Here is a 54,898-nt window from a genome sequence, read left to right as displayed (position 1 = left end):
GAGTGTTTCGGAAAAAATCCGAAATTTCTGTCTTGACTATTTTTGTAACGAGCGCTAAATAATATCCACATGGAACACGAACTCCTAGCGTGTCTCGGAGGAGGTACCGGCGTGACACAATTTACAGAACCGCAGATGCGGCCGCCGCAGGAGGCACATTCCCTGCTTTTGCGCGCAACCCAGGGCTGTACCTACAACAAGTGCAGCTTCTGCTACGTGTCGCGCGGCTATCCCTTCATGGCCGTGACGGATACGGAACTCTCCCTTGAGGCAGAGAGGGCGAGGCCCTTTTTCTCCCCTGACACACCCATCTATCTGACAGGATCAAATCCCCTTGCCCTGCCCTTTGCAAGGCTAGCCTCCTGGATTGCCGTTTTGCGCACATCGTTTCCGCGCTTTTCGAGGCTTTCCATGCAGGCGCGCATTGGCGACATAGCACTCAAGAGCGACGGGGAGCTTTCAATGCTTGCCCGCCTTGGACTGAACCACCTCTATATTGGCACGGAAAACGGCAACAACATGGTCCTTTCCCTCATGAACAAGGGCCACACAGCCGAGGACATTGTGCGCGAGCTTACGAGGCTCGATGGGGCAGGCATCACCTACACAAACTTCTATATCCTCGGCATGGGCGGCAAGGGGCGCGGCATCGAAAGCGGTCTTGCCACTGCGCGCATGTTCAACAGGGTGCATCCCAAGCGCATCACGACCACTGGCCTCACCATCTTTCCCGACACGCCCCTGCAGGACATGGTTCTTGAGGGGAGCTTCACCGAAGCCAACGAGCGGGAAAAGATAGAGGAGCTGCGCGCCTTTTTGAGCGAACTCGATGTCGACACCTTCTACGACGGGATCCATTACCTCAATCCCCTGAACTTTCGCCTGCGGGTGCGGGATGGGGAAGCAAGGAAGGAGGTCTTGCGGGAAATAGACGAGATCCTTTCCACCATGTGCGACGAGGAGCTTGAACTCATGGTCGGAAGAAGACACATGCACTCCCTCTAGAAGTTCACAAGAATTCACATTTTTTTCAGCGTTTGTGCCGCGCCTGAAAGCATGTGGCAGGTCGGGGCACATTCCCCAAAGGAGCATATCATGAGCAAGAAGATTCTGGTTCTCAACGGCAGCCCAAGGGCCAGGGGCAATACCTCCATGCTGCTCGACGCATTCACTGAAGGCGCCACACAGGCCGGCCACACCGTGACCCGCTTTGATCTGCAGAAAATGGACCTGCACCCCTGTCTTGGCTGCATGAAGGGCGGCAGGGATGCCGCAAGCCCCTGTGTGCAAAAGGACGATATGCTCAAAATCTATCCTGCCTACAGGGAGGCAGACATTGTGATCCTCGCTTCCCCCATGTACTACTGGGCCTTCTCGGCCCAGCTCAAGATGGCCTTCGACAGGCTTTTTGCCGTGGCAGAATGCGATCCTGGCTACGCCAATCCGAAGAAGGAATGCGCACTCATCATGGCAGCCGAGGGCAATACTCCCGACAACTGGAAGCCTGTGCTTGATTACTACCATGCGCTCATGTCCTTCATGGAGTGGACGGACCTTGGCACAGTGCTCGCAGGCGGCGTTCTTGAGGCAGGTGCCATCGCCGGCTCCCCTGTTTTGGACGAGGCCCGCAGCTTCGGAGCATCCCTCTAGGAGTACCCCATGGCAAGGGAAGAGTCGGGCACGGGAAAGTATATGCGTCCTTCACGCAGAAGCCTTCTTTTGGGGGGCAGTGTCGCAGCCGTAGTTCTTGGTGCAGCAGGTATTGTCGCCAAAACGCTCTTTTCCACAACTTCGGTAAGGGTGGAATCCTTTGTGACCAGGGGGTCCGGAAAAAGCCGCAATATCCTTGTCCTGACAGGCAGCGGCAGGGAAGGGGGCAACAGTGATCTTTTGGCCCAGGCCTTTGTGCAGGGTGCCCGCGAGGCTGGTCACAGGGTAGATGTCTTTGCCTGTGGGCAAAAGCCCATGGTCTCTTGCATGCACTGCGGCGGCTGCTGGAGCACAGGTGCCCCCTGTGTGCTGGAGGATAGTTTCAATGAACTCTGGCCCCTTCTGGAAAGGGCCGATCTCCTTGTCCTGTGCTCGCCTCTCTACTGGTATGCGATGAGCGGCCATATCAAGTGCGCCATCGATCGCTTCTTTCCCTATTCCCACAGGGAGAAACCCAGAGACATGGCCGTGCGCGAGGCCATGCTGCTCATGGTCGGGGAGACGCCCCTTTTGCGTTCCTTTGCCGGAGCTGCCTCATCCTACAGGCAGATGATTGGCTACAAGGGCTGGAAGGACAGGGGCAGGCTCTTTGTAACAGGCGTGAACTCATACGGTGCCATGCGCAACCATCCGGCCCTGGAAAAGGCCAGGGAAATGGGCAGGCTTGCCTGACCTTCGAAATATGCAAACAACATTCTGCCAAAAGGGGGACAGGAAGTTTTCCTGCCCCTCTTTTCGTTTTGGGAGAAACGCAGCTGCAACGGGTGTTATGCGACACAGGGATCCGGCATTGTGTCTTGCCTCTTTTGTGCGTATTCTTTTACGACTTTGTCCCTCCCCTGGAGGCTGACAGCAGGCAATTCAGGCAACAAAATATAGATGAGGCAAGCATGGAGACACGCAGCAACGATATCACAGGCGGACTTTCGGCCCTGGGCCACGGAGGCTCCCCTGTTCCGGCAGGAGACCCAGGCATAGACATCCTCGAAGCCTTTCCCAACCGTTTTCCGGGGCGTGACTATGTCATAAGCATAGCCTTTCCGGAATTTACCTCGCTTTGTCCCGTGACAGGGCAGCCGGATTTCGGCACCATCGTGCTCGAATACATTCCCAGCGAGCTGTGCGTGGAGTCCAAGAGCTTCAAGCTCTACATGTTTGCCTTCAGGAACCATCACTCCTTCATGGAGACCATCACCAACAAGGTCCTGGAGGATATTACCACCTTGCTGCACCCTGCTTGGGCCAGGGTAAAGGGCCTCTTTGTCCCTAGAGGGGGCACGCGCATCCACGTCTTTGCCGAGGAGTACGGCAAGCTTGATGCGGCAAGGCTTGCCAGCGTGCGCGAGGTCGTACGCGAGTGGAAGATGGAATCCAATCCCCACAGGGACTGATTTTTTTGCCATGAAACTTCGCATCGTCATTTTCTGGGTCGCTGCATCCCTGTGTCTTGTTGCCTTGCTCTTTGCGCAAAGGCAGATGATGCTGGACACTGTTCAAGAGGAGCTGGAAGCCGAGGCCCAAGCGCAGGCCAAGATCCTTGCCAGGGAACTTGTCCGCACACTTTTGGACGCGAGAGTCGAGACGGATGCGGATATCGACGAATTTGTTGTGCGTCAGCCTGTTTTCGACTTCATGGAAAACAGGAGCGTCTTGGCTTGTGCCGTGTATGGCAAGGACAGGCTTCTTGAAGCACAGATGCGGGACAGGGACGGCAACCTTGCGCCGCTGGACGGACTTGCGTCCCCTGGCATGTGCGAATGGACCGAGAGGCTTGTGACGGACACTGGCGAGGAGATGGGAAAGGTCTGGATTGCCCTCGATCCCGCTCCCTGGCAGGCGCGCATGCAAAAAATCTCGGACAAGAGCCTGTGGCACATGGTGCCCTTGAGCCAGGCAGGAGCAGTGGCCTTCTTTGTCATGGGCTTGCTTGTCCTTTGGGCTGGACGAAGGAAGCAATACGTCCGGGATCAGGGCTGACACACAGTTTTGCAAACGCGGGAGAACAGGCATGGGCTTTTTTTCCAGAATAAAAAAGATATTTGGCGCTCCTTCGCAGACAGAGGAACAGGCTGAGCAAAAGTCTGCGTCCGAGGCTTTGCAGGAACAGCGATCCGAACAGCAGCCTCAACAACAGGCAGACCAGCAATCGGAGCTGCAGCAGAAGCCTGACATAGCGGCTCCCGAGAGCGAATCTTCGGCACAGCAGCAAGGCGCGCCCGAATCTCAGACGCAGGAAGATGTGCAGGAAAGGCAGGCTTCGGAGGAGAGCGGGCAAGCTGTCCCCGATCAGGCCGAGTTCGTATCTGCAGAAGAAGCGGTGATCGAAGAAGAGAAAGCTGATTCCCTTTCTATCGAGCCCTTGATCCAGCAGGAAGAAAAAGCCTGCCCCGCAGCGGAAAAGTCCGAAGATGCAGATGAAGCTGACAGGGTCAGTGAGGCTTTGGAAGGGCAGAAGGCAGGAGAATCTGCTGCGCCCGCCGAAGAGGAAAAGCCCGAAGCCCCACTCGACGCATGGGCTGCATTCAGACCATTGGAAGAAGCCAAATCGGCTGAGGCTGAGCCGGCAACGGTCGAGCCTGCCGCTGAGTCCGAAGTCAGTGTCGAAAAATCCGAAAGTTCGGAGGAAAGGTCCGAGGCAGTGGAGGCCGTGGAAGCAGCCGAGCCTTCAGCCGAGCCCGAAGTCAGTGTCGAAAAAAGTACGGACGAAAGGCCCGAGGCACCGGAGGCCGTGGAAGCAGCCGAGCCCGAAGCCAGTGCCGAAAAATCCGAAGGTACGGACGAAAGAGCCGAGGACACTCCGGCCCAGGAAGCTGTGCAGAAAGTTGGCGACAAGGCCGCGGAAGCAGCCGAGCCTGTGAAAGCCGCAATAGATCCCTGGGCAGCGTTCAGGCCCGCAGAAGAAGCCAAGGAAGCGTCCGAGCCAGAACAGGTGACGGAAGAGATCGAGCCTGCAGTCAGGTCCGAAGCCGGTGCCCAAAAGTCCGAGGGTACGGACGAAAAAACCGAGAGCATCGGAGCACAGGAAGCAGAGCAAAAAGTTGGCGACAAGGCCGCGGAAGCAGTCGAGCCAGTGAAGGCCGCAATAGATCCCTGGGCAGCATTCAGGCCAGCAGAAGAAGCCAAGGAAGCTTTCAAGCCGGAACAGGTGACGGAAGAGATCGAGCCTGCAGTCAGGTCCGAAGCCGGTGCCCAAAAGTCCGAGGGTACAGAGGAAAAATTCGAGGCCCCCGGGGCTGCTTCTGAGGCCGGCCAAGAGGCCGCTGCGGAAGGGCAAAAAGTCCTGGAAGAGAGTGCGCAAGCCTCATCTGAAAAGCCCTGTGCCGAAGAGGAGGGACCTGCGCCCGCAGCTGTGCAAGAACAGCAGACTGCGCAGGAGCCCGTGCAGGATGCCGGCCAGAAGGCAGAAGAGGGCGGCGAGGACGAGATCATTATTGATCTGGGCGCACCCCTCATGCCCGAGGACTGGGAGGAGAACCGCAAAAAGGCCGAGGAGCCTGTCGCAGCTGCGGCAGACTTCGACTATCCGGAACTCACCCTGCGTCTACGCGAGGCCGAGGCCAGACTGTCCGTCTGGCTGGACATCGTCCTTGACGGTGTGAGCGAGGCGGGCGATGAGCTCAACCGCCGCGTGACCTTCCTCTTGCGCACCCTGGAAGCTCCGGCCGATGAGGCCAAAGCATTTGTGGACGACTTTGCCGGCTGGCTCGAACGCATGGAGTACCGGCAGATCGAGGATTTCAGATCCGAGCTGCAGTACCGCCTGGCGCTCGCCCTGGACCTTGAGGACGAAGAGGACGAGCGAAGCCGCCTTTTCCTCAAACTGTCCAACAGCCTTGCCAAGACCAGAGCCCAGTTTGCCAGACATTTCGAGGGCCTTATCTCAAGCCATGGCGAGCTGGATGACGAGTTCTGGGAAGAGCTGGAGGAAATCTTCATCATGGCCGACCTTGGCGTCGAGGCCGCGATGGAACTCACGGAGCGTTTGCGCACAAGGGCAAGGGAGCAGAAGGTCACAACCTCCGAGGGCGCCCGCGAGCTTTTGCGTGAGGAAATTCGCTCCATCTTTGCCAGACCCAGGCATATCGTGGGCATTACCCCGCCCGAGGTGGTGCTCATGATTGGCGTCAACGGTGCAGGCAAGACCACGACCATTGCAAAACTGGCCTACCGTGACCGCATGCAGGGCAAGAAGGTCATGATTGCCGCTGCAGACACCTTCAGGGCAGCGGCCATTGAACAGCTGCAGGTGTGGGCGAACAGGGTTGGAGCCCTCTTTCACGCCAAACAGGCAGGCTCCGATCCTGCCTCCGTTGCCTACGAGGCCATGGACAGGGCCATGAGCGAGGGAGTGGATGTACTCTATGTGGACACTGCGGGTCGCCTGCAGACCAAGGTCAATCTCATGGACGAGCTTGCCAAGATACGCAATGTCATAGCACGCAAGCATCCTGGTGCCCCCCACAGGACAGTGCTCGTTCTCGACGCAACCACTGGTCAAAACGCCCTCTCCCAGGCCAAGCTTTTCAAGGAGAGTGCTGGTGTCGACGAACTCATCCTCACCAAACTCGACGGCACGGCCAAGGGCGGTGTCGCCATAGCCGTGGCAATGCAGCACAAGCTGCCCATTACCTACGTGGGCCTTGGCGAAAAGGTCGAGGATTTGCGTCCCTTCAACGGCGACGACTATGCGGAGGCCCTGCTCAAGATATAGCGAGCTTCTCCGAAAACAGGAGCTCAAAAAAGCCCCCTGCCGCGCAAGCGTGAACAGGGGGTTTACTTTTGTTCAATATTGGTTATTGTTACTGATAATGCTTCCAAGAAGTCCATTTTTGGCTTTCGAAATTCCGGATGTCCAGACCCTGCGGATATTCCTCGCAACACAAAATCCTTCGGGCATGTCCGAAGCAGCATACAGGAAAACCTATGACAGCATGTGCCATAAACAAACCGCGCGGCTTCATACGCAAGCGCAAGCTTGACCTCATAAGCCGCATCCTGGACGAGGCAGACCATGCCCTGGCAAATCCCTCCCGCACCATGAAGGAGTGTCGCATTACCGAGGATGTTGGCTATGAACTTCTCAGCGGCAAGTGGGAAATGGGAGGCTTCAGCGGCCTTTCCTGATGCAGCAAGGGGCTTTTGGGCCTCGTCCTGGCGTGCCAGGGCATCGACAATCTTTTGCACAAGAAGAAGTACCAGGCTCTCAAGGAAGAGTATTACCAGAAGGTTCGCGAAAATAGGCAGGCAATTGAGGCTTGCATGAGCGCGGAGGGCATAGACAAGACAAGGATGGAGTACCTCACATTCATTCGCGATATGCTGAAGATTGCCCTGCGGGAGCTCTGTCTTGACCTGGGCTATGAAATAGAATTCGACTGAACGGGGAAGGGGATGAGCGAAATGCCTTGCCGCTCATCCCCACTCCTTGCATGCCTTTTCCCGATATCCGCAAATCTGTCCCTGCGAGGGGGCCCAAGCGTCGAGAAAATTTTTTTGTAAAAATTTCTTGACAGCAATGTGAAGGAAGGATATCAAAGCGCTCGCCTCTGATTTCAGGGGACTCCCTGTACGGCAGGGAAGAACGGAAGCCCTTCCGTTCTGCAGTACCGGTCACACACGGCCGGTTTGACAAGTGCAGGCGTTGCCAAATGCCGACTTGATCGAGCCGTACCAGCCCACAAACGGATCCCGTACCATAGTGTACACCCGGGGCTGTAAAGGTTTTTGGGGGCCATTCCCCCGTTTGGTAACCCTGCGGGTCCATCCTTCCGCGGTACGTCCTGTACCGTCGGGCGTGGAGTACGCCGGGAGCGTCACGTAGACCGTGGACAGCAAGGCGCGTTACTCACGCCCACCTCTCTCGCCTATTCCCCTCTACAAAGTGACAAAAAAGACAGTCATTGTCTTTAAAGCTCCCCTTCGTTCCACCCGCGGGTTTGGCCCAAAGGGCCTTAATGTACGGCCCTGTCCGTATCCCGTGTCTCCCCACTGACCGGGCGAATTTTCATGGAGCTACAAACAATGACGACAGTTAGCAGCGAATGCATTCGCATCAAGCTCAAAGCCTACGACTTCCGTATCCTCGACAAGGCTGTGGCGGAAATCGTGGACACTGCACGCAACACTGGCGCAGGTGTGGCCGGGCCCATTCCCCTGCCCACCAGATTCCACAAGTATACGATCCAGCGTTCTGTGCACGTGGACAAGAAGTCCCGCGAGCAGTTCGAAATGCGCGTTCATAAAAGGCTCATGGACATCCTTGAGCCCACGCAGCAAACCGTGGACGCTCTTGGCAAGCTTTCTTTGCCTGCAGGCGTTGACGTAGAAATCAAGCTCTAGTGTGAGGCAATCATGGCTGAGAAAATCGGAATTATAGGCCGCAAGCTGGGCATGACCCGCATCTTCAACGATGACGGTGCCGCCGTCCCGGTCACGGTTCTGCAAGTCGGTCCCTGCCCCGTCACACAGGTGAAGACCACGGAAACTGACGGCTACAATGCCCTTCAGATTGCCTACGTGGAAGCAAAGGAAAAGCACGTGTCCAAGGCCATGCAGGGCCATTTCGCCAAGGCCGGCACCGGACTTTTCCGCACCCTGAAGGAAGTGCGTCTGAACGACACTCCCGAGCAGAAGGCCGGTGACACCCTCACTGTCGACCTCTTCAGCGTTGGCGAAGTGGTCAAGGTGACAGGCAAGAGCATAGGCAAGGGCTACCAGGGCCGCATGCGCCGCTGGAACTTCCGTGGCTGCAAGGACACCCATGGTGACGAAAAGGTGCACCGCAACAACGGTTCCATTGGCAACAACACCTTCCCCGGCCACGTTATCAAGGGCCGCAAGATGGCAGGCCATTGGGGTGACGAGACTGTGACCCAGCCCAGCGCCCTCATTGTGGCCGTGCGCCCCGAAGACAATGTTATTCTGGTCAAGGGCGCAGTGCCCGGACCCAAGAACGGCCTTGTGTTTGTTCGCAAGCAGTAACAGGTGGAAAACATGCCTACCATTACAGTATATAATCAGGAAAAACAGGAAGTCGGCACCTGCGAGCTGTCCGCCGATGTCTTCGGCGTCGAAGTCCGTCCCGAGATCCTGAACCTGGTCGTGCGTGCCCAGCAGGCTGCCAAGCGCGCCGGTACCCATATGGCCAAGACCCGTGCCTATGTGTCCGGCGGCGGCGTGAAGCCCTGGAAGCAGAAGGGTTCCGGCCGTGCACGTGCAGGTTCCCGTCGTTCTCCCGTGTGGCGCGGTGGTGCAGTCATTTTCGGACCCCAGCCCAGGGACTACAGCTTCAAGGTGAACTCCAAGGTGCGCGCCCTTGCCATGCGCATGGCTCTCTCCTCCCGTGCTGCCGATGGCCTCATGGTCGTGCGCGGTATCGAGCTGCCCGAAGCCAAGACCAAGCATTTTGCCAAGGTTGCAAACGATCTGGGTCTCGAAAAGGCACTGGTCGTGACCAGCGCCAGGGACGAGAAGCTGGAACTTTCCGCTCGCAACATCCCCGGTATCACCCTGACCACCCCGGAAAATCTGAGCGTGTACGAGATCCTGAACAACAGGCAGCTCGTTCTGCTCGAGGACGCCATTGCCCCTGTGCAGGCACGCTTCGAGAAGGGGGAAAAGTAAGATGGAACTCACTCAGGTCCTTATCAAACCCCTCATCTCCGAAAAGAGCACCGCTCTGCTCAACAAGGCCAACGCCAAGTGCGTGACCTTCCTTGTGCACCCTGACGCCAACAAGACCGAAATCCGCCGTGCCGTGGAGACCATCTTTGGCGTGACAGTGCTGAAGGTGAACGTGGCCTGCGGCAAGGCCCGCGACTACGTGCGTCAGAGCCGTCGTCAGTGCCACGAGCCCGGCTACAAGAAGGCCTTCGTGACCATGACCCAGGAAAGCAAGATTGATTACTTCGAGGGAGCATAAGTCATGGCAGTTCGCAAACTGAAACCGACTTCTGCAGGACGCCGCTTCCAGACGGTCTCCGACTTCAAGGAAATTACCCGCTCCACTTCTGAAAAGTCCCTTACCGTGGGCCTTTGCAAGAAGGCCGGCCGCAACAACCTTGGTCGCGTGACCAGCCGCCGCCGCGGCGGTGGTGTGAAGCGCCTGTACCGCATCATCGACTTCAAGCGTGAGAAGCGTGACATCGAAGCCACAGTTTCCCACATTGAATACGATCCCAATCGCACTGCCCGCATTGCCCTTCTGACCTACGCTGACGGCGAGAAGCGCTACATCATCGCTCCCGTGGGCCTCAAGCAGGGCGACAAGGTCCTTTCCGGCGAGAAGGCCGACATCAAGCCCGGCAACGCTCTGGCCATGGGCCGCATCCCCGTGGGCACGGTTGTGCACAATATCGAACTCTATCCCGGCAAGGGCGGTCAGCTCTGCCGTGCAGCTGGCACCTACGCCCAGCTCGTGGCAAAGGAAAACAAGTACGCCCTGCTGCGCCTTCCCTCCGGCGAAGTGCGCAAGGTGCTTGCCACCTGCACGGCCACCATCGGCCAGGTTGGCAACATCTCCCATGAAAACGTTTCCCTGGGCAAGGCTGGCCGCAACCGCTGGCTCAACCGTCGCCCCAAGGTGCGTGGCGTTGCCATGAACCCCATCGACCATCCTCTGGGCGGTGGTGAAGGCAGAAGCTCCGGCGGTCGCCATCCTGTGTCCCCCTGGGGCATGCCGGCCAAGGGCTTCAAGACCCGTGACCGCAACAAGCCCTCAAGCCGCCTCATCGTCAAGGCTCGCGGCAAGAAGTAGGAGTAGTGTGACATGCCCAGATCTCTCAAGAAAGGACCGTTTGTTGACGATCATCTGTGGAAGAAGGTCGAGGCTGCACAGGCGAACAACGATCGTCGCGTAGTCAAGACCTGGTCCAGACGTTCCATGATTCTGCCCGAAATGGTCGGCATGACCTTTGCTGTGCACAATGGCAAGAAGTTCGTGCCCGTTTTCGTGACCGAAAACATGGTTGGACACAAACTCGGCGAATTCTCTCCCACCAGGACCTTCCACGGCCATGCAGCCGAGAAGAAGGCCGGATCCCGCTAGGTATAAGGAGCAGAAGTAATGGAAGCGAAAGCAATCGCCAAATTCCAGCGCGTCTCTCCTCGCAAAACACGCCTGGTTGCCCGCAATGTGGTGGGTCTCGGTGTCGAGGACGCTCTGAATTTGCTGCGTTTTACCCCCAACAAGCCGGCAGGCATTCTCTGGAGCGTCGTCAAGAGCGCCCTGGCCAATGCCTCCAACATGGCCGTCAATGTTGACGCAATGTATGTCAAGGAAGTGCTTGTGAACGAAGGTCCCTCCTGGAAGCGCTTTATGCCGCGCGCCCAGGGCCGTGCCACCCGTATCCGCAAGCGTACCAGCCACATCACCGTCATTCTCGCCGAGGAGCAGGAATAGCATGGGTCAGAAAGTTCATCCGTATGGCATCCGTGTGGGCTACAACAAGAACTGGCTCTCTCGCTGGTTCTCCACCAAGGAGTATCCTGCCTTCGTTCTGGAAGACAGCAAGATCCGCAACTTTGTGAAGAAGCACAGCACAGCGGATGCCGGCATTGCCCGTATTGAAATCGAAAGAGCAGGTGGCAAGGTTCGCCTTATCATCTCCACCTCCAGGCCCGGTGTTGTCATCGGCCGCAAGGGTGTGGAAATCGAGAAGCTGCGCGCAGATCTGCGCAAGGAATTCGGCCGCGAGTTCTCCATTGAGGTGAGCGAAATCCGCCGTCCCGAAGTGGAAGCCCAGCTGGTTGCCGAAAGCATTGCCCAGCAGCTCGAACGCCGCGTTGCCTTCCGCCGCGCCATGAAGCAGACCGTGTCCCGTGCCCGCAAGTTCGGCGGCGAGGGCATCAAGGTCTCCTGCGCTGGCCGCCTGGCCGGTGCCGAAATCGCCCGCAGCGAATGGTACCGTGACGGTCGCGTGCCGCTGCAGACCCTGCGTGCCGACATAGACTACGGCTTCGCAGAGGCCAGGACGACCTACGGCATCATTGGTGTCAAGGTCTGGATCTACAAGGGAGAAATCCTCGACAGAGAGGGAGATCAGAATGTTAGCGCCTAAGAAGGTCAAATACCGTAAATGGCAAAAGGGTCGCCTGCGCGGCCTGGCCTACCGTGGTTCCTCCCTTGCTTTCGGCGAAATTGGTCTCAAGGCCACGCAGCATGGTCAGCTCTCCAGCCAGCAGATTGAAGCTGCCCGTATTGCCATGATGCGTCACATCCGCCGCGGCGGCAAGGTTTGGATCCGCATTTTCCCCGACCGTCCTGTTACGGCCAAGCCTCTGGAAACCCGTCAGGGTTCCGGTAAGGGTGCTCCGGTGGGCTGGTGCGCACCGATCAAGCCCGGCCGTATTCTCTACGAAGTGAAGGGCGTTCCCCTGGATCTCGCCCGCAGGGCCTTGACCCTGGCCGCTCACAAGCTGCCCGTCAAGACCACCATTGTGACGAGGGAGGGATTCTAAATGGCTGACAAGAAAAAGGCCATCAGCCGTGAGACCACGGCTGAACTGCGCAACCTGTCCGTCGCAGAACTCAGCGAAAAATTGGCCCAGCAGCGCCTCGATCTTCTGCACGCCCGCTTCCAGCTCGCTACTGCCCAGCTGGAAAAGGTGAGCGAGCTCAAGGCCATGCGCAAGCAGGTGGCGCGTATCAGCACCATCCTCAAGGAAAAGGCAAGAGAGGATATCCATGCAGGCTCTTGATCACGTGAAGGGCAGGACCCTGACCGGCATTGTTATCAGTGACAAGAACGACAAGACCATTGTTGTGCGTGTCGAGACACTGGTCAAACATCCCCTGCTCAAGAAATATATTAGGCGCCGCAAGAAGTTCACAGCGCATGATCCGATGAACGAGTGTGGCATTGGCGATAAGGTAAAGATTGTGGAATACAGAAGGCTGTCGCACAACAAGCGCTGGCATCTGGTTTCCATCATTGAAAAGGCTGTGTAGGTGGGACAATGATCCAGGTAGAATCCACTCTCCAGGTAGCCGACAATTCGGGTGCCAAAAAGGTTGCCTGCATCAAGGTTATCGGCGGCTCCCACCGTCGCTATGCCACCGTGGGCGACATCATCATCGTGTCCGTCAAGGAAGCCATTCCTCATTCCAAGGTGAAGAAGGGTGACGTCATGCGTGCCGTTATCGTTCGCACCGCCAAGGAACTGCGCCGTCCCGACGGAAGCTACATCAAGTTCGACGGCAACGCTGCAGTGCTGCTCTCCAACAACGGCGAGCCAGTGGGCACCCGTATCTTCGGACCCGTGGCCCGTGAGCTTCGTGCAGCCAACTTCATGAAGATCATTTCTCTTGCCCCTGAAGTTCTCTAGATTGTAATTGGAGTCTCAAGATGACAAATACACGTATTCGCAAGGGCGACAAGGTCATGATCATCACGGGCAAGGACGCCGGCAAAATCGGCAAGGTCCTCAAGATCCTGCGCAAGCATGATCGCGTGCTGGTCGAGGGCGCCAATGTGTCCAAGCGCAGCATGCGTCCCAACCCGTACACCAGGACGCCCGGTGGCATTGTTGACAAGGCAATGCCCGTGCACATTTCCAATGTCATGGTTGTCTGCTCCGCCTGCGCCGAACCCACCAAGGTCGGCTATCGCTATGTCGAGAAGGCGGAAGGCAAGCTCAAGAAAGTTCGCTTCTGCAAGAAGTGCAACGAAGTCATGGAATAAGGGGTAGCTATGACCCGCCTTGAAAAGATATACAAGGAAAAGGTGGTTCCGGCCATGCAGAAGGAGTTCAACTACAAGTCTCCCATGCAGATGCCCGGCATCACCAAAATTTCCCTCAACATAGGCCTTGGCGCTGCCACCCAGAACAACAAGCTCATGGAAGAGGCCGTGGCGGAACTGACCGCCATTGCCGGCCAGAAAGCTGTGGTAACCCGTGCACGCAAGTCCATCGCAAACTTCAAGCTGCGTGAAGGCATGCCCATTGGCGTGCGCGTCACCCTGAGAAAGGACCTTATGTGGGACTTCCTCGACAAGCTGATGAACTTTGCCCTTCCCCGTGTGCGTGACTTCCGCGGCATTGTGGACCGTGGCTTTGACGGGCGCGGCAACTTTACCCTGGGTATCAAGGAACACACGATCTTCCCCGAAATGGAAGCTGACCGCGTGGAAAATCCCAAGGGCATGAACATAACCATCGTGACAACGGCCAAAACCGACCGCGAGGGCAAGATGCTCCTCGACCAGCTCGGCATGCCGTTCCGCAAGTAAGAGGTTTTTCATGGCTCGTCTCGCTCTCAAGATTAAGGCTGCCCGCAAGGCCAAGTTCAGCACCCGCGCCTACAACCGCTGCCCCATCTGCGGTCGTCCCCGTGCCTACCTGCGTCAGTTCGGCCTGTGCCGTATCTGCTTCAGGAACATGGCCCTGCGCGGCGAACTTCCCGGCGTGCGCAAATCCAGCTGGTAGTCCCTTTTTTGGGGACTGTCGGGGCCTGGCCCCACTAGCATAATCGATCCGTTTTCAAGCCAATGCCCCCGCCTGAAACCCAGGCGGGGGTATTGCGGCTTGTCGGGTCTTGTGATACACGTCCCTCTCGACCTCGAAGGCGGGGGACTTTCTCCCGCAAATTTTACAGGTTTTCAGGAGTATTTCATGGTCACAGATCCTATTGCGGATATGCTCACGCGTATTCGCAACGCACATTTGGCCCTCCACAAGGAAGTGAATGTGCCGCGCTCGAAGATGAAAGTCGCTCTGGCTAACATCCTCAAGCAGGAAGGGTACGTTGAAGACGTGTCCGAAGACGAAGGCGGCATCAAAATCACCCTCAAGTACAGAAACGGCAAGCCCGCCATCACCGGTCTGCGTCGCGTGTCCACTCCCGGTCGCCGCGTCTACGTGGGCGCTGGGTCTATTCCCCGCGTGCAGAATGGCCTCGGCATTTGCATTCTCACCACCTCCTCCGGCGTCATGGACGGCGACAGCGCCCGTGAGAAGAGAGTTGGCGGCGAACTTCTGTGTGAAATCTGGTAGGTGCTGTCATGTCTCGAATCGGAAAAATGCCCGTTAAGATTCCTGCCGGAGTCGAAGTGACCATCGGCACGGAAGTTATTGATGTCAAGGGCCCCAAGGGCAAGGTTTCGACGCCTGTTTGCGATCTCATCAACTATGAGATGAAGGACGGTGCTGTCTACCTGACCCGCAAGGACGAAACCCGTCAGTCCAATGCACAGCACGGTCTGCGCCGCACCCTTCTGCACAACTGCATCCTGGGTGTCACCGAGGGCTTTACAAAGTCTCTCGAAGTCATCGGCGTTGGCTACCGTGTGAGCGTCAAGGGCCCCATTATCGAATTGCAGGTCGGTTTCTCCCACCCTGTTCTTGTTGACGTGCCCGACGGCATCACTGCCACTGTCGATGGCAACGTCCTCAAGCTCGCCGGCTGCGACAAGGAAAAGGTTGGCGAATTTGCCGCCCAGATCCGCCGCATCCGCAAGCCTGAACCCTACAAGGGCAAGGGCATCAAGTACACGACCGAAGTTATCCGCCGCAAGGTGGGTAAGTCCGGCGGCAAGAAGTAGAGGTGGAAGAAATGGCTATCAGTAAGAATGAAGCTCGACTCAGCCGCAAGGTTCGCATCCGCCGCAAGGTCAACGGCACTGCCGAACGTCCCCGCCTGGTTGTCTTCCGCAGCAACGGGCACATCTACGCCCAGGTTGTCAATGACATCACCGGCATGACCATGGTGAGCGCTTCCACTCTGTCCCTGTCCCGCTCTCAGGCGGGCCTGCACGGCAACATCGACGGCGCCACCACTGTGGGTCGCGAAATTGCCCGTCTGGCCAAGGAAAAGGACATCGCCCGCGTTGTCTTTGACAGAAACGGATATCTCTACCACGGACGCGTGAAGGCCGTGGCCGATGGCGCCCGCGAAGGCGGACTGGAGTTCTAATATGCGTGAGAAAGTTGAAGCTCCCGTCAACGAACTGGGAGAAATTGAAAAGGTCGTGGCGCTGAACCGCGTGGCCAAGGTCGTCAAGGGCGGCCGCCGCTTCAGCTTCTCCGCCCTGGTCGTTGTGGGCGACGGCAAGGGGCATGTGGGCTTTGGCCTCGGCAAGGCACAGGAAGTGCCCGAGGCTCTGCGCAAGGCTACCGAGCGCGCCCGCAAGAACCGCGTCTTCATCCCCCTGGTGGAAGGCACACTGCCCTATGAGGTTACCGGCGAGTTCGGTGCAGGCCGCGTGCTGCTGAAGCCGGCCTCCGAAGGTACCGGTATCATCGCCGGCGGCGCCGTGCGTGCCATCATGGAAGCAGTTGGCGTGCGTGACGTCCTCTCCAAGGCCATCGGCACCAACAACCCGCACAACGTCCTTCGCGCCACCATGCAGGGCCTTCTCTCCCTGCGCAGCGCAGAAGAAGTCTCCGCACTGCGCGGCAAGAAGCTTGAAGCTCCGAGGAAATAGTTATGGCAGAACAGATTACAGTCATGCTCGTCCGTTCCCGTGCCGGATGCACTCCCGCACAGAGGAAGTGTCTGGACGCCCTGGGCTTGAAGCGCCGCGAAGTACCCCATACCCTGAACGACACCCCCGCGGTGCGCGGCATTGTGAACAAGGTGCCGCACCTCGTGAAGATTGTGTCTGCCAAGTAAGATAAGGAGACTGATATGCATCTGCATACACTTTATCCCTTCCCGGAAGAGCGCAAAACCCGCCGCCGCGTGGGCCGCGGTTCTGCCTCCGGCCTTGGCTGCACCGCAGGCAAGGGTCACAAGGGACAGAATGCCCGTGCCGGCGGTGGTGTCCGCCCCGGATTTGAAGGCGGCCAGATGCCTCTGGCCCGCCGTCTGCCAAAGCACGGTTTCAAGAACTATCCTTTCAAGGTAACCTATCAGGTCATCAACATTGGTGACCTTCTTGCCAGCTTCCCCGGCGCTGCCGAAATCACCCTGGAGCAGATCTACGATCGTGGTCTTGCCAAGATTGGCGAGCCCGTGAAGATCCTCTCCGGCGGCGAAGTGAGCGCAGCTGTCAGCGTGGAAGCCCACAAGTTCTCTGCGGCTGCAGCCGAAAAGATTGCCAAGGCAGGCGGCAAGGCCACTGCCCTGGAGCAGGTGGCAGCCGAGTAAAGCCGAACTCAGGGCCGAGCGTATTTGCGCTGGCCACAAGCCCTAGTTTTCAGCTGTGCGCCTTTGTCCGGGGTATTCCCCCGGGCAAAGGCGCTTGTTTAGATCGATACATCGAAGTCCCCTGTTCCTCCAGTCAGATTCAGTTGAAGGGTTTTTCATGCCACAACCTCAGAACATTACCCCGGGACAGAGAAGTCTTGCCAAACGCCTTGGCTGGACGCTTTTCTTGCTTTGCTGTTACCGCGTTGGCGTGCATGTGCCGATTCCCGGCGTGGACGCTCAGGCCATAGCCTCCTACTTCGAGATGATGAGCGGGACCATTTTTGCCCTGTTCGACATCTTCTCTGGCGGCGGCCTTTCCAACGTGTCCATCTTTGCCCTTGGCGTCATGCCCTACATCTCGGCCTCGATTATCATGCAGCTTCTGCAGGTGGTCAGCCCCTCAGTCAAGCGCATGTACAAGGAAGAGGGACAGGCAGGCAGACGCAAGATCACGCAGTACACCCGCTATCTTACAGTTTTCATCACCCTGATTCAGGGCCTCGGGATTGCAGTGGGCCTCGAGCGCATGACAAGCCCCGCTGGTTTGCCGGTTGTGCTGCATCCCGGAACGACCTTCCTGATCATGACAATGCTGACCTTCTGCGCCGGTTCCATTCTCATCATGTGGCTCGGCGAGCAGATCACCGACAAGGGTGTGGGCAATGGTATTTCCCTCATCATCTTCTGCGGTATCGTGGTCGGCATTCCCCGCGGCATCATACAGTCCATTGAGCTCATCAGGACCGGTGACATCTCCATCTTCCTGGCTCTTTGCATACTTGTGCTCATGGCCTGCGTTGTCGTCTTCATTGTCTTCGTGGAACGCGCGCAAAGGCGTATTCCCATTTCCTATGCCAAGCGGCAGATAGGCCGCAAGATTTTCGGCGGCCAGAACAGCCACCTGCCCCTGCGTCTCAACACGGCAGGCGTCATTCCGCCCATCTTCGCCTCCTCCCTGCTGCTCTTCCCGGCCACCATCGGCCAGTTTAGCCAGAACGAGTACGTTAAGCAGATTACGGACTTCTTTGCTCCCATGAGCGTTACCTACAACATCTGCTACGTTATCCTCATCTTCTTCTTCTGCTATTTCTATACAGCCATCATCTTCGATCCCAAGGATATGGCCGAAAATCTGAAGAAGAACGGCGGCTTCATCCCCGGCATTCGTCCTGGTGAGAACACGCAAAACTACATCGACAATGTGCTCTCCCGTCTGACCCTGTCTGGCGGCATCTACATTGCCGGTGTTTCCCTGCTCCCCATGCTGCTCATTGCCCAGTTCAACGTCCCCTTCTACTTCGGTGGCACAAGCCTGCTCATTCTTGTGGGCGTGGCCATGGACTTTATGAACCAGGTTGAGTCGCACATGATCAACAGCCAGTACGCTGGCCTTATGGAAAAGGCTCGCAAGACCGGCCGTCTTCACTAGGGATTAACTATGAAAAAACACCAGGGCGCTTTCATCAAAAATGCACGGGAACTGGAAAATCTGCGTGAGGCCAACCGTCTTACAGCCAATGTTCTTGATGCCATTGGCGACGAAATAAGACCTGGCATTCCGACCATGCAGCTCGAGGATTTGGCAAGGGCCATGTGCGATCAGTACCACGTGCGTCCGGCCTTCCTCGGCTATGCTGGTTTTCCCTATGCCATTTGCTGCTCTGTCAACGAGGTTGTCGTTCACGGTTTCCCCTCAAGCTCGCGTATTCTGCAGGAGGGGGACATTGTGAGTGTCGACTTCGGTGTCGAATACAACGGCATGGTAGGCGACTCCGCCCGTACCTTTGCTGTTGGTCAGATTTCCGAGGTTGCGGACAGACTCCTCTACGTCACTGAGTGCTCCCTTTTCGAGGGTATCTCCCAGGCCATCGCAGGCCATGACGTCCACGAGATTGGCGCCGCAGTGCAGCGCTACGTCGAAGCTCGCGGCTTTGGCGTCGTGCGCCGCTATGTGGGGCACGGCGTTGGTGCCAACATGCACGAAAAACCCGAGGTGCCCAACTTCTATCCCGGCACCAGGGGCATTATCCTGCAAAACGGCATGTCTATAGCCATCGAACCCATGGTGACCGAAGGCTCCTACGATGTGGACATTCTGCCCGACAAATGGACGGCAGTGACAAGAGACCGCAGGCTCGCAGCCCATTTCGAGCACAGCGTAGCCATAACCTCGCACGGGCCGCAGATTCTGAGCATAGGCGACAGGGGACTGTCCCGCTACAAGGTGCAGTACCCACACAACAAGGACTAGGTATCCTTGTGCCGGAAACCGCGCGCATGATCCGAAAAAAATCGGGCAGAGAGCCGGCGTGTGGTGTGCATGACCCTGTTACAGGCAATTGACAGGTTCTGCAAAAATGGTTAAAAAATTTGGCTCACACGTTCAGGGGGCTTGCGGCCTGTCCGCTTCCTCTCAAAGCCTTCTGACAGCCGGGTCGTTGCAGCACTCACTCGGTGCTTGCCCGGCAGGCTTGTAGGATCAAATTTCCCTTTTTTGGAGAATACATATGAAAGTCAGACCTTCCGTCAAGAAAATATGCCCAAAGTGCAAGGTCATCCGGCGCAAGGGTGTTCTTCGGGTAATCTGCGAAAACCCCAGACATAAGCAGCGCCAGGGCTAGGCAGGAGAACAGACAGTGGCAAGAATTGCAGGCGTTGAGCTTCCCCGCGGCAAGCGCGTGGACATCGCTCTGACGTATATTTATGGTATTGGCCGGACAACCGCACTCCAGATCTGTGATACCGTGGGTATCAACTGGGAGCGCAACATTGATGACCTGTCCGCAGACGAAGTGAACGAAATCCGTAAGGAACTCGAAAGCAACCACAAGGTGGAAGGCGATCTGCGCCGTGAAGTGACGAGCAGCATCAAGCGCCTCATGGACATTGGTTGCTACCGCGGTCTGCGTCATCGTCGTGGTCTTCCCGTGCACGGTCAGCGTACCCACACGAACGCTCGTACACGCAAGGGCCCCCGTCGCGGTCTGGTTGGCAAGAAGAAGTAATCAACTTTAAGAGTCTTGAGCCCTGGTTTTTGTTCCACTCTGCGGCTGACGGGAACAAAATGATTAGACCTTGAGCTCAGCTTGCTCGAGAAATTCTATTTGGAGACAAGATGGCCAGATCATCCAAGGTCACTCGCAAGAAGGAGCGCAAGAACATTGCTGTGGGCCTTGTCCACATCAACGCTACCTTCAACAACACCATCGTTACCTTTACGGACACGCACGGCAACACCATAAGCTGGGCTTCTGCCGGCCAGTCCGGATTCAAGGGCTCGCGCAAATCCACTCCCTTCGCCGCCCAGGTTGCTGCAGAGACTGCAGCCCACAAGGCCCAGGAAAACGGCATGCGCACCGTGGGTATCTATGTCAAGGGTCCCGGCTCCGGCCGTGAGCAGGCCATGCGCGCAGTTGCCAACACAGGCATGCGTATCGCCTTCATCCGTGACATTACCCCCATTCCCCACAACGGCTGCCGTCCTCCCAAGCGCCGCCGCGTCTAGGCAATATCAAGAAGGATAGTATCAATGGCAAGATATACAGAAGCCAAATGCCGCATTTGCCGCCGCGAGGGTGCCAAGCTCTTCCTGAAGGGCGACCGCTGCTTCTCCCCCAAGTGCGCCATGGATCGTCCCACCCGTGCGGTTGCTCCCGGTCAGCACGGCCGCGCCCGCAAGAAGGTGAGCGAATACGCGCTGCAGATGCGCGAAAAGCAGAAGACCCGTCGTTCCTACGGCCTTCTGGAGCGTCAGTTCCACAACTACTTTGTGAAGGCCGAAAAGCAGAAGGGTGTTACCGGTACCAACCTGCTCGTCATGCTGGAAAGCCGTCTGGACAACGTTGTCTACCGTCTCGGCTTTGCCAACAGCCGCAGCCAGGCCCGTCAGTTCGTGCGCCACGGACTGTTCACTCTCAATGGCCGCAAGGTCAACATTCCCTCCCTGCTTGTGAAGGTGGGCGACACCATCGAAATTCCCGAGAAGCGCCGCAAGATCAAGGCTTTTGCTGATGCAGCCGAGACCGTGGGCCGTCGTGGAACACCCAACTGGCTGGAAGCCGACTACGCTGCCTTCAAGGGCACTGTGAAGGCATTGCCCCAGCGCGACGATATCCGCATGGATGTCAACGAACAGCTTATCGTCGAACTCTACAGCAAGTAGTCTGGAGGAAGCATGCTTATCAAACAGGGCGATCGTCTCATCAATGCGCGGAACTGGTCGGAGCTCGTTCAGCCCGGCAAGCTTGTCCGCGATGACGAAGAGTCGGATGCTATGCATGGGCGTTTTGTCTGCGAGCCTCTGGAGCGCGGATTCGGAACGACCATTGGTAACGCCCTGCGGCGTGTCTTGCTCTCTTCGCTGCAGGGTGCAGCCTTTGTTTCCGTCAAGATAATCCCGGTTCAGCACGAATTCACCACCATCCACGGTGTGCTTGAGGATGTCACGGACATCATCCTGAACCTCAAGCAGGTGCGCATGGCCATGGACACCGATGCCCCGCAGAAGCTCACGCTTCACGCGAACAAGAAGGGCGAAGTGACCGCAGCCATGATTGAGGCCACACATCATGTGATGATCCTCAATCCCGAGCTGCACATTGCCACCCTTACCGAGGACGTTGAACTCGACATGGAGCTCGAGGTCCGCATGGGCAAGGGCTATGTGCCCCATGACATGCACGAGGGCCTTGACGACGAGATCGGTCTCATCAAACTCGACTCCAGCTTCTCGCCCATCAGGCGTGTGAGTTACACAGTCGAGTCCGCCCGTGTGGGTCAGATGACCAACTACGACCGTCTCATTCTCGAAGTGACCACTGACGGTTCGGTCAGGCCCGAAGATGCCATTGCCTACGCAGCAAAGATCATCAAGGACCAGATTTCCGTCTTCATCAATTTCGACGAGAATTCTGGTGCCGACTTTGGCAACGGTTCCTCTGGTCCCATTGATCTGAACGAGAATCTCTTCAAGTCCATTGACGAGCTTGAGCTTTCGGTCCGTGCAACCAACTGCCTGCGTTCTGCCAACATTTCCACTGTGGGCGAACTTGTGCAACGCTCGGAAAACGATATGCTCAAGACCAAGAACTTCGGTCGCAAGTCTCTTGACGAGATCAAGCAGCATCTTCTGTCCATGGGCCTGGACTTTGGCATGAAGATCGACAATTTCGACAAAAAATATCAGGAATATCTGAAAGAGAAGGAACAGCAAAATGAGGCATAGCAATTCCGGCCGCAAACTTTCGCGGACGCCCTCACACCGCAAGGCGCTTATGCGCAACCTTGCCAAGGCGCTGATCACCCACGGCAGAATTACCACTACGGAAATGAAGGCCAAGGAATTGCGCCGCGTGGTCGAGCCCCTGGTCACCCTGGCCAAGGCCGATACCCTTGCTGCACGCCGCAAGGCCTACCGTGTTCTCAATGATCTCAAGCTGGTCAAGCGTCTGTTTGACGTTATCGGACCCGCCTACGCCGGTGTGTCCGGCGGCTACACCCATGTGCTCAAGCTGGCCATGCCCCGCAAGGGCGACAACGCCCCCATGGCAGTTATCGAGTTCGTGAAGAAGCAGGCTGCTGCCAAGGCCGAGGCTCCGGTTCAGACTGCCGCAGAGGCTCCCAAGGCTGAGGAAGCCAAGGCCGAAGAGAGCAAGTAAAGCCAGCACACTCGATCAGACAGGCCATATGTTCAGGCCCTGATCCGAAATTCGAAAAAGGGAGGGATGAGCAATCCTTCCCTTTTTTTGCAGTTGTCCATTGCCCGACTGCAGCTGCAGCCCCCTCTGTGCGTTTGGCATTCTCTTGCCTCACAGGGGCAAAGGGTATAAAATACTCACTCTTGCGAAAGTGGCGGAATTGGTAGACGCACTGGACTTAGAATCCAGCGCCTTGCGCGTGGGGGTTCAAATCCCCCCTTTCGCACCAGCCTATATGGCGGCTGCGCAGCATGCTTTGGCGTGACTGCAAAGCAAATAGTGACTCAAGGAGATCCTCAAGTGAAGTATACCAAGGAAGAGCTTTCCCCCACCAAGGTCAAGGTGGTCGTCAATGTTGACGCGCAGGAGATCAATGCCGCCATTCAAGCTGGCGTTGCCATGCAGCAGAAGGGAATCAACATGGCCGGCTTTCGCAAGGGCCACGTCCCTGCAGGCATTATCGAAAAGCGCTTCAAGGGCCAGATCTACCATGATGCTGCCAATGATCTGACTCAGGTCCACCTCAACCAGATCCTTTCCGAGACAAAGCTTGTTCCTGTCAGCGGTCTCACGGTCAACCCCACCCCCATCGAGATCGAGCGCGACAAGGATATCGAATATACTGTTGAATTCGAGCACATGCCTGTTTTCGAACTGCCTGTTTACGAAGGCCTTGAGGTCGAGCAGGACAGGATTGCAGAAGCGCCTGCAGAGGATATCGACAAACTGATCGATGGTCTGCGCAAGGATCATGGCAAGTTGACTCCTGTCGAGGGCACAGGCCCTGCCACAGACGGACAGTATGCCAATGTGGACTTCTCCGTGGTTGTGGACGGCAAGGAAGAGCAGTCCGCCAAGGGTATCGAGTACGAAGTGGGACAGCTCGGCGTCTTTGGTCCCCTGGACGAGCTTGTGCGTTCCGTGAAGCTCAACGAATCCGGCGAGAAGGAAGTAACCTTCCCCGAGGATTTCGCCTTTGAGAACGTCCGTGGCAAGACTGGCACCATGCATGTGCATGTCTATTCCATCAAGACCATGAAGTACCCCACCGACGAGGAACTTCTGGCTCTCTTCAAGAAGGAGAGCATGGACGAACTGCGTAAATCCTGCAACCAGCTTCTCGTTGACAGAAAAAATGCTCTGGGCAGATCCGAAGCCCAGAACAAGCTTCTGGAAATGCTCCTCAAGATGGTTGACTTCCCCCTGCCGGAATCCCTGGTCGAGGGCGAGCTTCAGGCCTTTGTACAGCGCGAGCAGGATCGTGCCCTGCGTGTGGGCAAAAAGCTCACCGATGAGCAGGTGAAGGAAGTTCGCGAGAAGAACATGGAGCAGGCCCAGCGCCAGGTGAAGGCCTATGTTCTTTTGCGCGCAATCGCCGAGAAGGAAGGCCTTGATGTTTCCGAGCGCGAGCTTCAGTTGGAAGTTGCCCGCCTGGCACGCAGCATGTCTTCTCCCCAGAACCCCCTCAATCCCCAGGATCTCTACAAGTACTACGCGGAAAACGGCATGCTTTTCACCGTGCGCGACCAGCTGCTCATCAACAAGGCTGCTGACGCCGTCTATGCCAAGGCCAATGTGACCATGGTTGAGCCCAAGCCCGCAGCCTGCGCTTCCTGCGACAAGGCTTCCGAGGCTTGCTCTGCCTGCGAACACGCTGCAACCGCTCCTGCCGCAGAGGCAGAAGCCACCAAGGCCGATTAGTCTTTTTCGTTTCCTGCACTTCAGTGCATGGACTTTTTCAAGGGCAGGAAGAGGGCACGCTCTCTTCCTACCCTTGACGCATTTTTGCAGCTTCCCTTGCCCCGGGGCACATGACTGCTACCAGAGGTACCGCTTTTTTTGAGGAGCACTGCCATGCCATATACAGTCCCAATTGTCATTGAGAACACGGGGCGCGTCGAGCGCTCCTATGATATCTATTCCAGACTTCTGAAGGACCGCATAGTTCTTCTGGGCACGGAAATAGACGATACCATTGCCTCCCTTGTCTGCGCGCAGCTTCTCTTTCTTGAAAGCCAGGATCCGGAAAAGGAGATCAATCTCTACATCAACTCCCCTGGCGGCTCTGTCACGGCAGGCCTCGCCATCTACGACACCATGCGCTACATCTCTGCACCCGTGTCCACCCTGTGCATGGGTATGGCAGCCAGCATGGCAGCCTTTCTGCTTGCTGCCGGCAACAAGGGCATGCGCTACTGCCTGCCTCACAGTACGGTCATGATTCACCAGCCTCTTGGCGGTTTCCGCGGCCAGGCAACCGATATCGAGATCCACGCCAGGGAAATCCAGCGCATCAAGACCATGATCAATTCCATCATGTCCGAGAACACCGGCCGTCCGGTGGAAGAAGTGAAGGCTGCCTGCGAGCGCGACAACTTCCTCACCCCCGAAGAAGCACTGGAATTCGGACTGGTGGACAAGATCCTCACTTCCCGCAAGGATATCGAAAAGCAGGCCTAGGTCGAACGAAGTACAATGAGCAAAATCAATCCCGAACTCAAGAAATGCTCCTTTTGCGGTCGCAACCGCATGGAAGTGGATCATCTCATAGAGCAGGACAACGTCTGCATCTGCAACTACTGCGTGCGAGCCTGCGAAACCATGATGCGCGAATACTACGCCTCTGTCGGCAAGGTCAGCGAAGCCTACAGCGGTGGAGTCAGGCTGCTCACACCCCAGGAAATCAAGGAAAAGCTCGACGAGTATGTCATTGGTCAGGAAGAGGCCAAGAAGATTCTCGCTGTGGCAGTGCACAATCACTACAAGCGCATCAACTATGCTGCCAATACCCACGAAGACGACGTGGAGATTGAAAAGAGCAATATCCTGCTCGTGGGCCCCTCGGGTTCCGGCAAAACCTTGCTTGCCAGAACCCTTGCGAAGATTCTGAACGTGCCCTTTGCCATAGCCGACGCCACTACCCTGACCGAAGCAGGCTACGTGGGCGAGGATGTGGAAAACGTCCTGGTCCAGCTTTTGCAAAACGCGGACTACGACGTGAAGGCAGCGCAGCGCGGCATCATCTACATTGACGAAATCGACAAGATTTCCCGCAAGAGCGAAAGCGCGTCCATTACCCGCGACGTTTCCGGCGAGGGCGTGCAGCAGGCTCTTTTGAAGATTGTGGAAGGAACGCTTGCCAATATTCCTCCCAAGGGCGGCCGCAAGCATCCCCAGCAGGAATTCATGCGCATGGATACGAGCAATATCCTCTTCATCGTGGGCGGTGCCTTCATTGGTCTGGACAAGATTGTGGAGAGCCGTGTGAGCGGCTCTGCCATGGGCTTTGGGGCCAGGGTGCGTACCTCGAAGGAGATGCAGCTTTCCGAACTTCTGGAACAAATCCAGCCCCAGGATCTGGTGAAATTCGGTCTTATTCCCGAATTTGTGGGCCGTATCCCTGTCATGACCCATGTGGACGACCTCGACGAGGAAAGCCTTGTGCGCATTCTCACCGAACCCAAGAACGCTCTGGTCAAACAGTATCAGAAGCTCTTTGAGCTTGAGAACGTGAAGCTCTCCTTCGAGCCCGAGGCCCTGACCCTGGTTGCCAGAAAGGCTCTTGAGCGCAAGACCGGTGCCCGCGGCCTGCGCAACGTCCTGGAACACACCATGCTGGACATCATGTACAACCTGCCCTCCATGCCTGACGTTGCGGAATGCGTGATCACCCCGGAAGTCGTTTCTTCTGGAGCACAGCCAAGGCTTGTCCTGCGCGAGACAACCGCAGCCTGCAAGCGCTGAACAAATTGAGTCTCAGATCCCGATTTGGGGATAAAAAAATCTCCCTCTGCCTTTTGCAGGGGGAGATTTTTTTTGGAACTTTTGCCGCAGGGGCTATTTGCCCGCGTGTTCCTTCAGTGTCATGAAGACGCGTTCCGGTCTTTCGATCAGGGTCATGCCGTCCGGTATGCGGTAGTGGAGGTCGACCTCTGTGCGCACGCCAGGTTTTATGTCTACCGGAGGTATGGCGCTGACCTTCAGGCTCGAGAGGTAGGATGAGCTCTTGACGAGAGCCTCCGGCACCTCGACTTTCAGCTGTATTTCCCTGGGCTCCACAACATAGTCCGAGGGCTTCTCCGAAGTGACCTGTATGCGGTACTTGCGTTCAAGACTGATCCTGCCGCTGGTAATGGTGTAGGAGACGCGCACGCTCTTGGGATTCACGGTGACAAGGCCGGGAGAATCCAGGGGAAGGGTCTGATCCACACTCATGCCCGCAGCCTTGGGATCCACAATGACCGGCAGGCGCAGGGAGGATATTTCCGAGAGCACGCTTTCCGGACCAGTGAGAATGACCTGGGGCGGGGTGACCACCACGTTTTCCACAGTGAGGGCGCCGCTGCGCAGGGAAGAGGTAATGATGGGCTGGATTGGTACGCTGCGCTCAACGACCACGTCCGCGTTGACAACTATGCGCGGCGGCTGCACGTCGAGAACTTCAAAGGCCCGGTAGTAGGCAGCCATGTGCTCGGTGTTCAGGGGCACGATGGTGACGCCCTTCTTGATCATGGAAAGATCAATCTTCTGGTTCAGGCGCTGGTTGGCTATGCCGCGCAGAAGGGTCTGGGGCCCGCGCATGCGCACTGTCACCTTGTTGATGAGTCCGTCCGTGACAATGAGGTTCTTGGGAATGCCCACATAGTTGATATTCACCTCGAACTGCGCCTCTATGCGATCGCGCACGCTTACAGTGTACCACATGGCAGTGGCGATGACGACGGACACAAGCAGGGAGATGATGTGCGGCAGTATGGATTTCTTTCTGCTAGAGAAGCTCATTGAGTGCACTCCGCAGCTTGTTGGAATTGAGGTTGCGCGTGAGAATACCCTTGCGCGCTATGGAAATTTCGCCCCTTTCCTCGCTGACAACAACAACGGTGGCGTCACTTTCCTCGGTTATCCCCAGGGCTGCCCTGTGGCGGGTACCGAAGGCCGTGCCCTTGACCTCGGCCAGGGGCAGGATACAGGCAGCAGCGGCAATGCGGGAGTGGCTGATGATGACAGCTCCGTCGTGCAGGGGCGCCTTGGGGTAGAAAATGTTCTTGAGCAGCTGGCGGGAGAGCTTTGCGTCAATGGAAACACCCTCGCGCTTTATCATATCGTCAAGGCGCATCTTGCCCTCTATGACTATGAGGGCGCCTATGCGGGCCTTGGCCATATCCTCGCAGGCACAGACCACTTCTTCCATGCCCGAGAGCTTTATGGATTTGCCCTTGAAAAAGGATGTTGCGCCCATTTCCCCGAGGGCGTGGCGTATGTCCTGCTGGAAAATGACTACTATGACCAGGAAGAGCGAGGAGAATACGTGGTCCAAAAGCCAGCCCAGGGTGTAGAAGCCGAACTCGCGACTTACCATGTAGATGACACCCAGGAAGAAGAATCCTGTCAGGATGGCAAGGGCCCTTGAGCCTCTCAGAAGCTGTATGACCTGATAGAGCAGGAAACTGACAAGCGCTATATCAAGAATATCTCTCCAGTCGAGATAGAAGTGGTCAAACATCTCAAGCATGGTTAGCCTCGCAACAGGGCCTGGGCCAGGCACAGGCTCTGCCTGGCCTCAAGGGGATTGTGGACGCGGTGCCACCTGTAGCCTGCTGCATGGGTCAGGGCAGTTGCCACCAGGGTGGCAGTGCCCCGCTCCTCGGTGGGAAGGCCGAGCAAATCCCCGAAAACGGATTTCATGGAGCAGGCCATGAGGCTCGGGCGGCCAAGGTGCTCCCAGGGTTTTGTTCCCCGCATGAGGGCGAGGTTGTGTTCCATTGTCTTGCCAAAACCAATGCCTGGGTCGAGGATGACGTTCTCCTCCGGCAAGCCCCGCGAGACAAGTCTGTTCATCATGGTTTCAAAAAAGATCGCCACTTCGCAGCACACATCCGCGTAGGAGGGATTGAGCTGCATGGTGCCAGGTGTTCCCTGGCAGTGCATGAGCACATATCCCGGCTTGTACTCTGCCACCACATCTAAAAGCTCGGGATCGAAGGAGCAGGCAGAGATGTCGTTGATGATGTCTGCACCCTCTTCAAGGACTGCGGCGGCAGTGGCTGCGTGGTAGGTGTCCACGGAGATCACGGCAGAGGGAGCGGCCTTGCGTATCTTTCCGATAAGGGGAAGAAGACGCTCGATCTCTGTCTGGGGGCTTACGGGCGCAGCACCGGGCCTTGAGGATTCTGCCCCAAGGTCTATGACGTCCGCTCCGTTCTCAAGCATGGCAAGAGAGCGTTGCAGGGCCTCATCCGGATCCTGAGAGCGGCTTTGGGCATAAAAGCTGTCCGGTGTCAGGTTCACGATGCCCATAATGCCGTAGGGGCCGCTGCAGGGGATTGTTCCTCTTGCCGAATTCCAGACCGGCTGTTCTGCGCTTGTCCTTTCTTTCATGGCCTTGCCCCTCGCTCTTGCACAAATCGCAGGCCAGGCACAGGCCTTGCCTGTGCCTGGCCTGCAGTCGAAACTATTTGTTGTCCCTGTTGTTTTGAGCGGAAGGCTTTTCTGAAGCAGAGTCCGCATTGCCCAACGCATCCCGGGCAGTGTTTTGCGACTTTCCGTCCTCTTCCTGGCCTGCAGGCTCAAAGGTAAAGTCCGCAGCATCGTCCGCTGGAGTCTTCTCTTCCCCGCAAGCCGGTGCTGCAGAAGCTGTGCCTTCGGGAGCCTTGTTGTCGGAAGGCTTTTGGTCGGCCTTTTTGTCGGTCTGCAGGGGAGGCAGTTCCTCGCCCTTGATGAGAAGATCCACGTCCTCGCCGCTGATGGTTTCGCGTTCGAGCAGGGCCTTGGCTATGCGGTGCAGGGCGTCAATGTTGTCGGACAGAAGCTTGTGACAGCGGGAGTAGGCCTCGTCGATGAGCTTTTTGACTTCCTCGTCAACCAGCTGGGCTGTTTCCTCGCTGTAGTTCTTGTTCTGTACCCATTCGCGGCCGATGAAGACCTCCTGGCCGGTCTCGCCCACGGTAATGGTGCCAATGGACGAGCTCATGCCCCATTCGCACACCATCCTGCGGGCAATCTGTGTCATGCGCTCGATGTCGTTGGAAGCGCCTGTGGTCACATCACCAAAGATGATCTCCTCGGCAACGCGGCCGCCGAGCATAATGACCATATTGTCGCGCAGAAAGTCCCTGCTGTAGCCGTACCTGTCTTCCTCTGGAAGCTGCATGGTCACGCCCAAGGCCTGGCCCCTGGGAATGATGCTCACCTTGTGGACAGGGTCGGATCCGGGAAGAAGCTTTGCGCACAGGGCGTGTCCGCCCTCATGGTAGGCTGTGATGCGCTGTTCCTCATCGGAGAGGATGAGACTGCGGCGCTCGCGTCCCATGACGATCTTGTCCTTTGCGTATTCAAAGTCGTTCATGTCCACGAGATCGCGGCCAGTGCGGGCTGCCTGCAGGGCTGCCTCATTCACGAGGTTTTCGAGATCGGCTCCGGAAAAGCCCGGTGTGCCTGCGGCAATGACGTCAAGGTTCACGTCCCTGGCAAGGGGAGTCTTCTTGGAGTGGATGACAAGAATCTGCTTGCGGCCGGGACGATCCGGAGTGGGGACCACAACCTGGCGGTCAAAGCGGCCGGGACGCAAAAGGGCAGGATCGAGCACGTCCGGACGGTTGGTCGCGGCGATGATGATGACACCCTCGTTGGCCTCGAAACCATCCATTTCCACCAGCATCTGGTTCAGCGTCTGCTCGCGCTCGTCGTTGCCGCCGCCTATGCCTGCACCCCTGTGACGACCTACGGCATCGATTTCGTCAATAAAGATGATACAGGGAGCGTTCTTCTTGCCCTGTTCGAAGAGATCGCGCACGCGCGAGGCGCCCACACCCACGAACATTTCCACAAAATCCGAACCGGACATGGAGAAAAAGGGCACGCCTGCCTCGCCGGCTACGGCCCTGGCAAGCAGGGTCTTGCCTGTGCCTGGAGGGCCCACGAGCAAAACGCCCTTGGGAATACGGCCGCCAAGGCGGGTGAACTTCTTGGGGTTGGAGAGGAATTCCACCACTTCCACGAGTTCTTCCTTGGCCTCGTCCACGCCTGCCACATCGGCAAAGGTCACACGCTGCTTCTCGTTCTGGTTGAGAAGTTTTGCCCTGGATTTGCCGAAGGACATGGTCCTGCTGCCAGTACCTCCGCCCATCTGCCGCACAAAGAAGAACCACAGGCCTATGAGAATGAGCATGGGCAGCCAGGAAATGAGCATGGTGATGTACCAGGGCTGATTTTCGGCAGGCTCAGCCTTTACGTCCACCTTGTTTTTCAGAAGGGTGGGAACAAGATTGTCGTCTCTCGGGACAAAGACGTAGAACTTCTGGCCGTCAACGGTGGTGGCAGTCAGGTCCTGTCCCTGTATGGTCACCTGGGCTATGCGCCCGGACTGTACGCGTTCGAGAAAGTCGCTGTAGGCAACGCTCTGGGAGGACTGCTGGGGTTGCTGGAACATGTTGAACACCATCATCATGCCCAGAATGATGACAGCCCACACCATGAGATTGCGTGAGAACTGATTCAATGTATCTGAACCTCCGCGAGGCAAGTCTTGTACAAATGATTCGGATCTTCCAGACTGGTGGCCGGAAGGGAAATTGCCGACAATATAGCCATGAGAAAGCGGTCCTGTCAACGCGAGAGCCCTGTCTCAAGGCAATGAACATGCAGTTCGCATCCTTCGAGTGATACCTGTTTGTTGTTTACCCAGGTCATCTTGTGCAGAAACTGGTGAAAAATAAAAAGTATACTGTACAAATTCATGCTATTGCATGGATATAGAGAAATAATCTTGTGAAAAAATAAAAAACAAGAGAAGAAAGAAGGGGCGTATTGAGCGTTTTTTTGGTAAGGACAAGAAGGATGGATGCTGCCTTTTTTGCGGGTCTGCCTGATGGGCAAAAGTCGGGAGATGGGGCACAAAGACAGCGCAATTCCACAAGAAAAATGGGTGTCATCTCGGGATTGTCAAGCTGGCCCGGTGCATATGCGAAGTTCACATGTACCCCATTTTGGGGCGTATGCCCGTTTCTGTGCAGGTGGGAAGTGTTGACAGGGCTTGGGGCTGGTGCAAGAAGAACTGCAGGCCGGGATAATGCCTGGCCTCAGGGGATCATGCATATGCTCAAAGGCGGGGAGCCCATGGCAACACAGACAAGACACACGGCGCTTATTGTAGACGACAGCGAGATCAGCAGGGAGATATTGAAGAACATCTTTTCTGCCCACTACGCCATAGAGGAAGCTCGGGATGGCGAGGAAGGGCTGCAGAAGATTCTCCAGGATCCGGAGAGGTACAGCCTTCTTCTTCTTGATGTGGTCATGCCAAACAAAAGTGGCCTTGAGGTCTTGCGCGAGCTTAACAGGCGCGAGCTTACCAATGCCATTCCGGTCTTCCTCATCACAGGCGAGACAAACAGCGACATTTTGCGCGAGGCCTACGAGCTGGGCGTCATGGACGTCATAGGCAAACCCGTTGTGCCCTACATTGTCCTGCGCCGCGTGCAGAGCGTTGTCGAACTCTTTGTCATGCGAAAGAACCTTGCCGACAAGGTGCACGAACAGCAGCAGGAACTCTTGAGTCAGGCCCAGCAGATTATCGAGCTGAACAACGGCCTTATCGCCTCCCTGTCCACTGCCATAGAATTCCGCAACGGTGAGTCCGGAGAGCATGTCAGACGCATACACGATATCACGCTCTTCATGTTCACCAAAACGCAGTTTGCGAAATACGTTACTCCCAGCGAGGCCATACATATTGCCATGGCTTCCATCATGCATGATGTGGGGAAAATCGCCATTCCGGATGCCATACTGAACAAGCCCGGACGTCTGACAAGGGAAGAATACGAGGTCATGAAGACCCATACGGTGCAGGGAGCACAGCTTCTGGAAAAGATTCCCCAGCTGCGCAGGAACATGGCCTACAAATACGCGCGCGACATAGCCATGCACCATCACGAGCGCTGGGACGGCAGGGGCTACCCGGATGGGCTCAAAGGCAACGAGTGCTCTTTGGAGGCCCAGATTGTGGGTTTGGCAGACGTCTACGACGCGCTCCTCTCAAAGCGCGTGTACAAGGACGCCCTGCCGCCGGAGGAAGCCCTGCGCATGATACGGGACGGGGAGTGCGGCGTCTTCAACCCGGATCTTGTGCAGGAATTCATGGCCATGGAGAAGGATTTGCGCCCCCTTGTGTTTGGCAGCGGCAGGGACTTTTCCTGCGCAGTCTAAAGTGACGGCAGGGCTCGAAGCGGGTTTTGGAATACAAATTTGCGCAAACAGGCAAGAGTATGGGCGAATCGGGCAAGGAGAACACGCCCCTGACAGAGTAGGATGAGCCATCTTGCCGGTAGGTATCTGGCTTCTTCCCAGTCCCCGCATACAGGCTATAGCCTTGGGAATGTCACATCAAAATCCGTCTTTCTTGCCCATGATAAAAAAGATACGCGTCTTCCTTGCTGTCGCAGTCCTTGTGTGCGCAACAGCCCTTTTTCTCGACCATACGGGAACGCTTCAGCCATATCTTGGCTTTTTGGCCAGGGTTCAGCTTGTTCCTGCCCTGCTTGCCCTGAATCTCGGCGTCGTGGCTGGCCTTGCAGTTGTGACCCTTGTCCTTGGCAGGGTGTACTGCTCCATCCTCTGCCCCCTGGGGCTTTTTCAGGATGCAGTGGCCCGCCTTGCCCGCAGGCACAGGAAAAGATCGTATTCCTACACGAAAGCCAGAACCGGCATGCGCCTTTGTGTACTTGCCCTCTTTGTGCTGGCCCTTTTGCTTGGGCTAGGCTCGCTTGTGGCTCTGCTCGATCCCTACGCGTCCTTCGGGCGCATGATGAATGCCCTTGTGCAGCCCCTGGTACAGCTTGCCAACAATGGCCTCTCTTACGTTGCGGAGCACTTGCACAGCTACGCCTTTGCCCCTGTGGATGTCTGGTTCAAGAGCGTGCCGCTTCTTGTCATTGCCATCGCGACCCTGGCAATTGTGGGCTACCTTGCTGCAAGGCACGGAAGACTCTACTGCAACACAGTCTGCCCTGTCGGTACCATGCTGGGCTTTCTCTCCCGCTTTGCCCTGATCAGGCCCATTCTCAACGGGGCAAAGTGCGTCAACTGCAAAAAGTGCGAGCGCTCCTGCAAGGCCTCTTGCATAGATCTGGAAACAGGGAGCATTGATGCAAGCCGCTGTGTAGCCTGCATGAATTGCGTGGACGTTTGTCCCACTGGCGCGCTTGTTCTGGGTCTCGCAAAAGCGGGAAAGAAGGACGTCCAGACTGCAAGATCCGCTGCGTCAGCCAAAAACGCCCGGAAGAACGTCGCCAGTACGGGGCTTTCCAGACGGGATTTTGTGAAGGGATCGGCCCTTGCCGCTGTGGCAGCCCCTGCGGGTACGGACAAGGCCATAGACGGTGGCCTTGCGAAAATCGTGCCCAAGGAAAACCCTGTGCGCGCAACAGGTATCGTGCCGCCAGGAGCGCAAAGCCATGCCAATTTTGCCGCGCACTGTACTGGCTGTCAGCTGTGCGTCTCGGTCTGTCCCACTGCAGTTTTGCGCTCCGCCAGGGGCCTTCTCACCCTCATGCAGCCGGAAATGGGCTATGAGCGGGGCTACTGCAGGCCGGAGTGCACGCGCTGCGGTGAGGTGTGCCCAACGGGCGCCATCCTGCCCATAACAAGGGCGCAAAAATCCGCCCTGCAGATAGGAAGGGCTGTATGGAAACGCGACCTCTGTGTGTCCGTTACAAGCGGACATCCATGTGACAACTGCGCAAGACACTGCCCTGTGGAGGCTATCACCATGATGCCTCTGGACGCGAGCAAGGTGGATGGGCCAAAGTTCCCTGCGATTAACGAACTGCGCTGCACTGGCTGTGGTGCCTGCGAGTATCTTTGCCCGGCAAGACCCTTGAGCGCCATACACGTGGAAGGCGTGCTGGTGCACGCGGAGATCTGAAGATGAACGGTTGCTGCAAGAAGGAAGAAACAGGGGAGAAGGGTGAGATGATGCGCGAACTTTGTGAGAAGACAGGAACAGGGGGCGAAGCCGCTGGTGGACAGGGAGGCCTTTCCAGGCGTCACTTCCTGAAGGCAGTCGCGATTGGCGGAATGAGCGCCATTGGCGCAGGCTTTGCCGGCTGCCGAAAAGACGAGAAGAATGCGGAACCCAGAGGTTCCATGACCATGCGGACAAACCCCAAGAGCGGGGAGAAGGTGTCGTTGCTTGGTTTTGGCATGATGCGCCTGCCCTCTGTCGGTGGCCGCAGTGCGAGGGAGGGAAACGAACCCATAGACCAGGATATGGTGAACAGGATGGTGGACTATGCCCTGGCCCACGGCGTCAACTACTTTGACACCGCCCCGCCCTATTGCAAGGGCAAGTCCGAGGATGCCACGGCAAGGGCTCTTTTGCGCCACCCGAGGGACAAGTATTACATTGCCACCAAGCTCTCCAACTTCGCGCCCTCCACCTGGAGCAGGGAAGCCTCCCTGCAGATCTATCACAATTCACTGCGGCTTTTTGCCACGGATCATCTGGACTATCTGCTCCTGCACGGCATTGGCATGGGCGCAGACAGCATGCGTGAGTACGAAAAGCGCTTTCTGGACAATGGCGTACTCGACTTTCTTCTGGAAGAAAGGGAAAAAGGTCATGTGCGCAATCTTGGCTTTTCCTACCACGGGGACATAGCCGTCTTCGACAGGCTTCTTGCAGAACACGACACATACCGCTGGGACTTTGTGCAGATACAGCTCAACTATCTGGACTGGAAGTACGCTGGCCAAATCAAGGCCTACAACTCCAGTGCCTCCTATCTGTACAATGAACTGGACAAGCGCGGCATCCCTGTCGTTGTCATGGAACCTTTGCTTGGCGGGCGCCTTTCCAATATGCCAAACAACATCGCGGCGCTTCTGAAGCAGAGCGATCCCGAGGCCAGCATAGCCTCCTGGGCCTTCCGCTATGCGGGAAGCTTCCCACGGGTGCTGACAGTTTTGAGCGGCATGTCCCGTTTCGAACATCTTGAGGAAAACATCCGCACCTATTCGCCCTTGAAGCCCCTCACGGACAGGGAAATGGCTCTTTTGCAGGAAGTTGCGGATCGCATGATCAAATACGACACCATTCCTTGCAATGCCTGCGACTACTGCATGCCCTGTCCCTACGGCATAGACATCCCGGGCTGCATTCTCCACTACAACAAGTGCCTCAACGAGGATCTTGTCCTGAAGAGCATCAGGGACAAGAACTACCGCGAGGCACGGCGCGCCTATCTCGTAGGCTACGACAGATCCGTACCACGCCTGCGCCAGGCAAGCCACTGCACTGGCTGCGGCCAGTGCGTGCCCCATTGTCCACAGCGCATAGACATTCCTGGCGAGCTTCGGCGCATAGACGCCTACGTGGAAAAGCTGAAGCAGGACAGGCTCTGATTGCTACACGCCCCCGCTCCTCATCCGGGATCGGGGGCTTTTTGTGCCAAAGGCTCTTTTGGGGACATGAGTTCTGGACGAGGCACTTTTGTCCTACAGTCAGACAATAGACAACAGACACGGCCGGGCAAGAGGGAGAGCGCAAAAAAATTGTCTCTTGCAGAAATCGTCTGGTGTACATGGCAGGCGAATATCTGTACAAAGTCTTGTTCGGCATGGCCTGCATCGTCCGTGTGTCCCTTTGGCAGAAGGAAACAGAGACTGCATCGCCATCCCTGTACAGATCTTGAGGTTGTACACAAGCCACAATGCATACCCAGGATTTCTTTCCCAGTCTTTTGCAAGGAGTAAAAGAGATGGCAAAACAGGCCAGGCCTGTCGGCGAAGACAATATCGTGCTCACTCCCCATGCGACCCTGCGCTTTGCCTGCGCCGAAAAGAACACTCCCTGGCAGGAAAAGCTCTTTGCCCTTGGGGCTGCAAGGGAGCGCAACCTCGGGGCTGCTGAACAGTTCTGGGCAGGGCTTGCCGAGGCCTGCATCCGGGAATTGTGCCACGCGGCAAATCCCGACGATCCCTCGTCAACCGAGGCAGAGGCTCTCTCCCTCCTTCCCCTGCCGGACGAGGCAGGCCAGTGGCTTGCCCTGGCCCCGCCCATGCCCGGCGGAGAGTATCTGTCCCATGAAGTCCTTGGAGACATCTGGGAAAAGCTTCTTTCGTGGTGCGCCGCAAAGGTCAGGGAAAAGGAGGGCCTTTCTCCCTTTTTGAGGCAGGCCGCACCCAAGTGGCAGCAGGTGGGCAGGGTCTTTTTTCATCTGGCCGAGAACAAGCTCAATACCGAACGCCCCTTTGTCTTTCTGGCGACCTATACTGCGGGCTTCAACGTTTCCGGCAGGCTCAGGCACACACCCCTCTCCCAGGCTGTAAAATTCTATACTGAGCAGCGCAACACCCAGGCCCTGCGCCATCTGCTCAAGCCCGTGCAGCTGGCCTCGGAGCACTTTCCCTGGGTTTCCAAGATGCTGGAAACAAAGGCTCTTTTTGCCCCGCGCGCCTGGATGCCCGAGCAGGCCTATGCTTTTCTGAAGTCCGCTTCGGCCCTTGAGGAAGACGGCATAGGCGTGCGCCTGCCCGACTGGTGGGCCAGGAGAGCCAGACCCAGGGTCAAGGTCAGGGTGTCCAGAGCGTCTGGCACGAACGCGAGCCTTTCCCCCTTGAACCTCGCCCATTTCGATTTAGGCTATGCCATAGGCGAGGAGGATTTGAGCGAGGAAGAGCTGGAAAAACTGCTCGCGAGCGCAGAGGACGGCCTTGCCCTCTTCAAGGGACAATGGATCGAGATCGACAGGGAAAAGCTCAACGAGGTCCTGGAGCACTGGGAAAACGTGAGGGCCGAGGCAGAGGCCGGCAACATCTCCTACCTCGATGGCATACGCATGCTCTCGGGCCTTCCTGGGCGCAAGGACAAGGCGCTGGACGCAGACGAGCTGGAGGACATCGATGGCTGGTCCTTCCTCGAGGCAGGAGAAGGCTTCAAGGAGCTTTTGCAGGCGGCCAGGGGAGAGGTGCCTCTTGACGCAGAAAACATTCCCGATCTTCACGCCACCCTGCGTCCCTATCAGGTCTATGGCGTGTCCTGGATGCGCCTTTTGGGGCGCCTTGGCATGGGCGCCTGCCTTGCCGACGACATGGGCCTTGGCAAGACCATACAGGTCCTGGCCCTGCTTTTGAGCGAGAAGGAAAGGGAGAAGGGGCTGCCCCCGAGTCTTCTGGTTGTGCCGGCCTCGCTTCTTGCCAACTGGAAGGCAGAGGCTGCGCGCTTTGCGCCAACGCTCAAGATTGCCATTGTGCACCCCTCGGAGCAGCTTTTTCCGCGCAAGCTTGAGGATATGCCCCTGAAGGGTCTTGATCTTGTCATCACCACCTATTCCATGTGCACAAGGCTTGCCTGGCTGAAAGAAGTGGAATGGCGCAGGGTCATCCTGGACGAGGCCCAGGCCATCAAGAACGCCCAGACAAGGCAGAGCAAAAGCGTGCGCGACCTGCGAGCGACAAGCCGCATTGCCATGACCGGCACGCCCATAGAAAACCGTCTTTCCGATCTCTGGAGCCTCTTTGATTTCCTGAATCCCGGTCTTCTGGGAACTTCCAGGGCCTTTGACAAGGAAACAAAGCTCATGCTGGAGGCTCCCCAGGGCCTTGCACCCTTACGCAGGGTGACTGCACCCTATATCCTGCGCAGACTCAAGACCGACAAGTCCATCATCTCTTCCTTGCCGGACAAGATAGAGTCCAACCTCTACTGTTCGCTTACGAAGGAGCAGGCTGTCTTCTACCAGCAGGTGACAGACAAGATTGCCGAAGGGCTGGAACAGGAAGACGAGAGCTCTGAAGGCGGCAGGCACATGCGTATGCTGCAGTACATCATGCTGCTCAAGCAGATCTGCAACCATCCGGCCCAGGCAGGCCTGCTCGCAAAGTCCGGCAGCGACTACGCAGCAGAACGATCCGGCAAGTTCAAGTGCATAGGGGATCTGTGCGCGGAAATAGCCTCACGTCAGGAAAAGGTCCTTGTGTTCACGCAGTTTCGGGAAATCATCGACCCCCTTTCCGACTATCTTGCCGGCATCTTTGGAAGATCCGGCCTTGTCCTGCACGGCAACGTAGCTGTCAAAAAGCGCGGCGAACTGGTCAGGGAGTTCCAGAGCGAGGACGGACCGCCCTTCTTCATTCTGTCTTTGAAGGCAGGCGGCACTGGTCTCAATCTGACCCATGCCTCCCATGTCATTCACTTTGATCGCTGGTGGAACCCTGCTGTGGAAGATCAGGCTACGGACAGGGCCTTCCGCATTGGGCAGAAAAACAATGTACTTGTCCACAAGTGCATTACCCGGGGCACCATTGAGGAACACATAGATGAAATGATACAGGAAAAGAGAGCGCTGGCAGACAGTGCCCTGGGGAACATGGAAAACAGTATAACATCCTTGAGCGATACAGAATTTCTCAACCTTGTCCGTCTTGATCTCAAACGGGCCCTGGAGGACTAGGCATGTCGTACGGGTACGGATACTTTGGCTTCGATTATGTGCCGGTAGCCCAAAAACGCGCGGACGCCCAGAATCGTATAGACAAATTGCGCAAGAAAAACAAAAATATCCAACCCATCGCGCCGTTCACGGACAGGAAGATTGCCCATTCCTTCTGGGGACAGAGCTGGTGCAACAACATGGAGCGCTACGCGGACTACGAAAACAGGCTTCCCAGGGGCAAGAGCTATCTTCGCCATGGCTGTGTCTGTGATCTGCAGATTTCCGAGGGGCTTGTGACCGCCATGGTGAGCGGTTCGAGCATGTACAATGTGCGCATCACCATAGACAAACTTTCCGAGAAGAGGGCAGAGCTCTTGCAGAATCTTCTGCAGGGCAAGATCTCCTCGCAGCTGGAACTTTTGCAGGGAAAGATCCCCAAGGACGTCAGGGAGCTGATCGGGAATCCAGACAACGGTATTATACCCTTTCCGAAAGAAATCCATATGCGCTGTTCCTGCCCGGACTCGGCTTCCCTTTGCAAGCATCTCGCGGCTGTCCTCTATGGCATAGGCAGGCGCCTGGACACGGACCCTGGCGTGCTTTTTACCCTGCGTGGCCTGGATCCTCTCCTTTTGTGTGCCCATGGCAACGAGATTGATTTAAGCGTGGAGGATTCCGAGGAAAGCCTGAGCGGCGGCGAGGATCTGAGCGCCCTGTTCGGCATTGATCTGGGGGGCATGGACCTCGACCTGGGTGATGGCGCTCAAAGCGTGGCCGCTGAAGAACCCGAAAAGACAGAAAGTAGCGAGGAATCCAAAACGTCTGCTCGGGCAGGGAGCAAGGCCACGAAAAAGGCTGCGGCAGAAGGGAAGACAGACTCGACAGCAGGGGGCCGTGGAACGCGTGGAAAGAAAAAACCGGTCAAAAACAGCAGCGAAGTCGAGGAAGTGTCAGTAGCTGCGCCTGCGAAGAAATCCGCAACAAGAGCCGGCAGAAAGAAGGCAGTAACCACTGACTCCGCAGCGGCAGTCGCAGCTGCACCTTCAGCCGCTGAGTCCGAGCCTGTGAAGAAGTCCGAGACCAAGAAGACTGGCGGGAAGAAAGCCCTAGTTGTGAAAACTTCAGCGGCATCCGAGTCCGAGTCCGGGGCTGCGACTGCAAGCGTGAAACAGGCAGTGACGGACACAGTGTCGGCCCCCTTTGACGGCAAGAATCCTACAGCCGAAGGATTGCGGGCGCTTTGCGAACTCTCTGGCCACACCCCGCAGGAAGTGAGCTACCTTGCGGGCATAGGCTATGCCACCTTCAACGCCTGGCTTGCAAAGGAAGGGCGGCTCACTCTCATGCCCGCAAGCATTGCCAAGATTGAGAAGTACCAGAAGAAGGTCCTGAAGAACAAAAAGTAGCAAACAAGCGGTAGCAAAAAAAGCCGCTGCCCTTCCGCGAACATGTGCGGGAAGGCAGCGGTATTTGTCTTTTTTGAGGAGCCCTTAGGCCTTGTGATCGATGTCCGTGCTGACGAAGTTGGCAAGTTCCGCCCAGAGTCTTTCCCCGTCCGCAGTCCTTGCCGGGCAGGGGAGGGCTGTGAGCATGCCAAGGCCTTCCATGGCGTCGTGGTACACTTCCGCGTCGAAGCTCGTCATGGCAGTGGCATAGGTAAAGGCGTTGATGCTCATGACGTCCATGACGGCCCTGCGCATGGTGGCCGGATCCTGGCGTTCCTCGCTTTCGTCCAGAATGGCGAGATCTGGTTTGGTTTCGGCCTTTTTGAGAGCCGTGCAGGCTTCTTCAAGGCTTGCAAAGCTGTGGATGGTGCAGCCTCTTTTCGCAAAGACATCCAGGGCGGGCTGGCATTTTTCCTGCATGGTGCCGATGTAGTAGAGTTCCATGTGTGCTCCTTCTTCTCCTGCCCCTCGGGTACGAAAAGGGCCCTGGGCAGGAAGCTCGGGGCCCGAAACATTGCCAAGGGCTAGTGGGCGCCGCCACCGTGGCAGGTGAACTGTTCGGAGAAGGCGGGCAGCTGGCCGGCGAGGAAGGCCTTCACGGCATCGCCCACAGTGGGGAACTGGCCGGCAAAGTAGACGTCAATGCCCACCTGCCTGAAGCCCATGAGGGGCCTGAAGCCCATGCCGCCAGCGAGCAGAACCTTCACGCCATGGCTTGCCAGATGCTGCACGGGAGCAAGGCAGCCACCCTGCTGATGGGGAACGTTTTCCAGAGTGGAGACGTTTTTGACTGCGCCGTCTTCGATCTCGACAATGGTGTAGATGTCGCAGTGGCCGAAGTGCATGCCCATGCCTGCGTCAAGGCCGCCAGGCATATTGGAAGGAACAGCGAGAAGTGTGCTCATATTGCTTTTCCGTGGCCGAAGGGTTTGGCTCACGGACCTCCTGAAATGATTTGGGGTTGGGGAAAAGGCTGGCAAAAGATGCCAGCTGCCGAATATGCAAGCGCGAACCCCCTCTTTTTTGTGTGTGGGGGCGCGTTTTTTGTATGGGGCTAGAGGCCGAAGCCTCTCAGCTGCAATCTTTCCCTGGCCTTGAGATCTGCCAGGGCATCGATTTTGTCCCATATCGAGGAAAGTGTCCGGGCGAGTTCGGAGTCCGTTTCCGTGACAGCCTTGCCCTTGATGGTCGCAGCAGTGATGTCCGTTGTGAAGGGAACTGTGCCGAGCACAGTGTGTCCCTCTTCTTCGCAGTATGTCATGATGCGCGCGGTTTCTTCCGGGTTGATGTTTGCCTTGTTGATGATGACACCAATGGGCACCCTGAAGTGGGAACACACCTTGGCTACGCGATCAAAGTCGTGTCTGCCGGAAAGGCTTGGCTCCACAACTGCGACTGCCAGGGTGGCTCCGGAGAGCGAGCTTATGACAGGGCACCCTATGCCAGGGGAACCGTCGCAGAGTATGGTTGAGCGCCCGGTCTTCTTGGCAAGCTCCCTTGCCTCGCGCTTTAAAAGCGTGACAAGCTTTCCGGAATTTTCCTGTCCCGGAACAAGGACAGCGTGCAGGAAGGGGCCGAAGCGTGTCTCCCCAATGTACCAGTCGCCACACTTGGCCTCGGGAAAGTCTATGGCTTTGGCAGGGCACAGGGCCACGCACACGCCGCACCCTTCGCAATTGAGATGGCTTATGCTGGCTGTGCCGTCCTGCATTACGACAGCGTCAAACCGGCAAAGCTCAGCGCACTGGCCGCAGCCTACGCAATCGTCTTTTTGCACCACAGCCTTGTTGCCGCCAAGAAAGAGGTTGCTTTCCCCGTCCTTTGGGTCAAGGACAATGTGCAAATCCGGCACGTCCACATCGAGATCGCACAGGACAGCGTTCTTCGCGAGTGCAGCAAAGGCAGCGCACAGGCTTGTCTTGCCTGTTCCTCCCTTGCCGCTGATGATGACTATTTCGCGCATGCCGACCTCCCGGAATCTCGACCGAATTCTTGCCTGATGGCCTGGGCCAGGTTTTCGAAACGCTCGCTCCAGGCAGGGGAAATATCGGCCAGGAGTCTGCCTGAGGAATAGGCCTCGGCTGCCTCGCGCTCGAAGGGCAGTTCTGCCAGAAGGGGAAGATTGTGTTCTGCGCAGTAGTCGCGCACTCTGGTATCGCCGCCTGCATTGCCCGGCATCTGCGCCCTGTTCAGGACACAGGCCAGGGGACGGTCAAGCTTGCCAAAGGCCTGATGGGCCAGCTTGAAGTCGTGCAGGCCGAAGGGCGAGGAGTCCACAACCATAAGGATGGCGTCCACGTGGCTGCCCACTGTGACAGCCGGACAGCTCACTCCCGGAGGAGCGTCCAGGATTACGTCCGGTAGCTCTTCGTCGGCAACTTCCTGCTCAAGATGGGTCAGTCTCTTGAAAAGTGCCCTGAGAAGGGGAGGTGTCATGACCTCGCCAATGCGCGTGGCTCCGGAAAGCCAGGGTGTGCCATCGGAAAGGGCGCCCATGTGCAGCTGACCGATTTGTCGCTCGCCCCTTGTGAGAGAAGAAGTCTCGCACACGGCAAAGCAGCCGCCGCAGGCGTGGCACATGTCCTGGAACAGCTTGAGATTGGCTCCGAATTTGGCAATGGCCCCGTAGTGGCAGATGTCGTGGCACTTGTAGCATTTGGTACAGGAGTCATCGATCTGCACGGGTATGGGCAGGGATATGGTCGAACTTTCCCTGATGTCCGGTTTCAGGAAAAGGTGCAGGTTTGGGGCCTCCACATCGGTGTCGGCCATGATGTGTCTTGCGGGCCAGACCCTTGCCAGGGAGGCCGCCACAGATGTCTTGCCTGCTCCACCCTTGCCGCTGGCTATGGCAATGCGCATGGGCTTCCACTCCCTTTTGTTACATGGGCATGCCGCTTTCGTGGTTGGCGGCGCTGGCCCTGGTGCATTCCCCGTTGCGGAACCTTGCAAGGGCCTGCCCCACGGTCATGTTGTCCATATCCTGGTAGACGCTGATGCCTGCAGCCTCCAGGGCCTCGAAGGCCTTTGGGCCGACGTAGCCGCTGAGGACTGCCGTGACACCTGCGTTGCACAGATGCTCGGTCGTGGCTATGCCTGCGCCCTGGGCCATGATCTGGGCGTCGCCATTGTCGAGGTAGGCAATTTCCGGCTCCCTTGTCAGATCATTGTCCGCGAAGCTTGCCAGTACAAAGCCTCCGGCGCGTCCGTAGCGGGAGTCGACCATGTCTTCCAGGGTCGGTCCTTCGCTGGAAATGGCAACTATAATCATATTGTCAGGCCTCCTTTTGCGAAAGCAGCTGTGTCCGTTTCGGAGCAGAACGTAGGATCCGCCCTCTATGCGCAGGGCCTTGCCGTGAACAAGGGCCTCGGCAACGGCCTTTCTGGCTTCTGCCAGAGTTCGGCCGTAAGCATGGCGGGAAACCCTGACCCTGAGCGCTGCCTCGGTGGCTGTCAGCCCCTCTATATCCGACAGGCGCAGGGCCTCAAGGCCTTCCACGCTGAGCCTGACTTCGTCCAGCTGGTAAAAGGGAATACCGCAGGGTTTGAAGTAGCAGGCGTTCGGGGCTTGCTCCACGTAGCGGCAATTTTTGGGTCTTGCCATGGTTGCTCCTGGTTGTTTTGCTCAATTGCGCATAATTTAGGCCGACCAATGGATTTGTCAAGACATGAACAACATATTTTTGCTCATTTGAGCAAAAATATGTGGGTTTGCTGCGGCAACGTTTGCAGGAAGGTCGCATTCTGTCCCGTGGTTGATCAGTCAGGCTGTTCTTTGTCCTGTCCTTATGGTCTTGCTGGACAGCCTCTGCTTTCGCTATCCCTTTTGGCCCGAGAGCCTTTGCCACAGGGAAAGAGCCTTTGGGAAGGGAGCGAGTGTGCGGTGCAAAAGACCCTGTGCAAGGGATATGGCCATGCCGTAGTTGGTCATGGGGATGTTTTTTGCGTGTGCCTCTTCCAAGCGGGCGTTCATTTCCCTGCGCGTCAGAGCACAGCCCCCACAGTGCACAATAGCCTTGGGGCTGCCCTCGTAGTCAGCCCAGTGTCTGCCTGCCAGCATGGGACAGTGCACTGGGCCTCCGGCAAGTTTGGCAAGAAGTTTCGGGATCTTGACCCTGCCTATGTCGTCCTTTTGGGCATGGTGGGAACAGGCTTCCTGTATGAGTACAGTGTCGTTTGGCTGCACCGTGGTCAGGGCCCATGCACCCCGCACCAGAAGTTCGAGATCGCCCTTGAGCCTTGCCATCAGGATGGAGAAGGTTGTCAGCAAAATGTCGGGAGGAGTGTTTTTGGCAACAGTGTGCACCACCTGGCTGTCGCAGACCACAAGATGGACATTGTTGCCGAAGGAGGCCAAAGCATCCGGATACTGTTTTTCCGTGCAGACAAGGCACAGGGCCCTGGCATCCAGCGCATCACGTATGGCCTGCACCTGGGGCATGATAAGCCTGCCCCTTGGCGCTCCGCTGTCCTGGGGGCAGACCAGGACGAGACGCGCTGCCGGTGTCGGGAGCAGATCTGCGAGCATGGGGGGCTCGGCTTTTTGGGGCACAAGGCTTGCAACCAGTTTTCTCACTGCGTCAAGGCCTGCAAGGCTATCCCCGTCATCTTCCTTGCTCACCACTGCGATATGCTCGGGCTTCACGTCTCCTGTGGCAAGGCTTGCCGCCCTTGCCCTGGCTTCTTCTGAACGGCAGTTGCAGACAATGCCAAAGGGAATGCGGGCTTTTGCAAAGGCCGCCACGGCCTGTTCCTCCGGCTCGCCCCATAGGGTGTCGCTAAGGACAAGTAGGGCGAGATCCACGCTGTGCAGCTGTTCCAGGCTCTTTTTCACCCGCGCCTCGCCAAGACTGCCGGTGTCGTCGAGGCCTGCAGTGTCGTGCAGGACAACAGGCCCCAAAGGGGCCATTTCCATGACCTTTTCCACAGGGTCGGTTGTAGTGCCGGGTTCGGGGGAGACAAGGGCCACATTCTGGCCGCTCAAGGCGTTGCAGAGGGTGGACTTGCCGGCATTACAGCGACCAAAGATACCTATGTGCAGTCTGTTTGCGCGGGTGGCTTCACTGTGTTTTGTCATGGCGCATCATTCCTCATCATTTCAGAAAACTGTCTGAAAACTGTCTGAAAACTGTCTGTCCGTTGTTCTGCGTCCTACAAGGCCGAACCTTGTGTTCGTGCGGCCATGGCCTCATCGAGGGTATGCGCAAGGCCTGCCTGTGCTATGGCCTCGCGAACGGCCTGCATGGTTACCTGGGCCTTGTTGTCGTAGATGGTGTAGGATTTTCGGCGCTCCTGTGGGGTAAAGGAAGGCATGAGCACATTGGCTCCGGCAAGCAGGCCGTCCCTTTGTCCCTGCACGGGAGAAAGCGAGGCAAGGGCGGTGGTGGCAGGAAGATTGGCCCAGGGAAGGATAAGGCGCAGCACACTTATGACACGCAATGTCAGCTCTACGTTTCCGGCAGGAACTTTAGCCATGGGTGTTGCGCTCTGGGGCACAAAGGGGCCAACCCCGCACATCGCCACATGGAGATTGCGTACCAGCAGGATGTCCCTTGCCAGAAGCTCCAGGGTCTGGCCCGGCAGGCCTATGATGAAGCCCGAACCTGTCTCGTAGCCTAGTTCGGCCAGGGTGCGCAGGGCGCCTACTCGCTCCTCAAGCGTGTAGCCCGGGTGGAGCCTGGCATAGAGTTCGGGCGATGCTGTCTCGTGTTTGATGAGATAGCGGTCCGCACCTGCCCTGCGCCACAGGGCGTAGTCCTCCCTTTTGTGTTCGCCGACACTCAGGGTGACAGGCAGGCCGAAGCGCTCCTTCAGGGTAGTTATGCAGTCCGCAAGTTTTTTGGGATCATGGTCCCATTCGCCGGACTGCAACACGAAGGTGTCCACTCCTGCCCGGTAGGCAGCCTCGGCTGCGGAGAGGAGCTGTTCCCTTGTCAGCGTATAGCGTTCCAGCCTCGTGTTCTGTTTGCGCAGACCGCAGTAGAGACAGTTGCGGTGGCAAAGGCTTGAAAACTCGAGAAGTCCGCGCACAAAGACATGGCTGCCCTTGCCTTTGCTGCGCTCTTCCGAAGCAAGGGCCTGCAGTTTTGGCAAGGGCAGACGGAGCAATTCCAGAATGTCGTGTTCTGTCATGATGTCGGGCCTGTCGCATGAGAGGGGAAGAGGGGTGGCACGTGCGCCACCCTCTCCTGTTCAATACTGCTACTTGCCTGGCTGGTTTTCCCTGGGCGCACTGCCAGGGGTGCTCATGGCAAAGCGGTCCACAAGGCGTGCTGCCGAAGCAGGCTCAGCCACAACGCCGGCACCGCCCACGCAGCCGCCCACGCAGGTCATAACCTCGATGAGGTTGCCCGGGCACTTGCCCCTGATATAGCCCTGCATCTGCTTGAGCGCCCTGGGGGAGAGGCCGTTGATGTAAATGGGCTTCACCTCGTACCTGTCACCGACCCTCTGCTTCACTGCCGCAGCCACGCCGCCGGATATGGCATAGCCCCTGCCTGCACCGCTGGGCAGCTCAAGATCGGCCTCATCGCACTGCTCGACATCTATATCCTTCGAGGCAAACAGGGCCCAGATTTCGCTGAACGTCAGCACAAGGTCGACCAGGGGATCGTTGAGGCCCTCGGTACGCTTGGCAACACAGGGGCCGATGAAGACGTTGATGGTATCGGATCTACGCTTGCGGGAGATTTCCGCTGCGTAGTGCATGGGTGTGCCCGTGCTGGACACATAGGGAAGCAGATCCGGGGCATGTCTGCGCACGGCCTCCACATAGGCCGGACAACAGGACGTTGTCATGAACTTTTCCCCGCGCTCCATGCGCTCCACAAATTCTGCAGCCTCGCGCTCGCTGGTTACGTCTGCGCCAGCCGCCACCTCGATGACCTCGTCAAAGCCAAGCGTCTTCAGGGCAGTCACGATGCGCGCAAGCCCTCCCTTGAACTGGCCCACAATGGCAGGAGCCACCAGAGCGGTGACATGCGCCTTGGACGTCAGGGCAAGGAGTACGTCCAGCACCTCGGAACGCTCCATGACCGCGCCGAAGGGACAGGCACGCATGCAGCGACCGCAGCTTGTGCACTTGTCGAAATCGATTTCTGCCCGACCGTCCGTCCCCTTGTGCATGGCCTGCACGGGACAGGCTGCCTCGCAGGGCACGCTCAGGTGCACAATGGCCTGGTAGGGGCAGTTGTCGTGGCACATGCCGCAGTTGCGGCATGTGGCGGGATCAATGTGGGATCTGCCGCCTGTAATGGTGATGGCGCCAAAATGGCAGGCAGAGACACAGGTGCGGGCCACACAGCTCTGGCAGGCATCGCTCACAAAGTAGCGTGTCTTGGCACAGCTGTGGCAGGCAACGTCGCAGACCGTGAGGAAAGGCCAGTTGGGCGAATGTGTCTTGATGGCTTCCTTTGCAAATTCCTTTAAGGGAATGCTGTCGTCGGGATGCTCTTCCAGACGAAAGCCCATCAGGGCCAGCAGGCGCTCCCGCAGGATGGCCCTGTCCTTGTACAGACAGCAGCGGCTCAGCTCCTGAAAGTCCCTCGGGCGCATGAGGTAGGGGATTTTGTCGATCTCGTCGACCAACTTCCCCTCCCAGAACAGCCGTGCAAGGCGGGTGATGACCTCCAGACGCAGGAGGAAGACAGTATTTTGTTTTTGGGGCATGGGGTCTCCAAATCTGTAATATCGAAAGGAACGGGGCGGCAAAAGAGGTGGCCAGGAGAGCGGATGGGGAGACGATCAGCAGTAGACGTCACGGCTGCCGCTGCGAACTCTTGCGAGCAGGCGCTCGGAGATCTGGCGGACCTTGTCGTCCATGCTTGCAAGCTGGCGGGCTATGGCGTCCTCGCCGGCAGCCCTGGCCTCGGGAGTGGCATAGTCGAGCAAATACTCCTCGAAGGTAGAGAGGGCATTGGGAGCGCATTTGCGCTTGATGAGCCCTGGTTTGGCCAGATCCATGAAGTCCTTGCCAGTGCGCCCCAGGCGGTAGCAGCCCGTGCAAAAGGAAGGAATGTAGCCGTTGCGGCCAAGATCCTCTATGACCTCGGCAAGGGATCTGTGGTCGCCAAGCTGGAACTGGGCTGCCTCGAAGCGCTCGTCGTCCGCGTAGCCACCGGGATTAGTGCGACTGCCAGCGGAAATCTGGGAGACTCCGAGCTCAAGGGCCTTGTTCCTGGTGGCAGCGTTTTCCCTCGTTGAGAGGATGATGCCCGTATAGGGCACTGCCAGGCGCAGGGTGGCAATGAGGGTCAGAAAATCTTCGTCTGCCAGGGCATGGGGCGGAGCGGAGGCAATGTCCGAACCGCAGGCAGGTTCGATGCGGGGCACGGAAATGGTGTGGCAACCAACCCCGAACCTGTCTTCGAGATGGCGGATATGGGTGAGCAGGGCCAGGGTCTCGAAGCGCCAGTCGTACAATCCGTAGAGCAGGCCCATGCCCACATCATCAATGCCTGCCAGCATGGCCCTGTCGAAGCTGGATGCGCGCCAGTCAAAGTCCTTCTTGGGGCCTGCCAGATGCATTTTGGCATAGGTGGGTCTGTGATAGGTCTCCTGGAAGAGCTGGAAGGTGCCTATCTGGCGTTTTTTAAGCTGACGGAAATCTTCCACGGACAGGGGTGCGAGATTCACATTGATGCGGCGAATGGAGCTTCCGTTTTCGCGCACTCCATAGACAGTGTCAATGGCATCAAGGACATAGCTTATGCCGGAACCGGGGTAGGCCTCGCCGGCAACGAGAAGCAGGCGCTTATGTCCCTGGCGCAGCAATATCTTGGTCTCGTTGGCAATTTCCTCCATACTGAGCGCCTTGCGGGTGACTTCACTGTTGCTGCGACGGAAGGCGCAGTACAGGCACTCGTTGGAGCAGATGTTGGAGAAGTAGAGCGGTGCAAAGAGCACGATCCTCTTGCCGTAGATCTCTTCTTTCACAGCCCTTGCCGTGTCGAAGAGCTCCTCGCGAAGCATGGGTGAGCGTATAGCCAGAAGACTGGCCACGTCGTCGAGATCAAGGCCGTGCATTTCCCTAGCCTTTGCAAGGATTTCGCGAATTTTGACCTGATCTTCCACTGTGCAACTGTGTGCGTGCTGTTCGATGTCGCTTTCGTCAAGCCAGACAGCCTTTATGTCTGCGTCCATAAAAACTCCTGCAGGATGGGAACAGAGATTGGATGATTGGTTGATTGATGTGGAAATGTCATGCTTCTCGTGACAACAGTCTTGCCGTGTGGCGCTCGGCCCAGAGACTGAAGGGCCCTGAAACAAAAACTGTTTGAATGTTCAACTAGTATACTTCTTGCATCTATTCAAGAGCGTTTTACTTTGTAATTACATAACAATATGTTATTCTTTAAAAAATTGTGTTTTGTCCAGTGTCGCAGGCGCGGCGACTGTGGATATGCTCTCCCGCCATTGCTGCGAAAGTGTATCCATATCAGTCATATGTCCATTTGGACAAGAAAAAGCCCTTTTTTTTGGGGTAGGCAGAAATTGGCCTTGCTTCAAAACCGCGTAGTTAAGCCATGTTATGGAGCTCAACCTGCTGCAGGCAAATGAGGCAGAACGTTTCTGGGGCTGCAGCGATTATCGCTTTCTGAAGAGGTGACTGAATGGATACGCGAATGTTACGTTTTTGGGCTCTCTTCTTCCCGTGTGATGTCTGGGCTGTCTTTTTCAGTGCTACACTTTTTTGACTTTTCCGTCTGCCAACAAAAAAGCGGTTCTTGCAGACACTTATGTCATACAAGAACCGCTGTTGTGCGCATTTTCTGGCGGAAGGGGTGGGATTCGAACCCACGTGCCCTGTCACCAGGACAACTCGATTTCGAGTCGAGCTCGTTACGGCCAACTTCGATACCCTTCCGCACAGTAGGAACTGTCTTGGAGACAGATCCTAAAAACATGCGCCGATAATCCCGAGGGATAGTCGGCGCATCGAAATTTCTGGCGTCTCCAAGCGGATTTGAACCGCTCTTAGCGACGTGAGAGGCCGCTGTCCTAACCGGATAGACGATGGAGACGTAACGCAGGAATGTATGTAAGGGAAAGGAACCTGTCTGTCAACAAAAAATTTTGATTTTGTCAAAATTTCTTGTTCAGCCCCCTAAAGGCTCCGGGGCGTGTTCTGCGCTGCTAGGCCTTGGGGCGGATGGTCAGAACAGGAACAGTGGAGTTCTTCACGACCTTTTCAGCCACGGAACCGAAGAGGATGCGGTCAATGCCCTTGCGACCATGCGTGCCCATGATGATGAGATCCGCGCCGTCCTTCTTGGCCTTGGCAAGGATTTCATCGGAGGCATAGCCAACCATGACTTCGCCGGTAGCCTGGACACCCTCGAAATGCTGGCTCACAAAGCCATTCATGCTGGCCTGGGCGCCGCTGACAATCTCGCCCACAAAGGCGTGAATGTCGCTCTGGGGGATCTTGAAGCCGGTGTACTGGCTTAAGGTAGGGGCAACATAGACAACTTCAACTTCAGCGCCGCACTTGCTTGCAAAAAAGGCTGCATATTCTGCAACTTCAGCGCTATGGTCGGAAAGGTCCACTGCACAAAGAATCTTCTTGATAGTGGCTGCCATGTTTTTCTCCAGGTGCTTATAGGTTGGGGTGAGGATCCACCTTGTGCCAAAAGTCCTTATGCGGCAGAAGATGGCCTGTATGTTCCTTTGTCTTGAATATAAAGACTACAGGATATTTTGGCAAGAGGGGCTTGTGTACAACATCACAAAGTCTGAAGTTGGAATATGAAAAAAGACAATTTTTCCCCAATGTTCGCCAAAGCAGAACAAAAAGGCTCTTTCAACTCCAGAGTCTGCGTATCTCGTCCCTGCGCTCCTCAAGAGCAAGGGCAACCCCCCTGGGCACAAGGTAGTCTATACAGCGCCCCGCAAGCCAGCGCTCGCGGATGAGCGAGGAGCTGACCTCAAGCCAGGGCAGGGGCTGGAACAAAATCCTGGCTGCGCCGCAGGTCATGGTAATGCCCGTATCCGTCATGGGTGCGGATAGGCTTGCGTCTGGCCACATGCGCCTTGTGTCCTCGACAAAGTGCTCCCGGCTGTAGAAGCCGCGGGGAGCCACCAGCAAGGAACAGCGTTCCAGAAGATCCAGGCCGTGGTACCAGCTGGAGAGCTGTGCATAGTCAGGGCTCCCCAGCACAAAGATGATTTCTCTGCCTCCTTCCCTTTGCGAGAGCAGCCTCAGCGTATCCCATGTGTAGGACGGCTCCGAGCGCTCCCCTTCCATGGTATTGCAGATAAGCCAGGGGTAGGGGGCAACTGCCTCGCGTATGAGGTGGACCCGCACATCAAAGGGCAGGACATGGGATTCGGCCTTGTGTGGCGGATGGGCAGCGGGCAGGATGTCGACCCTCGAGATTTCCCTTCCAAGGGCCTCGTGAATCTCTATGGCAAGGCGCAGGTGTCCAACGTGCAGCGGGTTGAAGCTGCCGCCAAGAAGTGCAATGGCACCCATGGAGCAGCCCTAGTCGCGGACCTGCCCCTGGCCTGTCACCACGAACTTTGTCGTGGTGAGCTCAGTGACACCCATGGGACCATAGGCGTGCAGCTTGGAGGTGGAAATGCCTATTTCCGCGCCAAGGCCGAGCTGGCCGCCGTCGTTGAAGCGGGTGGAGACGTTGACGCCCACCATGGAAGCGTCTGCCTCGCGCACAAAGCGGGTGGCGTTGGCGTAATCGTTGGTGACAATGATGTCCGTGTGGTTGGAATTGTATTTGGCTATGTGGGCCAGGGCCTCGTCCAGATCCTTTACTACACACACTGCCAGAACAAGGTCGTGGAACTCCATGCCGAGATCGTCGCTATGAAGTGCGCGTGCGTGCTCGCCAAGAAGGGGCAGGCTTGCTTCGTCTGCCCGAAATTCCACACCGGCGCAGCCGAGTTTTTCGGCCACCATGGGAAGGAAGTCCCTGGCCACCTTTTCGTGGACAAGCAGGCATTCCAAGGCATTGCATACGCCAGGACGCTGCACCTTGCCGTTGTAGACAATGTCCAGGGCCATATCGAGGTCTGCAGACTCGTCCACAAAGGCATGGCAGACGCCCTTGTAGTGCTTGAGCACAGGCATGGTGGCTGCTTCGGTCACAATGCGCACAAGACCCTCGCCGCCGCGGGGGATGATGACATCAATGTATTCATCGAGCTTGCACAGCTGAGGCACGATAGCGTGATCCGTGGACTGTACGAGCTGCACAGCATTTTCGGGAAGATTTGCGGAGGCAAGGGCTTCACGCAAGAGGGCTGCCAGAGCGCGGTTGGAGTTCAGAGCTTCGCTTCCGCCGCGCAGGATGACGGCATTGCCTGCCTTGAGGCAGAGAATGGCCGCGTCCACGGTGACATTGGGCCTGGCCTCGTAGATCATGCAGATGACGCCCAGGGGAATGCGCATTTTGCCCACCAGGATGCCGTTGGGTTGCTGCCACTGCCTTTCCATGGCGCCAATGGGATCGGGCATGTCCGCCACGTGCAGACATGCCTTGTGCATGTCCTGGATAATGGCCGGGGTTAGAGTGAGCCTGTCGAGCCTTGGCTTGTCCATGCCAATGCTTGTGGCCTCCTCTATGTCTTTTTTGTTCGCAGCAAGAATGTCCTTCTTGCGGTCGTTCAGAAGACGGGCCATGTTCTGCAAAAAGACGTACTTGGCTTTGGGACTTGCGCAGGCAAGCTTGCGGGAGGCCTCCTTTGCCAGGACGCCCATTTCTCTTGCTGTATTCATGACTCCCCCAAAATGCGAGGCGTTGAGAGTTTTTGTTTAGGGCTATGCCAAGCCTCTTGCCGCAGGAGCAAAATCCTTTCCCGGCATTTTCTCGGCAATCTCAGGCAGGTTGCCCTTTTCCGCAGGCTTTGTCCAGAGGGAGAACCCAAATTCCGGAAGTGTTCGCTATTTGTAAAAATAATCTGATATTCAAGACGGTTAGCAAATATTTTTCCGGGAGCTGGAAAAAGGGTGCAAGCGGGTCTACAATGAAACGGGCCCTGCGTGTGCGGGGCACCAATCCAAACGCCGCAACCTTGGCTGCAGGCAGGCTTTCTGCTTCAGGGGCAACAACGTGTTCAAATACCTGGTTTCATTTCTCGTCCATCTGATCCAGCCGGAAAGGACGCAAAGTCACAGGCGCGTCTGTGTCCGCTTCATGCTGGTTCTTGTTGCCGAAATTGTCATCTTTTCTCTCCTCTTTCACTGGCTGATGCTCTACGAGGGGAGGGAATACTCGTTTTTTACCGGGTTTTACTGGACCTTTACGGTTATGTCCACCCTGGGCTTTGGCGACATCACCTTTACTTCGGACCTGGGAAAAATCTTTTCCACTGTTGTTCTTGTTTCCGGCATCATCTTTTTCCTCATTCTCTTGCCCTTTACCTTTCTGCAGCACTTTTACATTCCCTGGATGGAGAAGCAGAAAAAGGAAATGGTGCCAAGATCGTTGCCGCAGACAACAACCGGACACGTCCTTATAGCCGGCACAAATCCCATAGCCCTGAACCTTGCCGAATCTCTTGCCCGCTACGACATGCAGGCTTTTCTCTTGTGCGGCGACATGCAGGTCGCCCTGCAGCTCATGGGCCGTGGCCTCAATGCTGTTCTTGGCGAATACGATGACAAGGAAACCTACCGCAGGCTGCAGGCCGACAGGGCAGCAGCCCTGGTAGTCATGGATTCGGACATACGTAGTGCGAACATTGTTTTTTCGGCCCACGAGGCAACGCCTGACCTCAACATAGTCGCTGGTGTGGAAAAGCTCGAGGCCAGGGACATACTGCGTATGGCAGGCTGTTCCCACTGCTTCCATTTCTACAGCCTTCTTGGCGAGGCTTTGGCAAGGCGCGTCATCCATCCGAGTCGCAGAGTGAGCATTCTCGGCCATTTCGGCCGCCTGGTCCTGGCCGAGGCCCCTGTCATGCGTACTCCCCTGGCAGGCAAGACCCTGTGGCAGAGCCGTATCCGCGAGGACGCTGGCGTGAGCGTCGTGGGCGTCTGGACCAGGGGTGTTTTCAGCCTGCCAAGGCCGGATACGATTTTTGGCAATTCCACGGTGCTCATGGTGGCAGGCACGGCCGAGGAAGTAAACGCCTTCAACCGCATGCTGAGCACGCCTGTCGAGGAAACCGCGGCCAAACAGCCCCCAACCATCATCATTGGCGGAGGCCGGGTCGGTGTAGCTGTGGCCAGAAGCCTTGCGCGGCGCGGCATCAACGCCATTATCGTAGACCGCAAGAAGGACATAGACTGCGGGGAAATTCCCGTTGTCTGCGGCGAAGCCTCGGATCTCTCCTTCATGGAGCGGGCAGGCATCAGGACCACTCCCTCCATCATTGTCACCACCCACGACGACGACGCCAACATATACCTGACCATCTACTGCAGGAGCCTGAGGCCGGATGCTCAGATCATCAGCCGGGCTTCCCTGGACAAGAATGTCAACGGCCTGCACCTTGCAGGAGCTGACCTTGTGCTCTCGCTGGCCT

The 54,898-nt window shown here is 57.1% G+C and carries 62 protein-coding genes and 3 tRNA genes (1 of these 65 running past the window's edge); 47 read left to right on the top strand and 18 right to left on the bottom strand.

What is annotated here, in order from left to right; translation table 11 throughout:
- The first annotated feature begins 111 nt into the window (after positions 1 to 111).
- The 41 genes from B5F76_RS00590 to clpX all read left to right on the top strand — a co-directional run bounded on the left by B5F76_RS00590 (position 112) and on the right by clpX (position 26,280).
- On the top strand, positions 112 to 1,005 hold the full coding sequence (locus B5F76_RS00590) for a radical SAM protein (RefSeq protein WP_162608605.1): 894 nt from the start codon (positions 112 to 114) through the stop codon (positions 1,003 to 1,005).
- 90 nt (positions 1,006 to 1,095) lie between these two features.
- A complete protein-coding gene (locus B5F76_RS00585; protein ID WP_087349619.1) occupies positions 1,096 to 1,650 on the top strand; it encodes a flavodoxin family protein in 555 nt (184 codons plus the stop codon).
- 9 nt (positions 1,651 to 1,659) lie between these two features.
- A complete protein-coding gene (locus B5F76_RS00580) occupies positions 1,660 to 2,382 on the top strand; it encodes a flavodoxin family protein (RefSeq protein WP_087349617.1) in 723 nt (240 codons plus the stop codon).
- A gap of 218 nt (positions 2,383 to 2,600) precedes the next feature.
- The gene (queF, locus tag B5F76_RS00575) at positions 2,601 to 3,101 is read left to right on the top strand and encodes a preQ(1) synthase (protein WP_087349615.1); all 501 of its coding nucleotides are present in this window, start codon (positions 2,601 to 2,603) and stop codon (positions 3,099 to 3,101) included.
- A 10-nt stretch (positions 3,102 to 3,111) separates the two neighbouring features.
- Positions 3,112 to 3,687, top strand: coding sequence for a hypothetical protein (locus B5F76_RS00570; protein ID WP_087349613.1), 576 nt, complete (start codon positions 3,112 to 3,114; stop codon positions 3,685 to 3,687).
- A 31-nt stretch (positions 3,688 to 3,718) separates the two neighbouring features.
- Positions 3,719 to 6,421, top strand: coding sequence for a signal recognition particle-docking protein FtsY (gene ftsY, locus B5F76_RS15510; RefSeq protein ID WP_087349611.1), 2,703 nt, complete (start codon positions 3,719 to 3,721; stop codon positions 6,419 to 6,421).
- Positions 6,422 to 6,633: 212 nt separating this feature from the next.
- Positions 6,634 to 6,834 carry a hypothetical protein gene (locus tag B5F76_RS00560; protein WP_087349609.1) on the top strand — a complete coding sequence of 67 codons (201 nt, stop codon included), beginning with the start codon at positions 6,634 to 6,636 and terminating at the stop codon, positions 6,832 to 6,834.
- Between the two features lie 15 nt (positions 6,835 to 6,849).
- Positions 6,850 to 7,089: a hypothetical protein gene (locus B5F76_RS00555; protein ID WP_087349607.1), complete on the top strand. Its 240-nt coding sequence runs from the start codon at positions 6,850 to 6,852 to the stop codon at positions 7,087 to 7,089.
- Positions 7,090 to 7,731: 642 nt separating this feature from the next.
- Entirely contained in the window at positions 7,732 to 8,049 is a 318-nt protein-coding gene (gene rpsJ / locus B5F76_RS00550) for a 30S ribosomal protein S10 (protein WP_087349604.1), read from the top strand.
- Positions 8,050 to 8,061: 12 nt separating this feature from the next.
- Positions 8,062 to 8,691 (top strand): 50S ribosomal protein L3, encoded by a 630-nt coding sequence (gene rplC, locus B5F76_RS00545; RefSeq protein WP_087349603.1) that lies wholly within the window; start codon positions 8,062 to 8,064, stop codon positions 8,689 to 8,691.
- A gap of 12 nt (positions 8,692 to 8,703) precedes the next feature.
- Complete coding sequence (gene rplD, locus B5F76_RS00540; protein ID WP_087350205.1) at positions 8,704 to 9,333, top strand: 50S ribosomal protein L4; 630 nt, start codon at positions 8,704 to 8,706, stop codon at positions 9,331 to 9,333.
- Between the two features lies 1 nt (position 9,334).
- Positions 9,335 to 9,631, top strand: a complete 297-nt coding sequence (gene rplW / locus B5F76_RS00535; protein ID WP_087349601.1) for a 50S ribosomal protein L23 — start codon at positions 9,335 to 9,337, stop codon at positions 9,629 to 9,631.
- Between the two features lie 3 nt (positions 9,632 to 9,634).
- Positions 9,635 to 10,465, top strand: a complete 831-nt coding sequence (gene rplB / locus B5F76_RS00530; RefSeq protein WP_087349600.1) for a 50S ribosomal protein L2 — start codon at positions 9,635 to 9,637, stop codon at positions 10,463 to 10,465.
- 12 nt (positions 10,466 to 10,477) lie between these two features.
- Entirely contained in the window at positions 10,478 to 10,756 is a 279-nt protein-coding gene (rpsS, locus tag B5F76_RS00525) for a 30S ribosomal protein S19 (protein WP_087349597.1), read from the top strand.
- Positions 10,757 to 10,774: 18 nt separating this feature from the next.
- Entirely contained in the window at positions 10,775 to 11,110 is a 336-nt protein-coding gene (gene rplV / locus B5F76_RS00520) for a 50S ribosomal protein L22 (protein WP_087349595.1), read from the top strand.
- Position 11,111: 1 nt separating this feature from the next.
- Positions 11,112 to 11,768 carry a 30S ribosomal protein S3 gene (gene rpsC / locus B5F76_RS00515; protein ID WP_087349593.1) on the top strand — a complete coding sequence of 219 codons (657 nt, stop codon included), beginning with the start codon at positions 11,112 to 11,114 and terminating at the stop codon, positions 11,766 to 11,768.
- Positions 11,755 to 12,168 (top strand): 50S ribosomal protein L16, encoded by a 414-nt coding sequence (rplP, locus tag B5F76_RS00510; RefSeq protein WP_087349591.1) that lies wholly within the window; start codon positions 11,755 to 11,757, stop codon positions 12,166 to 12,168. Before rpsC ends, rplP begins: the two co-directional genes overlap by 14 nt.
- Positions 12,169 to 12,408 (top strand): 50S ribosomal protein L29, encoded by a 240-nt coding sequence (rpmC, locus tag B5F76_RS00505; RefSeq protein WP_087349590.1) that lies wholly within the window; start codon positions 12,169 to 12,171, stop codon positions 12,406 to 12,408. It begins immediately after the preceding gene.
- Entirely contained in the window at positions 12,395 to 12,658 is a 264-nt protein-coding gene (rpsQ, locus tag B5F76_RS00500; protein WP_087349588.1) for a 30S ribosomal protein S17, read from the top strand. Before rpmC ends, rpsQ begins: the two co-directional genes overlap by 14 nt.
- A gap of 8 nt (positions 12,659 to 12,666) precedes the next feature.
- Positions 12,667 to 13,035, top strand: a complete 369-nt coding sequence (gene rplN / locus B5F76_RS00495) for a 50S ribosomal protein L14 (RefSeq protein ID WP_087349586.1) — start codon at positions 12,667 to 12,669, stop codon at positions 13,033 to 13,035.
- Positions 13,036 to 13,055: 20 nt separating this feature from the next.
- Entirely contained in the window at positions 13,056 to 13,391 is a 336-nt protein-coding gene (gene rplX, locus B5F76_RS00490; RefSeq protein WP_087349584.1) for a 50S ribosomal protein L24, read from the top strand.
- 9 nt (positions 13,392 to 13,400) lie between these two features.
- Positions 13,401 to 13,940 carry a 50S ribosomal protein L5 gene (gene rplE / locus B5F76_RS00485; RefSeq protein ID WP_087349582.1) on the top strand — a complete coding sequence of 180 codons (540 nt, stop codon included), beginning with the start codon at positions 13,401 to 13,403 and terminating at the stop codon, positions 13,938 to 13,940.
- Between the two features lie 10 nt (positions 13,941 to 13,950).
- Positions 13,951 to 14,136, top strand: coding sequence for a type Z 30S ribosomal protein S14 (locus B5F76_RS00480; protein WP_087349580.1), 186 nt, complete (start codon positions 13,951 to 13,953; stop codon positions 14,134 to 14,136).
- Between the two features lie 186 nt (positions 14,137 to 14,322).
- Positions 14,323 to 14,703: a 30S ribosomal protein S8 gene (gene rpsH / locus B5F76_RS00475; RefSeq protein WP_087349578.1), complete on the top strand. Its 381-nt coding sequence runs from the start codon at positions 14,323 to 14,325 to the stop codon at positions 14,701 to 14,703.
- 8 nt (positions 14,704 to 14,711) lie between these two features.
- Entirely contained in the window at positions 14,712 to 15,251 is a 540-nt protein-coding gene (gene rplF / locus B5F76_RS00470) for a 50S ribosomal protein L6 (protein WP_087349576.1), read from the top strand.
- Positions 15,252 to 15,262: 11 nt separating this feature from the next.
- Positions 15,263 to 15,622 carry a 50S ribosomal protein L18 gene (rplR, locus tag B5F76_RS00465; RefSeq protein WP_087350204.1) on the top strand — a complete coding sequence of 120 codons (360 nt, stop codon included), beginning with the start codon at positions 15,263 to 15,265 and terminating at the stop codon, positions 15,620 to 15,622.
- Between the two features lies 1 nt (position 15,623).
- Positions 15,624 to 16,133 (top strand): 30S ribosomal protein S5, encoded by a 510-nt coding sequence (gene rpsE / locus B5F76_RS00460; protein WP_087349574.1) that lies wholly within the window; start codon positions 15,624 to 15,626, stop codon positions 16,131 to 16,133.
- Between the two features lie 2 nt (positions 16,134 to 16,135).
- A complete protein-coding gene (rpmD, locus tag B5F76_RS00455) occupies positions 16,136 to 16,321 on the top strand; it encodes a 50S ribosomal protein L30 (protein WP_087349572.1) in 186 nt (61 codons plus the stop codon).
- A gap of 15 nt (positions 16,322 to 16,336) precedes the next feature.
- Positions 16,337 to 16,798: a 50S ribosomal protein L15 gene (gene rplO, locus B5F76_RS00450; protein WP_087349569.1), complete on the top strand. Its 462-nt coding sequence runs from the start codon at positions 16,337 to 16,339 to the stop codon at positions 16,796 to 16,798.
- 157 nt (positions 16,799 to 16,955) lie between these two features.
- Positions 16,956 to 18,269 carry a preprotein translocase subunit SecY gene (gene secY, locus B5F76_RS00445; RefSeq protein ID WP_087349567.1) on the top strand — a complete coding sequence of 438 codons (1,314 nt, stop codon included), beginning with the start codon at positions 16,956 to 16,958 and terminating at the stop codon, positions 18,267 to 18,269.
- 9 nt (positions 18,270 to 18,278) lie between these two features.
- On the top strand, positions 18,279 to 19,091 hold the full coding sequence (map, locus tag B5F76_RS00440; RefSeq protein WP_087349565.1) for a type I methionyl aminopeptidase: 813 nt from the start codon (positions 18,279 to 18,281) through the stop codon (positions 19,089 to 19,091).
- 256 nt (positions 19,092 to 19,347) lie between these two features.
- Positions 19,348 to 19,461, top strand: a complete 114-nt coding sequence (gene rpmJ, locus B5F76_RS00435) for a 50S ribosomal protein L36 (RefSeq protein WP_005027799.1) — start codon at positions 19,348 to 19,350, stop codon at positions 19,459 to 19,461.
- A gap of 15 nt (positions 19,462 to 19,476) precedes the next feature.
- Positions 19,477 to 19,845, top strand: coding sequence for a 30S ribosomal protein S13 (rpsM, locus tag B5F76_RS00430; protein WP_087349563.1), 369 nt, complete (start codon positions 19,477 to 19,479; stop codon positions 19,843 to 19,845).
- Positions 19,846 to 19,955: 110 nt separating this feature from the next.
- Positions 19,956 to 20,345 (top strand): 30S ribosomal protein S11, encoded by a 390-nt coding sequence (rpsK, locus tag B5F76_RS00425; protein WP_087349561.1) that lies wholly within the window; start codon positions 19,956 to 19,958, stop codon positions 20,343 to 20,345.
- Positions 20,346 to 20,369: 24 nt separating this feature from the next.
- Positions 20,370 to 21,002: a 30S ribosomal protein S4 gene (rpsD, locus tag B5F76_RS00420; RefSeq protein WP_087349559.1), complete on the top strand. Its 633-nt coding sequence runs from the start codon at positions 20,370 to 20,372 to the stop codon at positions 21,000 to 21,002.
- A gap of 12 nt (positions 21,003 to 21,014) precedes the next feature.
- On the top strand, positions 21,015 to 22,064 hold the full coding sequence (locus tag B5F76_RS00415; RefSeq protein WP_087349557.1) for a DNA-directed RNA polymerase subunit alpha: 1,050 nt from the start codon (positions 21,015 to 21,017) through the stop codon (positions 22,062 to 22,064).
- Positions 22,054 to 22,497 (top strand): 50S ribosomal protein L17, encoded by a 444-nt coding sequence (rplQ, locus tag B5F76_RS00410; RefSeq protein ID WP_087349555.1) that lies wholly within the window; start codon positions 22,054 to 22,056, stop codon positions 22,495 to 22,497. Before B5F76_RS00415 ends, rplQ begins: the two co-directional genes overlap by 11 nt.
- Positions 22,498 to 22,681: 184 nt before the next feature.
- Positions 22,682 to 22,765 (top strand) — tRNA-Leu (locus tag B5F76_RS00405).
- A gap of 71 nt (positions 22,766 to 22,836) precedes the next feature.
- Entirely contained in the window at positions 22,837 to 24,237 is a 1,401-nt protein-coding gene (gene tig, locus B5F76_RS00400) for a trigger factor (protein ID WP_162608604.1), read from the top strand.
- A gap of 153 nt (positions 24,238 to 24,390) precedes the next feature.
- On the top strand, positions 24,391 to 24,996 hold the full coding sequence (locus tag B5F76_RS00395) for an ATP-dependent Clp protease proteolytic subunit (protein WP_087349551.1): 606 nt from the start codon (positions 24,391 to 24,393) through the stop codon (positions 24,994 to 24,996).
- Positions 24,997 to 25,011: 15 nt separating this feature from the next.
- Complete coding sequence (gene clpX, locus B5F76_RS00390; RefSeq protein ID WP_087349549.1) at positions 25,012 to 26,280, top strand: ATP-dependent Clp protease ATP-binding subunit ClpX; 1,269 nt, start codon at positions 25,012 to 25,014, stop codon at positions 26,278 to 26,280.
- Between the two features lie 93 nt (positions 26,281 to 26,373).
- Here clpX and B5F76_RS00385 read toward each other — a convergent pair whose 3' ends face one another.
- The 4 genes from B5F76_RS00385 to ftsH form a co-directional block, all read right to left on the bottom strand.
- On the bottom strand, positions 26,374 to 27,318 hold the full coding sequence (locus tag B5F76_RS00385) for a CdaR family protein (RefSeq protein ID WP_087349547.1): 945 nt from the start codon (positions 27,316 to 27,318) through the stop codon (positions 26,374 to 26,376).
- Positions 27,305 to 28,039, bottom strand: a complete 735-nt coding sequence (cdaA, locus tag B5F76_RS00380) for a diadenylate cyclase CdaA (protein ID WP_087350201.1) — start codon at positions 28,037 to 28,039, stop codon at positions 27,305 to 27,307. Before cdaA ends, B5F76_RS00385 begins: the two co-directional genes overlap by 14 nt.
- An 11-nt stretch (positions 28,040 to 28,050) precedes the next feature.
- A complete protein-coding gene (gene folP, locus B5F76_RS00375; RefSeq protein WP_239406900.1) occupies positions 28,051 to 28,914 on the bottom strand; it encodes a dihydropteroate synthase in 864 nt (287 codons plus the stop codon).
- Positions 28,915 to 28,987: 73 nt separating this feature from the next.
- On the bottom strand, positions 28,988 to 31,033 hold the full coding sequence (gene ftsH, locus B5F76_RS00370) for an ATP-dependent zinc metalloprotease FtsH (protein ID WP_087349545.1): 2,046 nt from the start codon (positions 31,031 to 31,033) through the stop codon (positions 28,988 to 28,990).
- Between the two features lie 617 nt (positions 31,034 to 31,650).
- Here ftsH and B5F76_RS00360 point away from each other — a divergent pair.
- The 5 genes from B5F76_RS00360 (at position 31,651) to B5F76_RS00340 (ending at position 40,375) form a co-directional block, all read left to right on the top strand.
- A complete protein-coding gene (locus B5F76_RS00360) occupies positions 31,651 to 32,742 on the top strand; it encodes an HD-GYP domain-containing protein (RefSeq protein ID WP_204218283.1) in 1,092 nt (363 codons plus the stop codon).
- 199 nt (positions 32,743 to 32,941) lie between these two features.
- A complete protein-coding gene (locus tag B5F76_RS00355; protein ID WP_087349540.1) occupies positions 32,942 to 34,459 on the top strand; it encodes a 4Fe-4S binding protein in 1,518 nt (505 codons plus the stop codon).
- A 2-nt stretch (positions 34,460 to 34,461) separates the two neighbouring features.
- Complete coding sequence (locus B5F76_RS00350; protein ID WP_204218282.1) at positions 34,462 to 35,937, top strand: aldo/keto reductase; 1,476 nt, start codon at positions 34,462 to 34,464, stop codon at positions 35,935 to 35,937.
- A 356-nt stretch (positions 35,938 to 36,293) separates the two neighbouring features.
- Complete coding sequence (locus B5F76_RS00345; RefSeq protein WP_162608603.1) at positions 36,294 to 38,987, top strand: DEAD/DEAH box helicase; 2,694 nt, start codon at positions 36,294 to 36,296, stop codon at positions 38,985 to 38,987.
- Between the two features lie 2 nt (positions 38,988 to 38,989).
- A complete protein-coding gene (locus B5F76_RS00340) occupies positions 38,990 to 40,375 on the top strand; it encodes an SWIM zinc finger family protein (RefSeq protein ID WP_087349536.1) in 1,386 nt (461 codons plus the stop codon).
- A gap of 84 nt (positions 40,376 to 40,459) precedes the next feature.
- Here the strand turns inward: B5F76_RS00340 and B5F76_RS00335 are convergent, their stop codons facing one another.
- The 14 genes from B5F76_RS00335 to B5F76_RS00270 all read right to left on the bottom strand — a co-directional run bounded on the left by B5F76_RS00335 (position 40,460) and on the right by B5F76_RS00270 (position 53,147).
- Positions 40,460 to 40,858, bottom strand: a complete 399-nt coding sequence (locus tag B5F76_RS00335) for a hypothetical protein (protein WP_087349534.1) — start codon at positions 40,856 to 40,858, stop codon at positions 40,460 to 40,462.
- A gap of 80 nt (positions 40,859 to 40,938) precedes the next feature.
- Positions 40,939 to 41,319, bottom strand: coding sequence for a NifB/NifX family molybdenum-iron cluster-binding protein (locus B5F76_RS00330; RefSeq protein WP_087349532.1), 381 nt, complete (start codon positions 41,317 to 41,319; stop codon positions 40,939 to 40,941).
- Between the two features lie 149 nt (positions 41,320 to 41,468).
- Positions 41,469 to 42,377: an ATP-binding protein gene (locus B5F76_RS00325; RefSeq protein ID WP_087349530.1), complete on the bottom strand. Its 909-nt coding sequence runs from the start codon at positions 42,375 to 42,377 to the stop codon at positions 41,469 to 41,471.
- A complete protein-coding gene (locus B5F76_RS00320) occupies positions 42,365 to 43,276 on the bottom strand; it encodes a nucleotide-binding protein (RefSeq protein WP_087349528.1) in 912 nt (303 codons plus the stop codon). The genes B5F76_RS00325 and B5F76_RS00320 overlap by 13 nt, the downstream gene beginning before the upstream one ends.
- Before the next feature lie 19 nt (positions 43,277 to 43,295).
- Complete coding sequence (locus tag B5F76_RS00315; protein ID WP_087349526.1) at positions 43,296 to 44,018, bottom strand: DUF134 domain-containing protein; 723 nt, start codon at positions 44,016 to 44,018, stop codon at positions 43,296 to 43,298.
- A 213-nt stretch (positions 44,019 to 44,231) separates the two neighbouring features.
- Complete coding sequence (gene hydF, locus B5F76_RS00310; protein WP_087349524.1) at positions 44,232 to 45,491, bottom strand: [FeFe] hydrogenase H-cluster maturation GTPase HydF; 1,260 nt, start codon at positions 45,489 to 45,491, stop codon at positions 44,232 to 44,234.
- A gap of 74 nt (positions 45,492 to 45,565) precedes the next feature.
- Positions 45,566 to 46,546, bottom strand: coding sequence for a [FeFe] hydrogenase H-cluster radical SAM maturase HydE (hydE, locus tag B5F76_RS00305; protein WP_087349522.1), 981 nt, complete (start codon positions 46,544 to 46,546; stop codon positions 45,566 to 45,568).
- Between the two features lie 69 nt (positions 46,547 to 46,615).
- Entirely contained in the window at positions 46,616 to 48,082 is a 1,467-nt protein-coding gene (locus B5F76_RS00300) for a monomeric [FeFe] hydrogenase (RefSeq protein WP_087349520.1), read from the bottom strand.
- Between the two features lie 75 nt (positions 48,083 to 48,157).
- Positions 48,158 to 49,555, bottom strand: a complete 1,398-nt coding sequence (gene hydG, locus B5F76_RS00295) for a [FeFe] hydrogenase H-cluster radical SAM maturase HydG (protein WP_087349518.1) — start codon at positions 49,553 to 49,555, stop codon at positions 48,158 to 48,160.
- A gap of 630 nt (positions 49,556 to 50,185) precedes the next feature.
- Positions 50,186 to 50,279, bottom strand: a tRNA-Ser gene (locus tag B5F76_RS00290).
- An 81-nt stretch (positions 50,280 to 50,360) separates the two neighbouring features.
- Positions 50,361 to 50,436, bottom strand: a tRNA-Glu gene (locus tag B5F76_RS00285).
- Between the two features lie 112 nt (positions 50,437 to 50,548).
- Positions 50,549 to 50,995, bottom strand: a complete 447-nt coding sequence (locus B5F76_RS00280; RefSeq protein ID WP_087349516.1) for a universal stress protein — start codon at positions 50,993 to 50,995, stop codon at positions 50,549 to 50,551.
- Between the two features lie 220 nt (positions 50,996 to 51,215).
- Positions 51,216 to 51,887 (bottom strand): nicotinate (nicotinamide) nucleotide adenylyltransferase, encoded by a 672-nt coding sequence (nadD, locus tag B5F76_RS00275; protein ID WP_087349515.1) that lies wholly within the window; start codon positions 51,885 to 51,887, stop codon positions 51,216 to 51,218.
- 9 nt (positions 51,888 to 51,896) lie between these two features.
- Complete coding sequence (locus tag B5F76_RS00270; RefSeq protein ID WP_087349513.1) at positions 51,897 to 53,147, bottom strand: glutamate-5-semialdehyde dehydrogenase; 1,251 nt, start codon at positions 53,145 to 53,147, stop codon at positions 51,897 to 51,899.
- A gap of 334 nt (positions 53,148 to 53,481) precedes the next feature.
- On the opposite strand from B5F76_RS00270, the gene B5F76_RS00265 reads away from it, so the two are divergent.
- Positions 53,482 to 54,898 carry the 5' portion of a potassium channel family protein gene (locus B5F76_RS00265; RefSeq protein ID WP_239406899.1) on the top strand. The gene runs 359 nt beyond the window's last position, so only the first 1,417 of its 1,776 coding nucleotides appear in the window; the start codon lies at positions 53,482 to 53,484; the stop codon falls past the right edge of the window.

Source organism: Desulfovibrio sp. An276 (genome assembly GCF_002159665.1).
GTDB classification, from domain to species: Bacteria; Desulfobacterota; Desulfovibrionia; order Desulfovibrionales; family Desulfovibrionaceae; genus Desulfovibrio; species Desulfovibrio faecigallinarum.
This window is presented reverse-complemented; position numbering and strand designations above follow the sequence as displayed.

Excerpts from the sequence above, each read along its gene's own strand:
- rpmC (WP_087349590.1), top strand. The coding sequence starts at position 12,169 with ATGGCTGACAAGAAAAAGGCCATCAGCCGTGAGACCACGGCTGAACTG.
- B5F76_RS00560 (WP_087349609.1), top strand. The coding sequence starts at position 6,634 with ATGACAGCATGTGCCATAAACAAACCGCGCGGCTTCATACGCAAGCGC.
- clpX (WP_087349549.1), top strand. The coding sequence starts at position 25,012 with ATGAGCAAAATCAATCCCGAACTCAAGAAATGCTCCTTTTGCGGTCGC.
- hydF (WP_087349524.1), bottom strand. The coding sequence starts at position 45,491 with ATGACAAAACACAGTGAAGCCACCCGCGCAAACAGACTGCACATAGGT.
- rpmJ (WP_005027799.1), top strand. The coding sequence starts at position 19,348 with ATGAAAGTCAGACCTTCCGTCAAGAAAATATGCCCAAAGTGCAAGGTC.
- rpsK (WP_087349561.1), top strand. The coding sequence starts at position 19,956 with ATGGCCAGATCATCCAAGGTCACTCGCAAGAAGGAGCGCAAGAACATT.
- B5F76_RS00335 (WP_087349534.1), bottom strand. The coding sequence starts at position 40,858 with ATGGAACTCTACTACATCGGCACCATGCAGGAAAAATGCCAGCCCGCC.
- rpsS (WP_087349597.1), top strand. The coding sequence starts at position 10,478 with ATGCCCAGATCTCTCAAGAAAGGACCGTTTGTTGACGATCATCTGTGG.
- B5F76_RS00320 (WP_087349528.1), bottom strand. The coding sequence starts at position 43,276 with ATGCGCATTGCCATAGCCAGCGGCAAGGGTGGAGCAGGCAAGACATCT.
- rplN (WP_087349586.1), top strand. The coding sequence starts at position 12,667 with ATGATCCAGGTAGAATCCACTCTCCAGGTAGCCGACAATTCGGGTGCC.
- B5F76_RS00395 (WP_087349551.1), top strand. The coding sequence starts at position 24,391 with ATGCCATATACAGTCCCAATTGTCATTGAGAACACGGGGCGCGTCGAG.
- B5F76_RS00570 (WP_087349613.1), top strand. The coding sequence starts at position 3,112 with ATGAAACTTCGCATCGTCATTTTCTGGGTCGCTGCATCCCTGTGTCTT.
- B5F76_RS00580 (WP_087349617.1), top strand. The coding sequence starts at position 1,660 with ATGGCAAGGGAAGAGTCGGGCACGGGAAAGTATATGCGTCCTTCACGC.
- rpsQ (WP_087349588.1), top strand. The coding sequence starts at position 12,395 with ATGCAGGCTCTTGATCACGTGAAGGGCAGGACCCTGACCGGCATTGTT.
- ftsY (WP_087349611.1), top strand. The coding sequence starts at position 3,719 with ATGGGCTTTTTTTCCAGAATAAAAAAGATATTTGGCGCTCCTTCGCAG.
- rplD (WP_087350205.1), top strand. The coding sequence starts at position 8,704 with ATGCCTACCATTACAGTATATAATCAGGAAAAACAGGAAGTCGGCACC.
- rplB (WP_087349600.1), top strand. The coding sequence starts at position 9,635 with ATGGCAGTTCGCAAACTGAAACCGACTTCTGCAGGACGCCGCTTCCAG.
- cdaA (WP_087350201.1), bottom strand. The coding sequence starts at position 28,039 with ATGTTTGACCACTTCTATCTCGACTGGAGAGATATTCTTGATATAGCG.
- queF (WP_087349615.1), top strand. The coding sequence starts at position 2,601 with ATGGAGACACGCAGCAACGATATCACAGGCGGACTTTCGGCCCTGGGC.
- B5F76_RS00355 (WP_087349540.1), top strand. The coding sequence starts at position 32,942 with ATGATAAAAAAGATACGCGTCTTCCTTGCTGTCGCAGTCCTTGTGTGC.
- rplE (WP_087349582.1), top strand. The coding sequence starts at position 13,401 with ATGACCCGCCTTGAAAAGATATACAAGGAAAAGGTGGTTCCGGCCATG.
- B5F76_RS00270 (WP_087349513.1), bottom strand. The coding sequence starts at position 53,147 with ATGAATACAGCAAGAGAAATGGGCGTCCTGGCAAAGGAGGCCTCCCGC.
- rplC (WP_087349603.1), top strand. The coding sequence starts at position 8,062 with ATGGCTGAGAAAATCGGAATTATAGGCCGCAAGCTGGGCATGACCCGC.
- rpsE (WP_087349574.1), top strand. The coding sequence starts at position 15,624 with ATGCGTGAGAAAGTTGAAGCTCCCGTCAACGAACTGGGAGAAATTGAA.
- B5F76_RS00360 (WP_204218283.1), top strand. The coding sequence starts at position 31,651 with ATGGCAACACAGACAAGACACACGGCGCTTATTGTAGACGACAGCGAG.
- hydE (WP_087349522.1), bottom strand. The coding sequence starts at position 46,546 with ATGACAGAACACGACATTCTGGAATTGCTCCGTCTGCCCTTGCCAAAA.
- rplO (WP_087349569.1), top strand. The coding sequence starts at position 16,337 with ATGCATCTGCATACACTTTATCCCTTCCCGGAAGAGCGCAAAACCCGC.
- rplW (WP_087349601.1), top strand. The coding sequence starts at position 9,335 with ATGGAACTCACTCAGGTCCTTATCAAACCCCTCATCTCCGAAAAGAGC.
- rpmD (WP_087349572.1), top strand. The coding sequence starts at position 16,136 with ATGGCAGAACAGATTACAGTCATGCTCGTCCGTTCCCGTGCCGGATGC.
- B5F76_RS00585 (WP_087349619.1), top strand. The coding sequence starts at position 1,096 with ATGAGCAAGAAGATTCTGGTTCTCAACGGCAGCCCAAGGGCCAGGGGC.
- rplP (WP_087349591.1), top strand. The coding sequence starts at position 11,755 with ATGTTAGCGCCTAAGAAGGTCAAATACCGTAAATGGCAAAAGGGTCGC.
- B5F76_RS00415 (WP_087349557.1), top strand. The coding sequence starts at position 21,015 with ATGCTTATCAAACAGGGCGATCGTCTCATCAATGCGCGGAACTGGTCG.
- rplQ (WP_087349555.1), top strand. The coding sequence starts at position 22,054 with ATGAGGCATAGCAATTCCGGCCGCAAACTTTCGCGGACGCCCTCACAC.
- B5F76_RS00350 (WP_204218282.1), top strand. The coding sequence starts at position 34,462 with ATGAACGGTTGCTGCAAGAAGGAAGAAACAGGGGAGAAGGGTGAGATG.
- B5F76_RS00345 (WP_162608603.1), top strand. The coding sequence starts at position 36,294 with ATGGCAAAACAGGCCAGGCCTGTCGGCGAAGACAATATCGTGCTCACT.
- rplF (WP_087349576.1), top strand. The coding sequence starts at position 14,712 with ATGTCTCGAATCGGAAAAATGCCCGTTAAGATTCCTGCCGGAGTCGAA.
- B5F76_RS00315 (WP_087349526.1), bottom strand. The coding sequence starts at position 44,018 with ATGGCAAGACCCAAAAATTGCCGCTACGTGGAGCAAGCCCCGAACGCC.
- B5F76_RS00330 (WP_087349532.1), bottom strand. The coding sequence starts at position 41,319 with ATGAGCACACTTCTCGCTGTTCCTTCCAATATGCCTGGCGGCCTTGAC.
- B5F76_RS00300 (WP_087349520.1), bottom strand. The coding sequence starts at position 48,082 with ATGCCCCAAAAACAAAATACTGTCTTCCTCCTGCGTCTGGAGGTCATC.
- rplV (WP_087349595.1), top strand. The coding sequence starts at position 10,775 with ATGGAAGCGAAAGCAATCGCCAAATTCCAGCGCGTCTCTCCTCGCAAA.
- secY (WP_087349567.1), top strand. The coding sequence starts at position 16,956 with ATGCCACAACCTCAGAACATTACCCCGGGACAGAGAAGTCTTGCCAAA.
- rpsH (WP_087349578.1), top strand. The coding sequence starts at position 14,323 with ATGGTCACAGATCCTATTGCGGATATGCTCACGCGTATTCGCAACGCA.
- folP (WP_239406900.1), bottom strand. The coding sequence starts at position 28,914 with ATGAAAGAAAGGACAAGCGCAGAACAGCCGGTCTGGAATTCGGCAAGA.
- B5F76_RS00385 (WP_087349547.1), bottom strand. The coding sequence starts at position 27,318 with ATGAGCTTCTCTAGCAGAAAGAAATCCATACTGCCGCACATCATCTCC.
- rplR (WP_087350204.1), top strand. The coding sequence starts at position 15,263 with ATGGCTATCAGTAAGAATGAAGCTCGACTCAGCCGCAAGGTTCGCATC.
- map (WP_087349565.1), top strand. The coding sequence starts at position 18,279 with ATGAAAAAACACCAGGGCGCTTTCATCAAAAATGCACGGGAACTGGAA.
- B5F76_RS00325 (WP_087349530.1), bottom strand. The coding sequence starts at position 42,377 with ATGCGCGAAATAGTCATCATCAGCGGCAAGGGAGGAACAGGCAAGACA.
- rpsC (WP_087349593.1), top strand. The coding sequence starts at position 11,112 with ATGGGTCAGAAAGTTCATCCGTATGGCATCCGTGTGGGCTACAACAAG.
- rpsJ (WP_087349604.1), top strand. The coding sequence starts at position 7,732 with ATGACGACAGTTAGCAGCGAATGCATTCGCATCAAGCTCAAAGCCTAC.
- rpsD (WP_087349559.1), top strand. The coding sequence starts at position 20,370 with ATGGCAAGATATACAGAAGCCAAATGCCGCATTTGCCGCCGCGAGGGT.
- B5F76_RS00280 (WP_087349516.1), bottom strand. The coding sequence starts at position 50,995 with ATGGCAGCCACTATCAAGAAGATTCTTTGTGCAGTGGACCTTTCCGAC.
- B5F76_RS00340 (WP_087349536.1), top strand. The coding sequence starts at position 38,990 with ATGTCGTACGGGTACGGATACTTTGGCTTCGATTATGTGCCGGTAGCC.
- nadD (WP_087349515.1), bottom strand. The coding sequence starts at position 51,887 with ATGGGTGCCATTGCACTTCTTGGCGGCAGCTTCAACCCGCTGCACGTT.
- hydG (WP_087349518.1), bottom strand. The coding sequence starts at position 49,555 with ATGGACGCAGACATAAAGGCTGTCTGGCTTGACGAAAGCGACATCGAA.
- B5F76_RS00480 (WP_087349580.1), top strand. The coding sequence starts at position 13,951 with ATGGCTCGTCTCGCTCTCAAGATTAAGGCTGCCCGCAAGGCCAAGTTC.
- rplX (WP_087349584.1), top strand. The coding sequence starts at position 13,056 with ATGACAAATACACGTATTCGCAAGGGCGACAAGGTCATGATCATCACG.